Genomic DNA, 57,024 nt, shown 5'->3' on the forward strand with positions numbered 1-57,024 from the left:
CCGGAAGCCTACATCGCAGCCGTGCTCGACCGCCTCGCAAATGGCCACCCCATCACCCGTATCGACGAGCTGCTACCCTGGAACTTCAGGCCAAGCCGTCAACCCACCAGCGTGGGCTGACGCATACCCTTCCCTGGTGAGCGACCAGATCTCCGCGACTATGCTCATTCGCACGGTACGGTGGGCCCAACCCGGCCGCGGCGCCATAGCCGTGGGCACGCTTGCCGAAGCCCACGAGCAGCCATCGGATACCGGGATTGTTGTGAGGATACCGGCAGGCGCACTAGGAACCGAAGCCGTGCACCCCGGTGACGTGTGGCGGTTTCAGGGTGCCACGGAGATCTATCAAGGGTCACCACAACTGCGCGCGGACGCCGCGGCGCTGCTCCGTCCCGAGGGCCGGAACATGGTCGCCACCCTATCAGGCCACCGCTTCCCCGGCGTCGGGCCGACGACGGCACGGCGTCTTTGGGCGGAGTTCGGAGGCAACTTGAACGGCATCCTCGATCGCGAGAACACCGAAGCTCTGGAGCGTGTCGTCTCCCCACAAAAGGCGGTGGCCCTGGTGGAAGGGTGGAGGCGCCTGAACCCAGACGGCCTTATCGAGTGGCTCGACCGGCACCGTTTTCCGGTTTCGCTTGGACGGAAGCTGCTCGACTTCTATGGGGAGCCCGCGCGCGAGCGCCTGGAGCAGGATCCGTATCGCCTCCTTGCGTTCGGCGCCGGTTGGGCGCAGGTCGACACCATCGCAACCCAAGGTCTCGGCCTCTCTCTGGATGACCCTCGCCGCGAGCACGCTGCGGTCATCCAGGCGCTGTACATGGCGTATGACCGCGCGCGGTCCACGGCCATGCCACGAGAGCGGCTCCTCGGAAGCGTGCGCCGACTTCTGGGTGGCAGCGGGGAGCAAGCCGACCGTGCGCTTGCCCGCGGCCGGGACGGCGCCGGATGGCTACATGACCCCGCCCGCGGACTCTACCAGACGACCGGTGCATGGCTCATGGAGCGCTACATCGAACAGCGCCTCGCGCAGATGGTTGCAGGAGAAATGTCTCCGCCCCCCACGTTGGATGAGCGGCTCATCGACGCGACACTGGAGCATTGGCAAGCACTGAACCACGCCCTCAGTGCGGAACAAGCGACAGCAATACGGCTCGCGCTGTCCCGGCAATTCTGCCTCATCAGCGGCGGAGCGGGTGTTGGGAAGACTACGATCCTGAAGGCGCTCCACGCAGGAGCGGATGCGCTCGGCCACCGCGTCGTGCAGATGGCCCTGGCAGGCAAGGCGGCTCGCCGAATGGAGCAGGCCACCGGTCGTCAGTCATCGACAATCGCCAGCTATCTGAGAGGCACGCAGCCCGTCGGCCCCCGCGCTGCCAGCGAGACAGAGAATCGTCAGACGACGGTCATGCACGTGGTCGATGAAGCATCAATGCTCGACGTTCCGACACTTTTTGGCATCCTGCGTCGGGTTCCCACGGGGGACAGGCTCGTGCTCGTCGGCGACGCGGCCCAACTGCCGCCCGTTGGGCCTGGCCTCACGTTCCACCTCTTCTGCCAGGATCCGGGTCTGCCGCATATGCACCTGAACCGCATTTACCGCCAGGACAGTGCCACGGGAATCCCAGAAGTCGGCCGGGCCGTGCGCGCGCACGTCTGGCCCGACCTGCCGCGGTACAGCGGACCGGGCGTCGGCGTCAGCGTGCTTCCGTGCCCACCTGGTGAAGCCCTTGAGGCCGTCGCCAGCGTGCACGAGGAGCTCGTGGCGGCGGAAGGCGGCCAGGAGGAGGTCCGCGCGCTCGCGGTCACCCGCACGCAGGGTCCAGTCAGCATGGCCGCGATCAATGCCGAGATCTACCTCCAGCAAATGAGGCATCGTCCTCGCATCCCTGTGATGAACAGCCTGTCAGGCTTCTGCGTCGACTGCCCTGTGATCTATGGTCGCAATGACTGGGAGCGCGGCCTCACAAACGGGTCGCTCGGCCGGATCGTGGGACTGCCGCCTTCGGAGCTGGCCGTCGATAATCCCGAGGTGGCATGCCTTGCGGAGTTCGATGGCGTGGTGCATGACCTGAGCGAATTCGACCTCCTCCACCACGTGGAGCGCGCGTTCGCATTAACCGTCCATCGCGCGCAAGGCAGCCAGTGGAACCGGGTCATCGTGGCCATAGCGCCGGGACGCCTGCTCGACCATGCGCTGGCCTACACCGCGCTCACCCGCGGGGTAAGACAGGTAGTACTCGTCGGTGACATTGATGCGATGGCCCGCGCCGTCAACGCGAACCCTTCCGCGTTTCGGCGTGTCAGTGGCTTGAGGCTCTCGCAGTGACCGGACACTCCGCATCCAATGTCGTCGACCTTTCATTCAAGCCCGGTTGGGAGCTCAAGTTTGCACCCGCTGGCGCCACCATCGACGGCTTGGCCGCCGAAGGGCTACCATTGCTGTACGAGCCTTCGGGCCGCTTACACACGCAGACCACCCAGTACTTCGTGCAAATCATGATACGCGACGGAACTGCCCGCGGCACGTGTCGTGTCATCGCATATGTGCTCAAGGACTGGTTTCGATTTCTCGACGGCGAGAAGATACCTTGGGACCAACCGTCCGACGAGCTGCTGGCCAGTTGGGCGAAAGCCCAAGGCCCGTCCGGGGAGGAGCGCGGAAAAGCACGCGAGCAACGCATCAACGACAAGCTACACTTCGTATTCGAGTACTACAGGAAGCTCCAGGCGATGCACCTTATCAGAGCCGTCGTCGAGGATCCCCGCGCGTCGGAAATGGACGATGTCGGTCGACCTAAGGTGTTTCCAATGCGCTCGGTGGTCGAAGTGAGGCTTGGTCGGGGTCACGTGCGTCGAGAAACTCTGCGCTCGGTCGTTCGGTATAGCGACCCCAAGGAGGAGCGGGGGGGAAAGCGTTACACCCCCGACAGCGGCGAGGTGGAGAAGGTCTTCGACGAGTTGCTGTCCGGCGCCGATCCCTTCACGCGCACGAGGGCGTTCTTCTGCGCGCGATCAATGGCCCACATGGGTCTCCGGCGCCAAGGAGCAGCCGCCATCTCCACAACTATGCTGGAAGAAGCCCTCCGCGCCAAGGGCATCGAGGTGCCGGACTTCGAAACACCGGCACAGACCGAGCGCGGTGCGCTCATCGCGGCAGGGTGGAAGCCCTGGCTTAGGGGACTGGACGCGATCGCCGACATGCCGGGAGAGCGCGCCGAGATCATCGGCCGCTTGGAGCAGCTTGAACGCGAGTACCACAAGTTCATCTACGTCCGCGTTGTCGAAAAAGGACATGATGCCAGATATGTTCCCATGCCTCTGCGCTTAGTGCGCGCCATACTGGTGGAGTGGGTCTGGGGCCATCGCCGGGACTTCATCACCGAGCGCCGATCGCGGCACCCATCCTACCTGCCGCCGGACAAGCTTTGGCTCTCCCGGCGGTCCGGGGCGGCGATGAGCGAGGGAGCAATAGGCAACGAAATCAAGCGCGCGTTCAAGGCGCTGGAAATCGACGCGAGCGGCCACCGACTGCGTGCCTACTTCCTCACCGAACTACTCGCGGAGTTATACTACCGCGCCCGGTCAATCCATGGAGCAATGTTCGACCAGCAAGCAATTCTCATGGAAGCAGCGGAGATCGCCGGGCAGAACGACCCGAGGTCACTGGAACCTTACCTCGACAGAGTCCGGCTTGCAGACAACCACGCGTTCGGTGAACCCGTCTTCGTTCGCAGCCCGGAGGACGCTGCTGTCATGCGAGCGCTGTCCGATCGGCTGTCGTCCGGTGAGGAAGATGCACGGGTCCTCCGGAGAATGCTCACCCTGCTCCTCGAGAAGTTCAGTCTCCGACCCGTGCCGTTGGTGCCCACATTGAGTGACCCGCAGCATGCGATCCGGCGTCACAAAGCCTGCCAGGATGGCCAATGATGCCGCTGCCGGACTGCGGACACTACTGCCTCCCACCCTCAAGCGGGAGCAGCTTTCCGTAGAGATCTTCGTATTGCTTCAGCCGCTCCCGAAGCGCTATTAGTCTCGATTTCATAACGGAAAGCTGACGCTCAAGACTACTGTTCTGCGCTAGGACCTCGGCAATCTGCAAACTAAGGGCTTCGGCGCGCCGTTCGGCTGCGACCCGTTTCATGCGCTCCCGAGCGAGTTCGGGCACGCGCGTCTCGGACTTTTGGGCGCCTAGCTTGCGCACCGCCTGGTCGAACCTGCGCCGGAGGTCAGCGTACGACCCCGAACGCGACGCGACATTCGGGCTGCTCCATGCCAGGACGCCGAGTTCTGGCTCGTGCCACTGTCGAAGTTCCGTCTGAGTCTGCGGCCAGAACTGGCCCGCGGGAAGGCATCCAGCGCCCCAACCCTCAAGCAGTTCGACCTTTCTGGAGAACGACGCCAGGGTCCGCCGTTGCGACTCGCCGGGCGAAAGCTGCTCGCCTCCCGCTGCCAGCCCGCTTGTTTTCCGGAGCGGCGGACTGGGCGAGCCGACCTCGGACACGCGGCGGTTAGGCACGCGGGCGCCTCCTCAGTGTCACCGACATCGGACGGGCCTCGTCCGTGCATTTAGCCAAAAACTGCCGGATGCGCTCGGCCTGCGCCATGTGTGCCTGAGAGAAGTGCTCGCTCACGGGCCGTTGCGCTTGCCGGAGATGTACGATGATCTGCTCCTCGAGCATCGACCGGTTCTCGGACATTTGGATCGTCCAGGCGCAGCCGCCGCAAACGTCAGGAGTGGCGTATGCGTGATCTGGCGCGGTCGCTGTCTCGAGCACCTCGGGCCCCACGGCGGCCGCTTTCTCGATGAGGCACGCGGCGCGCCGCAGTTCGGACGCGTCCGAACCGCACCCGCAGTAGCAATACCCATTCGGAACAGGCTCGAAGGCGTGGGCGCCAACAAACTGATAGAGCAACTTGTTAAATACTTTTTCCTCCGACAGCCCTCGCTCGGGCTCCAGCTCAACGTTCCTCCTAGCGTCCAGAATCATCTCCTCCAGCTGCCGCTTGCACCATTCACCTCTTGGCCCGAGCATCTGCTCCGCTCCCGTGGCGACGGCAAAGCAGCGCTCGAACTCGGCATCAATTCTGCCCTCGTCGAAGTCCGCTGCGCGCTGTTTGGTAAACGCGGCGGCTCTCTTGTAAGCATCTGCAGACGCCTTTAGAGCGCTCAACCGCTCGGCCGAGGCACGTGCCGCCTTCGCCTCGGCGTGGCGCTGCATCGCCGCCTCCGCTTCCTCACGCAGGCGGGCGAGTGCTCCCTTTGCCGCCTCCGTCACGTAACGCCTAGTAACTCCTGGGTTGAAGTGCTTCAGAAACGCACTCAAAGCTGTCAATGATCTGTATCGGAAGCGGTGATAGTACACGATGGCGAAGAATCGCCGGAATTGATGCGGCTTAAATGTCCAAAAGTTCCCATTTTCCAGAGGTGGAACTCCCACAACGTCGGCAAAATGTTTCAAGGCCTCGTCGAACTGGTAGTGAACTGGATCTTCCCGCAGTGGCCCCTTGAAGAGGAAGAGCCATTTCTCGCCCCGAGCTTCGCGGGCATGCTCACCCAACTCGACAAGAACTTCGACAGCCCTGACGACGCACTCCGGTATCGGGATGCGATCGATGTCCTGAAGGAGCTTTTCAATCCAAGTGACCAGCCAAGGCTCGCCTTCGGCGTCGCGCACGACGCAATCATGTTGGAGCGAATTAATCTCCTCTTTGCGCCGAGCGGAGAATGTCGCGATCAGGATCGCGCATGCGGTCGGGAGAAGGTCAAACGCGACTTCGCGGAAGGAGGTGACACTTTCGGCCTGTCCGTTGGCATTAGACGTCCGGAAGAAGCCGTCTCTGGCTATTCGCTCCGGAGCGCCAGGACCGGAGAGCTGGAAATTGGCAAGTACCTCAACAACGAGCTTGCGCTGCGCTCGGTTCGGTACGTTGCCCGGCACTGCCCGCAAGCATTTAAGCGTCTCGAGGATGGCGGGCGCATACTCGAACACCCACCGGAGCGCGCGGTCGATTAGGAAGCATGCCTGCGCGCTGGGAATGCTTCCCGTCCTTCCCTCGTCCGCTTCGACGAGGAACTCGGTGGCCCGCTGTCTTGGCGACTGGTCTTGGAATGGATTATACCCAATCGGGTCGTGTTTCATCACTGCCCGGTTCGCCCAGAGGTGTTGCCACACCTGAAGGAAGTTCGTCAGCGTCGACAGGCTCACCTCCGCTTGGCGCTCGGGTGCGGCACGGTCGAGGCGACTTAACCATGCTTCGGATTTCGGCCCGAGGCGGTGTCGTTCGCCGACTGCGCGAAGAAGGTGGCCATATGCGTTGGCCGGGAGCACGCGTAGGTGGGCAATGCCCATATGTGCCGCAAGCTCGTCCAATCCGACGACTGATGCGCCGTGTTTCCCTCGGGTCGGGATTTCGTAGGCTCCCTCCTGCACCTCTTGCAGGAGGCGGTTGACGCGGTCCCAGCCGCCTATCGCTACTCCTGCTCCCTGCTTGAACGCCGCCCCATGGACCAGAAAAAGATCTTCGTTGTTGAGATCCTGCATCCGCGGGAGATCAAGCCAGATGCGCCACCGCATCAGGTTGTGCAGCATCAGCGTGTTCTGGAATGCGGTGCCTGCGGCCACACTGTATGGAGGCTCCAGCTGCGTGTAGCTGAATAGCTTAGAGGTAACGATGTCCAGCGCGTGCTCGACATGAGACAAGCGCCTGCCGCCATACCCAATAGGCACTGCGTGCTCGATAAAATGCTCTGCGTTGCGCTTCAGATTCGGATCTTCGGTGGCCACCTGCCATGTGTGATCGAGAAGAGTTCCTTTTATAAGCCAGCGCGGACTCTGATTGGGCAGCGCGCCAATGAGTCTCTCGTGCAAGGAGAGCTGAGTACGGGGGCTCGTTCGGGCATTGTCCGAATGCATGTGTTCACCACAGCTCTATCAGCGCTAGCGTTCCTGAGCCTAGTGCGGCCTGCAGCGCGTCCTCTGCACGATGGAGAAGGGATCGGAAGCTACTCTCCTTCAGCCGCTCGATGTAAGCTTCCGTCTCTGCCATAAAAGGCATCCAGACAGCCTCCCATCGCTCGGGGTTTGCCGCAATCCAGGCGGCCTCGACCGCCCTGAGACTTCTGTTAGCGAGCAGGAGCGCCAGCACAGAGGAGGCGTTCGGAACGAAGCGCCGCGCGGGGCAACCGAGATGGCAGCGATCCACTCTATGGCACCGAACACCAGGGTTGGTCCCGGGTTGAATTCCTGCGAAGGGGCGCAGGCAGACGAAGCCGAGACCCGTTTCGTTTGCTAGATCCTTGCTGGCGAGCAGCTCCTCTTCCGATATTCCCAGCGACTTGGCGACCTCGGGCAAATCGGCCAGAAAGGCCGCTTCCAGAATTTGCTGGAAGCGGCGGATGTTCTGCGTGAGCGCCCTTTGGAACCACGGCGTCCGCAAATAATGGCTCATGGTGGTGGAGCCGCGAGCATGACTCGCACGCAGTTGGGCAGGACCGTGATCCCCGTCGTGGCGTGCGGCCTCGATGTCAATGCAGGTCTTTCTGATCATTCGGCGGGTTATGGGCAGGCCGCTGATTTCGGGGCTGCCTTTGGCGGCGGGTCGGTCCAGGAACTCCTGCCAGAGCCGGGCGTCCCCGGTAGGCTGTCCGGACTTGTTAGGTAGCGCGCATATCAGGAGCCTTCCCGCGCCTCCGCTCGAGCGCAGGACCGATGTCATCTCCTGCACCAGCTCGATTACTCGGCAGCCCGAAAGTTTCTGCCCATCAAGAGGCTCGCAGCGAAGCTTCGCGAAGTCGTCAGGCGATGCTTGGGCGAGGACAGCGGTGACGTCATGCCCGCCGCGGTCCTTCAGTTCGCTTATCAGCTTCGTACTCGCGACTACGTACTTTCCGTCGGCCGTTCTCGACCCGATGAAACACTTAACCGGGAGGTTGAGGAGGGGCTGCAAGTTCCAAGCTGTGTCGATGAGTAAAATTCCCAGTGCAGCGTTCCAACTTTCCGGGACAAGCGAAATGAACGCCTGAAGTGTCTTCTTGTATTGATACCGCTCTCCCTGAATGCTCCTGATCAATGAAAATTCCCGACGGAACAGTTCTGAACCCGCCATCCACTGGTGCAGTATCCTACCGGGCAGACGCATGACGCCATGGGAGCTGGTCGCGACAAGATACTTCAGGATACCTCCGAGTTGCCGTTCTGCACTGGCATCTCTCTGTTTCTCGAGCCATCTGGTAATGCATTTGTGCTCCTCGAGATCGGACCGTCGAAGGTCCAGCTCGGGAGGTTCGATGGTCGAGTCCGATAAGAGTTCGCGTCCAAACTGGAAGGTTTTGTATGCCTCCTCCAGCTCAACCTCCAGGGCACGCCGCAACGCCGCCAAACGGGCTGTATTTAGTGCTCCGATCGCCTCAAGCTTACTCTGGAGCGAAAGCGCTCGCTCGATGGACGCTGCATCTTCGAGTACGGCAGTGGTCGCGTCGTCAGGATTTGACCAATCCACGCGCCCACGCCGAGTGATCTCAGCCAGCGTTGGGGTTGTGGGGGAGAGCCACCGTGGAGTCGATTTTGGGAATTTGATCCCTGGCCAGCTTAACGGTGGAAAGCCTGCGACAGGTCCAGCACTTTGGAGAAAGGCACTGAGCCCACTCAATATCCCCTTACGCGAGCCGTCAGTTTGGCGTGCTATGAAGGTGTCTTCAGAGAAGGCCAGATACTCGCCAAAGCAATCGCAAATGCGGCGGAACTTGGCCGGATCCATTTGAGACGCGTCGCCCTCGGCGAGGCGAATGCGCAGTTCGGAAATCAGCTGAACTGCCCCACGATCTGTCTCGATTAGCCAATCGTAGTGATAAATCCATTCAAGCCAAATAGACAGACCGATGTACTGTGCTTCGGCCCAGCTTTCCTTCGCGCGCACCGCTCCGAATGCTTGGGCAATTTTTGCTGCAGCGCTATGGCTGAAGAGGGTGGCCACGAACTCGAACGAGTAGGTGCGCGGCTGACCATCGGGTCTGCCTAGTAGCTCCGGGGGAACTCCGGGGAGGCCATCCACCCCCCGACGCGGTCTCGGCCTCCTATCACGACCACCACGGCCGACTGCCTGGACCAGCTGAAACATCTGCCCCGCCCCCCCGCCGCCCTCCGAACCCGGCCGTCAGGTTTGGGCTACGTATGCGAAAGCACAGGGGAAGAGAATCGCTCCGCGAGGAGCATTCAATCACGCATACGCTACAGACATATGTGAAAACAGGATGAAGGTGATGCCGTTCGACTTGGTGGCGCTGGTCACTTTCTTGCGTGGTCGGGTCATCGCCAGCTCGAAGGCGTAGCGCAGCACCCGGTCGGTGCCGGTGCGGGTCAGGACGCTCTGCTGCGAGACGAATTCCCGCTCCGTCCCCTCGAACATCCGGCCGCCGACCGAGCTGTACTCGCCCTCGGTGTTCTCGCGCACCACGTAGAAGTCGATATCCTCCGGCCCGCGATTGGCGAGCGGCGTCCTGGCGCCGGGCATCAGCTTGCAGGGCCGCAGGTTCACATACTGGTCGAAGCCGCGCCGGATCGGGATCAGGAGGCCCCAGAGCGAGACATGGTCCGGCACGCCCGGCCAGCCGACGGCGCCAAGGAAGATGGAGTCGCTGTCCTTCAGCCGGTCCATGCCGTCCTCCGGCATCATCCGGCCGGTCTTCTGGTAGGTGTCGCAGGACCAGTCATAGTCCGTCAGCGCCAGCTCGAAGCCGAAGCGACGGGCGGCGGCATCGAGCACGCGCAGCCCCTCGGGCGTCGTCTCCTTGCCGATGCCGTCGCCAGGGATGACGGCGATGCGGTACTTGCGCGCCATGGGCGTGTCCTCCGGTCAGCGGCCGCACCCTGACGAGGGCGCGGCGCCGCGACAAGCCCTGGAGACGGGTTGCTCCCAGGGGCCGCTCCCAGGGACCGCTCCCAGGGGCCGCTCCCCGTCTGGCGGCAATCTGCTAAAGCCGCAGCAGGGCCTCGCGCCGCATGGGAACCCGCCGCATGACCGTCACCGCCGCCGATCTCGCCCCCTATGCCGATTTCGTCCTGCGCGACGCGGCGATCCCGGAGCTGCCGAACCACTACCGGGGCAAGGTGCGGGAGAATTACGACCTGCCGGACGGGCGGCGCATCATCATCGCCACCGACCGCCTCTCCGCCTTCGACCGCATCCTGACCGCCGTGCCGCTGAAGGGGCAGGTGCTGACCCAGTTCGCCCGCTTCTGGTTCGAGCGCACGGCCGATCTCTGCCCCAACCACGTGATCGAATACCCCGACCCCAACGTGCTGGTCGGCCGCCGCCTGAGCATCATGCCGGTCGAGGTGGTGGTGCGGGACTACCTCGCCGGCACCACCTCCACCTCCATCCTGTCGATGTACAAGGCGGGGCGGCGGGAGATGTACGGCCATCGCTTCCCGGACGGGATGCGGCCGAACCAGAAGCTGCCGCAGACCATCCTGACGCCGACCAGCAAGGCCTTCGATGCCGGGCATGACGAGGAGCTGACGCCGGCGCAGATCCTCTCCGGCGGGCTGCTGACCGCGGCGCAGTGGGAGGAGGTCTCGGCGCTGGCCCTCGCCCTCTTCGCCCGCGGGCGGGAGCTGGCGGCGCAGCGCGGGCTGATCCTCGCCGACACCAAATACGAGTTCGGCTTCGACGCCGAGGGCCGCATCCTGCTCGCCGACGAGATCCACACGCCGGATTCCAGCCGCTACTGGTTCGCCGGCAGCTATCCCGCCCACTTCGAAGCCGGCGAGGCGCCGCAGAGCTTCGACAAGGATTTCGTCCGCAGCTGGGTGGTGGCGCGCTGCGACCCCTACAAGGACCCGGTCCCGCCCATCCCGGCCGAGGTCAATCTGGAGGCGGCGCGGCTCTATATCGAAGCCTTCGAGACGGTGACGGGCGAGAGCTTCCCGCTGCCCGGCCGCGCCCGGCCGGTGCTGGAGCGCATCCGGGCCAATCTCGCAGCCTATTTTTAGGCCCGGGCCGGCACCCGCCGCCCCGGCCGCCACCGCCAGAGCAGCGCCGCGGCCGGCACCGCCAGCGCCGCGATCCCCGCCCAGACCGCCGGCCGCAGCCCGAAGGCGATGTCGAGATTGGCCAGCAGGATCCGCTCCGCCGGCAGCTTCGTCGCCAGGGCGTACCAGGCATATTCCAGCCCCGCCGCCGCGAGGGCGGTGAGCGGCGCCAGGGCCAGCAGCGCCGGGATGCGGCTCTGCCAGGGCCGCGGCAGCGCCCGCCAGAGCAGCAGCCAGGCGAGCAGCCCGCCGGCCAGCACCGCTTCCCAGACCACGGATTTCGACTGCATGTAGAAATGCAGCACGCCGAGCGCGGCGATCGGGAAGATCAGCGCGTGCAGCCGCTTCCAGCGTGGCCCCAGCGCGCGGATCCAGCCATCGGTCGAGGTCCAGCCGAGCGCCGCCAGCCCGAGCAGCGCGACGAAGCCGATGGTCAGGTAGATGCGCAGCGCGATCTCGGACGCGATCTTCCCCAGGCTGAAATTCTCATATCCGGCATAAAGGCCGAGATGCAGCCCGGCATAGGCCAGCACCGTCAGCCCGCAGAGCCGGCGCAGCGCCAGCAGGCGCGGCTCGGCCAGGATGCGGCCGATCGGCGTCACCGCGAGCGTCAGCAGCAGCAGCCGGATCGTCCAGAGGCCGATCTCCTTCAGCGCCGCCTTCCAGGGTTCCGGGCCGAGCTGGCCGAGCAGCGCCTCCCCCGCCACCCAGGCGGCCGGCGCCAGCAGCAGGGCGAAGACCAGGGCGCGGAGGGTGGAGAAACGCTCCGCCCGGTCCTGCCAGGGCCAGGTGAAGGGCCGCGAGCGGCCCGCCGGCAGGGGGAAGGCGGTGCGGAGGATGGCCTGCATCATGTGGCGGATTTCGCCCTGGCCCCGCTGCCGGTAACCCCCCTCTCCCGTCACGCCCAGCCGCGCGCCCGGATCGCCGCCGCCACGCGCCCCGGCTCGTCGAGCGGCGCGCGGGCGAAGGGCGCCGGTGCCGCTTCCAGCCGCCGCGCCTCGCCCGCCGCGACCAGGCTCTCGCCGAGCCGCAGATGCCGCGGCCCGAGCCCGCCGGGATCGGCGATGAAGAGCGGCGCCGCCGTCGCCATCGCCTCCGACAGCATCGAGACGCTGTCGCCGGTGACGATGATGGCCTCCGCCCAGGCGAGGAAGCCGGCATAGGGGTTGGGCCCGGCCTCGCCCCAACGATGCAGGCGGTGCGGCAGGCCGGCGAGCTCCGCGGCCAGCGCCTCGGTCGCCGGCGCCCCGGTGCGGCGGCTGGCGGTGGCGAACACGCTGCCGGCGAAGCCTGCGACTCGTGCCCCGAGGGCGGCCGCGACAGCCGGCGCCATCCCCTCCCCCCGCACCGGCCCGCCGAGCAGCAGGGCGACGCGCGGCGAGGGCAGCGCCGCCAGCGCCTGCCATTCCTCCCGCGCTGCCGCCAGCCGGTCCGGGCTCATCCGGTGGCAGGCGCCGAGGATGGGCAGGATGTTCGGGCGATCGGGCGGCGCGTCGTGCCGGCCGAGCACCAGCAGGTCGAACTCCCCCGCGCCGAAGCCGGGCCGCATGCAATGCACCAGCCGCGCCCCGCGCCGGCCGAGCCAGCGCGCCACCGGCGCCGAGCGCCGCCCGGCCGAGAGCACCAGACGCGGCCATGGGGGGCGGACGGCGCTCCCCGCCTCGGGCGCCAGGCCGGCGAGGCCCGGCCAGGGCCAGGGAAGCCGGGCGAGTGGCCCCCAGGCGAGCGGCACGGCGCGGAACGGCACGCCCAGCCGCTCGGCGATGCCAAGCGGCTGCGCCGCCGTCCCGGCGCGCGGATCGGCCAGCACCCAGGTCGCCGCCCCCTCGGTCATGGACGCCGCACCGGCCGGAGGTTACGAGGGGGCACGACGCGGTTCGGGATGGGCGCCATGGCCATGCAACACGCTTCCGACTGGGACAGGGACGCCGCGCTGACGACGGCGCGGCTCCTGCTCGAGATCAAGGCGGTGAATTTCCGCCCGGAAGAGCCCTACACCTTCACGAGCGGCTGGAAGAGCCCCGTCTATATCGACTGCCGCAAGATCATCTACTTCCCGCGCGCCCGCACCCGCATCTGCGACCTCGGCGTCGAGAAGATCGGCCGGCATGTCGGCTACGAGACCATCGAGGTGGTGGCGGGCGGCGAGACGGCCGGCATCCCCTTCGCCGCCTGGATCGCCGAGCGCATGGCGACGCCGATGGCCTATGTGCGCAAGAAGCCGAAGGGCTTCGGCCGCGGCGCGCAGATCGAGGGCGACGTGCCGGAGGGCAAGAACACCCTCCTGGTCGAGGACCTCACCACGGATGGCGGCTCGAAGATCCGCTTCGCCCAGGCGCTGCGCGACGCCGGCGCGATCTGCGACCACACCTTCGTCGTCTTCTACTACGGCGTCTTCCCCGGCAGCTTCGAGACGATGAAGGGCATGGGGCTGAACCTGCACCACCTCTGCACCTGGTGGGACGTGCTCGAGGTCTGCCGCGAGCGGCCCTATTTCGCCGAGAGCGCGCTGAAGCAGGTGCGGAAATTCCTCGAGGACCCCGTGGCCTGGTCGAAGGCGCATGGCGGCATCGGCTCGGTCGAGGAGGCACGGGCGCTGCGCGACGGCGGCGAGAAGGCGGCGGAATAGGCAGGCCGGCATGGCCGTGCGAGGGCGGCGCGGGCCGGGCGCCCCGCTTCGCCTCGGCCGCCGCGACGCCGCGGCGGCCATGCTCGGCCTGCTCGCCGGCGGCGCGTCCGCCCAGGCCCAGAATCAGGTCCATGACCAGGCCCAGCGCGACACGCTGACCATCGGCATCACCCAGTATCCGAGCACCTTCCACCCGAACATCGAGAACATGGCCGCCAAGGCCTATGTCCTCGGCTTCCTCCGCCGGCCGGTCACCGTCTACGGCACCGACTGGCAGCTCGCCTGCATGCTCTGCGAGACGCTGCCGACGCTGGAGAACGGCCTGGCGCAGCGGGAGACGACGCCGGAGGGCAAGCCCGGCCTGCGCGTCACCTACCGCCTGCGCGAGGATGCGCGCTGGGGCGACGGCCAGCCGGTCTCGGCCGAGGATCTCCGCTTCGCCTGGGAGGCCGGCCGCAATCCCGAGACCGGCTTCGGCCCGGCCGAGTTCTACCGCTCCGCCTATGCGCTCGATGTCGAGGATGCGCGCAGCGTCACGCTGCATTTCGACAAGGTGACCTTCGACTTCGCCTCGCTCGGCGATTTCCAGCCGCTGCCGAGCCATATCGAGCGCGGCCGCTGGGCGCAGGAGCCGAAGAGCTACCGCAGCCGCACCGCCTACGACACCGAGCCGACCAATCCCGGCCTCTGGTCCGGTCCCTACCGCGTCGCCGCCGTGCAGCCCGGCGCCGGCGTGACGCTCGAGCGCAATGCCGCCTGGCAGGGCCCGGCACCGGCCTTCCGGCGCATCCAGATCCGCACCGTCGAGAACACCGCGGCGCTGGAGGCGCAGCTCCTCGCCGGGCAGATCGACATGATCGCGGGCGAGCTCGGCCTGCCGGTGGAGCAGGCCGCGGCGCTGGAGCGGCGCGGCGGCAAGCGCTTCCGCTTCCTCTACAAGCCGGGGCTGATCTACGAGCATGTCGATCTCCGGCTCGACAACCCGGTCCTCGCCGATCGCCGGGTACGCCAGGCCCTGCTGCTGTCGATCGACCGCGCGCAGATCGTCGCCCGGCTCTTCGAGGGGCGGCAGACCGTGGCGCAGGGCAGCGTCAACCCGCTCGACCCGATGCACGACCCGGATGTGCGGTCCTGGCCCTTCGATCCCGCCCGTGCCGCCGCGCTGCTGGAGGAGGCAGGCTGGACGCGCGGCGGCGACGGCATCCGCCGCAATGCCGCGGGCGAAAGACTGTCCATCGAGCTCATGACCACCGCCGGCAACCGCGCGCGCGAGGCGGTGGAGCAGGTGCTGCAGGGCATGTGGCGCCAGGCGGGGATCGAGACGCGCATCAGGAACGAGCCGCCGCGCGTGCTCTTCGCCGAGACGCTCTCGAAGCGCCGCTTCCAGGGCGCGGCGCTCTATGCCTGGATCAGCGCGCCGGAGAGCGTGCCGCGCAGCAACCTGCATTCCGAGGAGATCCCGACCGAGACACGGAACTGGTCGGGCCAGAACTATCCGGGCTACCGCAATCCGGAGATGGACGCGCTGCTCGAGGCCATCCCGCAGGAGCTCGACACGGCGAAGCGCCGCGCGCTCTGGGCCCGGCTGCAGGCGATCTATGCCGAGGACCTGCCCGCCCTGCCGCTCTGGTTCCGCTCGGACGCGCATGTGCTGCCGCCCTGGCTCGACAACCTGCAGCCTACCGGCCATCTCAACCCGACCTCGCTCTGGGTCGAGCACTGGCGGGTGCGCTGAGGGGCGGCACGGGGCAGGCGCCGGAGGCCGTGATTGTGGGGTGGTCCGGTTCGCGGTTAGGGTTGGTCCGAGTCCCGGGTGTCCCGCGCACCCGGCCCATGGAGTGAGACATGCCCACGGCCGCGTCGAAGCACCCCTATCTCGACCTGTTCTCCTTCGCCCTGGTGCCGCAGATGAAGCTCGGCCCCGATCATTCGAAGGACCCGCCGGAGCCGCATATGCTGCCGCTGGACAAGGCCTCGCCCGAGGCGCGGCAGGTGCTGGAATTGCTGCTCGGCGCCGATCACGACATCCGCGACGACCATGACAGCGCCGCCGGCATCAACCTCTCGCTCGCCGAGACCAAGCTCCGCCTCGCCGTCAGCCATGGCGACAAGGCCCCGGCGCTGCAGACCGCGCTCGAGCGCATCGCCCAGGCGCGGCAGGAGATGGCGCGGCACGACACCCGCCGCGCCTGCGCCGCGCTCGCGGATGCCATCCGCGCGGTGACGGCGAAGGGCTGAGCGCGGCAACAACGCCGCCTGGCGCATCCCAGGGCACCCCGCGACCGCGCCGGGCGCCCTCCCCGCTCATCCCCCCACGGGCCCGCCGCCGTTGCGGACCAGCCCGATCAGCGTGCTGCGCGGCGGCAGGCCGGCCTGGAATTCCGGCCAGCGCGTGGCCGGGCGCTCGAAGCTCGCGCCCGGCTCCGCCCCGGGATGCCGCACCGCGCTGAACAGCACCTCGCCATCCGGCGTCAGCGCCGCCCCGCCGATCGCCCCGGCCCGCGGCGCCCCGTAGAGCGGCAGGGGCACGCCGCGCCGCGGCCCGTCCAGGTCGCAGGCGAAGAGACCGTCCGCCTGCTCGCCCACCCTTCCGCCGCGATCGGTGCCGATCCAGGCGCGGCCGCGGCCATCGACCGTCACCGTCTCCGGATTCTCCAGCCAGGCGCTGCCCGGCGGCAGCCCGGCCTGGCCGTAGCGCGTCCCCGGCAGGCGGGGGTCGCCGGCGGCGAAGAGCAGCGCGGCGCGCGCCGTCCCGGCGCCGTCGTCGCCGCCGCCGGCAGTGAGCTCGATCACATAGCCCGCCGGCCGCGAGGGGCCGCCGCGGCAGGCCAGCAGCAGCCGCGGCCCGGCGGGGTCGAGGCCGAGCCCGGCCGGCATGTCGAGCGGGCTGCCGCCGGCCGGCCCGGCGGCGGCGACCGGATCGGCGCCTAGGCTTCCCCCCTCCGGCAGCGGCATCCAGGTGATCCGCTCCCCCTCCATCCGGGCGACCGCGAGCCGGCCGGCATCGAGCGCGTCCTCGGCGGTCGCCGGGCGGCTGGAGACGAAGCGGAACAGGTAGCCGCCCACCCGCCGGTCGGTGAGGTAGACCACCGCATGGCCGTCGCGCGAGAGCGTCGCCGCGACGTCGCCATGCGCGAAGCGGCCGAGCGCGGTGCGCTTCACGGGCAGGGATTGCGGATCGAAGGGGTTGAGCTCGACCACCCAGCCATAGCCCCCGGGCGGCATCAGGGCAGGATCGGCACCGAGCCGCGCCAGCCAGGGCGCCGGATCGCCCTCCGCCAGCAGCAGCGTGCCCCAGGGGGTGACGCAGCCGCCGCGCAGGCCGAGCACGCCGCGGACGCTGCCCTGGCCGCCCGGCCCTTGCCCGTAGGGGCCGGAGAGGCGGCAGAGCGTGCCGGCGGTGAGGCGCCGGCTCTGGAAGCCGCCATCCACCACGACCCAGCGGCCGCGGCGCTCGAGATTGATCAGCGAGGCGCCCTGCATCATCGCCGCCGCGGCGGGGTGGTCCCGGCCGCCGGGGAAGGCGAAGGCGGGCATCACCGTCGGATGCACGACGGTCAGCACGGCGCGCGGGATGCCGTCGGCGGCCTGCTGCGTCGGCGCCGCCACGCCGGCCAGCCTTGCATCCCAGCCGAACTGCGCCGCCGCGCCGTCCGGATCGGGCCGCAGCGGGTTCCAGGGCGGCGCGTCGAAGGTCACGCGGTCGCCCCAGCGGACCAGGACGTCGCGGCGATAGCCGCGGCCGGTGCTGTCATCCTGCTTCACCGGCAGCGGCATCGGCGCCAGGTCGTTGCCGCGCCCTTGGGCGCGCGCTCGGCCTGAGGCCAGGGCAGAAAGCACGGCCGGCGCCGCCAGCAGGAGCACGAGGGCGCTGCGGCGGGCGATCATGCCCGGGCTTCCGGATGCGGGGCGCGCTGCGGCGCTGAGGCTGCCATCATGGGATCCCATCGCGGTGGCGCCGGACCTTGGCACCCACCCCCCTCGGGCGTCCATCCGCCGCAGCGGCACATGCGCGTGCGGCAGCCGTGGATCTGCCGTAGAGCCGATTCACGCCTGCAGGCGTTTCCGCCTTCCGGCGATCGGTAAACCAGCGGCAGAGCCGATTCACGCCTGCAGGCGTTTCCGCCTTCCGGCAATCGGTTCTAGACTGCCGCCTCCCCGCAGAGAAGGCGCCGCCCATGACCCCGCCCCGCAATTCGACCGCCGCCCGCGACATCGCCTATGCGCTGCATCCCTACACGGATCACAAGGCGCATCTGAAGGACGGGCCGCTGGTGATCAGCCGCGGCAAGGGCGTGCGCGTCTACGACGATCAGGGGAAGGAATACATCGAGACCGTCGCCGGCCTCTGGTGCGCCAGCCTGGGCTTCGACAACGAGCGGCTGGTGGAGGCCGCGGCGGCGCAGATGCGCAAGCTGCCCTTCTACCATGCCTTCACCTCGAAGTCGCACGAGCCGCTGGTCGATCTGTCGGAGATGCTGATCGAGCGCGCGCCCCCTTCCACGGATGGGGCGCCGATGAGCAAGGTGTTCTTCGCCAATTCCGGATCCGAGGCGAATGACAGCGCCATCAAGATGATCTGGTACATGAACAACGCGCTCGGCCGGCCCGAGAAGAAAAAGATCATCGCCCGGCTGAAGGGCTATCACGGCATCACCCTCGCCGCCGCCTCCCTCACCGGCCTACCGGCGAACCACAAGCTCTTCGACCTGCCGCTGCCGAACTTCCACCACGTCTCGACGCCGCACCACTACCACAACGCCCGGCCGGGCGAGACGGAGGAGGAGTTCGCCACCCGCCTCGCCGAGGAGCTGGAGCAGAAGATCCTCGCCGAGGGGCCCGAGACCGTCGCCGCCTTCTGGGCCGAGCCGATCATGGGCGCGGGCGGCGTCATCCTGCCGCCCGCCACCTACTTCCCGAAGATCCAGGCGGTGCTGAAGAAGCACGACGTGCTCTTCGTGGCCGACGAGGTGATCTGCGGCTTCTGGCGCACCGGCAGCTACTGGGGCAGCCAGACGCTCGGCATCCAGCCGGACATCCTGGTCTGCGCCAAGGCGCTCTCCGCCTCCTACCTGCCGATCTCGGCGGTGATGGTGAACGAGAAGGTCTTCCAGGGCATCGCCGAGGGCTCCTCCTCCATCGGCACCTGGGGCCATGGCTTCACCTATTCCGGCCATCCGGTGCCGGCGGCGGTCGCCATCGAGACGCTGAAGATCTACGACGAGATGGATATCGGAGGCCATGTGAAGCGCGTCGGCGCGCATATGCAGGCGGCGCTGCGCGAGCGCTTCGGCAACCATCCGCTGGTCGGCGAGGTGCGCGGCATCGGGCTGATCGCCGGCATGGAGCTGGTGGCCGACAAGGCGACGAAGACCAATTTCGACCCGGCGAAGAAGGTCGGGATCCGCCTGAGCAAGCTCGGCGAGAAGCACGGGCTCATCATGCGCTCCATGGCCAATGACAGCCTCGGCTTCTCGCCGCCGCTGATCATCTCCGAGGCGGAGGTGGACGAGATGCTCGACCGCCTCGGCACGGCGCTCGACGAGCTCTCGGTCGAGCTGCGCCGCGAGAGCATCGCCGCGGTCTGATGCCGGTGCCCGGCGCGGCCGCGCCCGATGCCCGTCCCTGACCTGCCGCCGCCCGCCTGACGGGCGGCGGCCCATGCCGGGGCCGCGGGGGATCCCCCGCCGGGGTCCCGGCCGGGACCCTCCGCGGCCTCGTGGGGGCCTTTCCATGCCGACCACCCCTCCCCCCGCGGCGCCGCGCGGCGCCGCGCCGAGCCTGCCGCTGGCCATCGCCTTGGCCATCGCCCCGGCTGCGGGCGTGCTGCAATCCAAGGCGCTGGCGCCCATCGCCTTCATCGGCCTGCTGCTCACCGTGCTCGCGCATGCGCGGCGGCGCGGCCCCTCGCTGTGGCGATGGGACACGGCAAACTGCGTCGCGCTCGGCCTCTTCGCCTGGGGGGCGGTGACGGCGCTCTGGGCGCCGGAGCCGCTGCGCGCGCTCGGGACGGCGCTGCAGATCGGCGGATTCGTCGGCCTTGGCAGCCTCGCGGCGCGGGCGGTCGCGGCCGAGGCCGAGCCGGCGAAGCGCCGGCTGATGCAGGTCGCCGCGCTCGGCCTCGTCGCCGGCATCGCGCTCGCCGCGCTCGATGCGGCGACAGGCCACGCGGTGCGGGCGGCGGTGCGCGGGTTGAAGGAGGTGCCGGTCACGCTCGCCTTCGGCCTCAAGCCCGCCGCCTCGGCCATGGGCCTCTGGCTGCCGCTGGTGGCCGTGGCGCCCTGGCCGCGCGCCCTGCGGGCCCTGCTCCTGCTGGCCGGGGCGGTGGTGCTAGTGCTGCTGCCGGGCGAGGCGGCGAAGATCGCCGTGCTGGCGGGCGGGCTCGCCGGCGGCCTGGCCTGGCTGGCGCCGCGCCTGGTGCCGCGGCTGCTCGGGGCCGGCCTGGCGCTCGCCATCCTCGCCATGCCGCTCGTGCTCGGGCCGGTGCTGGCGCGCGGCGTGCCGGCGGATGGCATCCCGCCCTCGGCGGCGCACCGGCTGCTGATCTGGGATTTCGTCACCAACCGCATCGCCGAGCATCCCATCCGCGGCTGGGGCATGGAGGCGAGCCGGGCGATCCCCGGCCATCGCAACCATGCCAGCCCGGCGGCGCTCGAACGCTTCCGCCTGACCGGCCCCGGCGCGGCGCTCTGGTTGCCGACCGCCGAGCTGTTGCCGTTGCATCCGCACAACGGCGCCCTGCAGCTATGGCTGGAGCTTGGCCTGCCCGGGGCGCTGCTCGGCGCCGCCCTGGCCCTGCTGCTCGGCCGCGCGGCGGCGCAATCGGCCCGCCCAGCGGTGGCGACCGCGGTGCTGGCGGCGGCCAGCGTCACCGCGATGCTGAGCTTCGGCGCCTGGCAGGAATGGTGGGTGGGGGCGGAGCTGATGGCGCTGGCCGCGACGGCGGGGCTGCCGCGGCAGGGTTAGAGCGTGATCGCTTGAGGTGGACTCCCCGAAAAGCGTGAAGCACGCGATCAAACAACGCCCTGGACCATGATCCGCGACCCTGTGTGAGCGGATCATGGTCTAGTACCAACGGACCGGTCCCTTGACCGGTCCGAGGCCTCGAACGGGGTCCGCGGGTCGCGCCGTAAGGCGCGCCTGACGGCGCGTCATGCCGAAGGCGTGCTATTCGCATGACGCCACGAAGGCCCAGGTGAACGGGAGGTTCGCGCCCGGCGACTGAGGGAGCCCCTCATGCGGTCACGCTTGAGGGCCAGTGATAAATCCGCGCCGGTTCAGCGCGCCCGGGCGATGCAGAAGGCGACGATATCGGCCAGCGCGCGGCGCTCCGGCCCGTCCGGGAAGATCGCCAGCGCCGCCAGCGCCTCCTCGCCATAGGCGCGCGCGCGCTCGACGGTGTCGCGCAGAGCCTGGTGCTGCTCGATCAGACGCTGCGCCCGCGCGAGGTCGCCCGGCGCCTGCTCGCGCGCCTCGAGCGTGCGGCGCCAGAAGCCGCGCTCATCCTCGTCGCCGCGCTGGAAGGCCAGCAGCACCGGCAAGGTGATCTTGCCCTCCCGGAAGTCGTCGCCGATCGTCTTGCCGAGGCGCTCCTCCTCCGCGGCGTAGTCGAGCGCGTCGTCCACCAGCTGGAAGGCGGTGCCGAGGGCGCGGCCATAGGTTTCGAGCGCCGCCTCCTCCGCCGCCGGGCGGTCGGCCACCACGGCGCCGATCCGGGTCGCGGCGGCGAAGAGCGCGGCGGTCTTGCCCTCGATGACCTGCAGGTACTGCGCCTCGGTCGTGGTGGTGTCGTTCTGGGTGACGAGCTGCAGCACCTCGCCCTCGGCGATGGTCGCCGAGGCGGCGGAGAGGATCGCCAGCACGCGCAGCGAGCCGTCCTGCACCATCAGCTCGAAGGCGCGGGCGAAGAGGAAGTCGCCGACCAGCACGGAGGGCTTGTTGCCGAAGAGCGCATTGGCGCTGGCCTGGCCGCGGCGCAGCGCGCTCTCATCGACCACGTCGTCATGCAGCAGGGTCGCGGTATGGATGAACTCGACGCAGGCGGCGAGCGCCACGTGCCGGTCGCCGCGATAGCCGCAGAGGCGGGCGGCGGCGAGGGTCAGCAGGGGACGCAGCCGCTTGCCGCCGGCGGCCACGATATGCGCCGCGAGCTGCGGGATCAGCGCCACGGGGCTGTGCATGCGCGCGACGATGAGCCGGTTGCAGGCCTCGAGATCCTCGCCGACGAGCGTGGTCAGCGCCGTCAGCGCATCCTCACCGCCGGACGCGGCCGTCATCATCGGCGACATATCCGCCATCGCGCCCGCTTCCGCGTCCACTTCACTTGACCTGTCTCTACAGCGGATTGCGTTCAGGATTGAACGCTGCTCCGCTGCAGCCTGTTGTTTCCAGAGCGGATTCACGCGTTCGGACGTTCACGCCCTTCCGCGATCCGCTCCAGGGGGCGGCACCATAACGACGCTCCCAGGTGGCGGCAAGCGCAGGGAAAACAAGGGGTTCTGACCGGAATGCGTGTCGTCGCGGAGAGCACGGACCCCGTGCGGGTGAGTTTCCTGATGGCGCTGCTGCGCGATGCCGGCATCGTATGCATTCTCCTGGATGCGCATATCAGCGCCGTCGAGGGCGGGATCGGCGCCTTCCCGCGCCGGCTCGCGGTGGCCGAGGCGGATCTGGCGCGCGCCCGGCAGGTGCTGCGCGAGGCGGGCGAGGCCACGGCGTGACCCTGGCGGCCGCCTTCACCGAGGACTGCCTGCTCGGCGGCCGGGTGCGGCTGCGCCAGCCGCGGGCGGGGCTGCGGGCCGGGCTGGATGCGGTGCTGCTGGCGGCCGGCGTACCGGCGCGGCCGGGCGAGCGGGTGCTGGAGGCCGGCTGCGGCAGCGGCGCCGGCTTCCTCTGCCTGGCGGCGCGGGTGCCCGGCCTGCGCATCCTCGCCCTGGAACGGGATCCCGACCTGGCCGCCCTCGCCCGGGAGAATGCCGCCGCCAACGGGCTGGCGAAGCAGGTGGAGGTGATCGCGGGCGATGTGCGCGACCTCGCCCTCGCAGCGCGCCTGGCGAGCTGCGACCACGCCTTCGCCAATCCGCCCTACTGGCCCGGCGGCACCGCCCCGCCGGCGCCGCTGCGCCGGGCGGCGACGCATGAGGAGGCGGGGCTGGCCGATTGGGCGCACTTCCTCGCCGCTCCCCTCGCCCGGCGCGGCAGCCTGAGCCTGATCCTGCCGGCGGCGCGGCTCGAGGCCGGCATGGCGGCGCTGGCCGGCGCGGGCTGCGGCGGGGTCCGGCTGCTGCCCTTCTGGCCGCGGGCCGGGCAGCCGGCGAAGCGGGTGCTGCTGCAAGCGCGGCGCGGCGGCCGCGGCCCGGCGCGGATCGAGCCGGGCCTGGTGCTGCACGATGCCGATGGCTTCACCGGTGCGGCGCAGGCGGTGCTGCGCGAGGGCGAGCGGCTGCCCGGCGCGGCCTGATCCGCCGCGGCATCCCCCGCCGGCCTCGGGTGCGCGAGGCTCAGCTCTCCTGCGTTTCCGGATGGCGCAGGTACCAGAGCCGCTCATGCGCCGCGACGAGGCTCTCCATGTTGCGCCGGCGGTTGGTGTCCGGGGAGGCGGGGCGCCGCGTCAGCATCATCTCGAGGATGCGCAGCAGCTGCTCCGCCACCTCGTAGTCGGACTGGTCGCAGGCGTGATGGAAGGCGATCAGGATCTTGTCGGACAGGCGACGGCTGTGCCGCGGCGCCGTGCCGCGCCCGCCATCCCGCATGCCATCCTGGTCCGAAGCCTCGTCCACCATCGTCCTTCATCTCCAGTCCTGGCACCGGGCGGCCAGGGTGTCCGGTTGTCGCACAGGACGCCCAATAAACCCGCCGGCCCGCATGGCTTCAACCCTGGGCTGCGCGGCCGGCGCCGATCTGGGCGGCGATGCCGGCGGCGATATCCTCGGGGCGCGTCTCCGGCCGGTACAGGGCGCGCACCTTGGCATCGGGCCCGACGAGGTAGAGGAAGCTCGAATGGTCCATCAGGTAGTCGGTCATGTCGGGCCGCTGGACCTTGGCATAGTACACGCGGAAGCGCCGCGCGACCTCGGCAACCTGCTCCGGGGTGCCGGTCAGCCCCTGCAGGCGCGGATGGAAACGGGCGACGTAGTCCTTCAGCACCTCCGGCGTATCGCGCTGCGGATCGACGGAGATGAAGACCGGCGTCACCTTCGCGCCGGCCGGACCCAGCGCGTCCATGATCGAGGCCATGGTGCCGAGCTCGGTCGGGCAGACATCGGGGCAGTAGGTATAGCCGAAATAGACGAGCATCCAGCCATTGGCATAGTCGCGCTCGGTCACCTCGCGGCCGGACTGGTCGGTGAGGCGGAAGGAGCCGCCGAGCGAGAGCCCCTGCGCCAGCTGCACGCCGCCCGCCGAGGGCAGGCTGGTCTGGTTGCCGAAGAGCGTAGCGAAGGCGGCGGGCAGCGCCTCCGTCATGCTCTGCCCGGGCGCGCGGATGGCCCAGGCGAAGGCCCAGAAGCCGCCGAGCAGGAGCACGAGGAAGAGGGCGAAGAGGCGGATGGTCCTCAGCATGACGGTACATCTAAAGCAGATTGCGGCCGGGTGAAATCACCCGATCGGTGACGATGGCCGCCCCGCCGCCTGCCGGCGGCGCGTGCCGCAGGCGGCGACAGGGCGGGACGCCTCAGCGCGACGCCATGTCCTCCGCCGCCCAGTGCTCGCCGATGCTCGGCGCCCAGACATCCTCCCAGGAGCCGTCGGTGCTGGCCCGCGAGTATTCGGTCGCGCGATTCTCGAAGAAATTGGTGTGCTCGATCGCGTTCAGCATCTCGTCGAGCCAGGGCAGCGGGTTCTTCTCGATGGCGTAGTGCGGGTCGAGGCCGAGCTGCTGCAGGCGGCGGTCGGCGATGAAGCGGATGTAGCGCTTGGTCTGCTCCGCATCGAGCCCCTCGACGCCGCCGAGCTCGAAGGCGAGGTCGATGAAGGCGTCCTCGTGCTCGACGATGGTGGTGCAGATCTCGACGATCTCGCGCTTGAGCTGCTCGGTCCAGATCTCCGGATTCTCCTGCACGAAGGTGCGGAAGAGGCGGATGATGGAGAGGCAGTGCAGCGTCTCGTCCCGCACCGACCAGGAGACGATCTGGCCCATCCCCTTCATCTTGTTGAAGCGGGGGAAGTTCATGAGGATGGCGAAGGAGGCGAAGAGCTGCAGCCCTTCGGTGAAGGCGCCGAAGGCGGCCAGCGTCTTGGCGATCTCGGTCTTGTTGGCGACCGAGAAGTTCTGCATGTAGTCGAACTTGTCCTTCATCTCCTTGTATTTGAGGAAGGCCGTGTACTCCACCTCGGGCATGCCCACCGTGTCGAGCAGGTGGGAATAGGCGGCGATGTGGATCGTCTCGATGTTGCTGAAGGCGGACAGCATCATGAGCACTTCGGTCGGTTTGAACACCTGCGAATAGTGCTTCATGTAGCAGTTGTTCACCTCGACATCCGCCTGGGTGAAGAAGCGGAAGATCTGCGTCAGCAGGTTCCGTTCGGCGGCGCTGAGGTTCCTCTGCCAGTCCTTCACGTCGTCGGCGAGCGGCACCTCCTCGGGCAGCCAATGCACGCGCTGCTGCGTCAGCCAGGCGTCATAGGCCCAGGGATAGCGGAAGGGCTTGTAGACGGGATTGGCGGTGAGCAGGTCGAAGCGGGGCTGGGGGCCGGTGGGGAGGCCGTCGGGCATGGGGTTTCCGCTCGTCTCGTGCAATCGGGTGGAGGACGGGACGATCCGGGGACCGTCCCGCCGCGATGACATCGGGCGCTGGTGTCGCCCCGGCCGGTTGCCGGGAAGCGAATCCCTGGTCGGGGGTTCCGGCCTTGGAGTCGACTTCGGCACTATGCGACCCGCCCCTCGCCGGGACAAGGACGCCGTGCCGGCAGCAACCCGCACTCCAACACAACATCTAGCGTCTGTGGCCGTTTCAGCACACCACGGCTTGTTGTTCGGCGATCGAACTCCACCGTGGCGAGCGCCGCCACCCGAAGGTCCAAGACGGTTGGCAGGCCATCACCGATGAATCAGGCTTCGGAGAGGCCGGTCCAGGCGAGGATCCATCGCGGCAGGCGTCGCCGCGCGAGGCCCGCCACCGCCGGCGGCGCTGCATCGGCCAGATCGGGGTTGGTGAAGATCGTGGCGAAGTCGAAGCCGCGCTCGCCGATCAGCCCCTCGTGGATCGATGGCAAGCCAGCCGGGCGGGCCGAAATCGAGGTCATTGCCGTGATGCAGGTTGCCGTGCAGCACGCGGACCGCGCTTGGTGCCGCCGGCAGGGCCCCGGTTCTCGCAAGGCAGCGGGCGAGGTCGATGTCGAACGTCACGCGCCGGCAATGCCGCCGCGCCAAGTCAGGCCGGCTGGCGCGCCGTCCCGGGCCGCCCGAGCTCAGCGTTCAATGCCAAGCCCTTGAGCAAGCCAGCCCAGCGCTGTTGGCTGGCCTTGACCTTCTCCGGGGCTTTAGAGAGACGGACGCGCACCATCTGATCATAAGCCTCGCCAGGCATGAATTGCGCGGCGTGGCTCCGACGCCGCCTCACTGGCAGGCCAGGCATTCCTCGTAATTCGTGCTCGCCGCCGCCGGCGCGGGCGGCACCTGCACCGCCGCCACCTCGTTCACCGCGGTGACTCTCAGCAGGTTCGGCACCACCTTCTCGCTGATCGTGTCGGCGCGCTGGATGGAGAGGCTGCGGCAGTAGTAGAGCGACTTCACGCCGCGCTTCCAGGCCATCCAGTGGATCTGGTGCAGGTCGCGCTTGTGGACATTGGCCGGCAGGAAGATGTTCACCGATTGGCTCTGGCACACATAGGGCGTGCGGTCGGCGGCATGCTCGATCACCCAGCGCTGGTCGAGCTCGAAGGCGGTCTTGAAGGTCGCCTTCTCCTGCTCGCTCAGGAAGTCGAGATGCTGCACGCTGCCCTTGTTGACGGTGACGCTGGTCCAGGTCTCCTCGTCGTCACGGCCATGCTTCGCCAGCACCTTCCGCAGATAGGGATTGCGGACGATGTAGCTGCCCGAGAGCGTCTTGTGGTTGTAGACATTGGCCGCGATCGGCTCGATGCCCGGCGAGGCGCCGCCGCAGATGATGCTGATGCTGGCGGTCGGCGCGATCGCCATCTTGTTCGAGAAGCGCTCCATGAAGCCGTATTCGGCGGCATCCGGGCAGGGCCCGCGCTCCTCGGCGAGCTGCCGGCTGGCAAGGTCGGCCTGCTCGCGGATGTGCTTGAACATCCGCTTGTTCCAGACCTTCGCCACCACGCTCTCGAAGGGCACGTTCAGCGCCTGCAGGAAGCTGTGGAAACCCATGACGCCGAGGCCGACGCTGCGCTCGCGCATCGCCGAGTACTTCGCCTTGGCCATGGAATCCGGCGCGGTGTCGATGAATTCCTGCAGCACGTTGTCGAGGAAGCGCATCACGTCCGGGATGAAGCGCGGATTGTCCTTCCACTCGAACCAGGTCTCAAGGTTGAGCGAGGAGAGGCAGCAGACGGCGGTGCGGTCCCGGCCGTGCTGGTCGATGCCGGTCGGCAGGGTGATCTCGGAGCAGAGGTTGGAGGTCTTCACCTCCAGCCCGGCCAGCTTGTGGTGCTCCGGCCGCGCCCGGTTCACCTGGTCGGCGAAGACCAGGTAGGGCTCGCCGGTCTCGATCCGCGCCGTCAGGATGCGGATCCAGAGGGCGCGGGCCGCGACCTTGCGCACGATGGCGCCGTCCTTCGGGCTGACCAGCGGCCATTCCTCATCCGCCTCGACCGCGCGCATGAAGGCATCCGGCACCAGGATGCCGTGGTGCAGGTTCAGCGCCTTGCGGTTCGGGTCGCCGCCGGTCGGCCGGCGGATCTCGATGAACTCCTCGATCTCGGGATGGTTGACCGGCAGGTAGCAGGCGGCCGAGCCGCGCCGCAGCGAGCCCTGCGAAATCGCCAGGGTCAGGCTGTCCATCACCCGGATGAAGGGGACGACGCCGGAGGTCTTGCCGTTGCGCCCGACCTTCTCGCCGATGCCGCGGAGATTGCCCCAGTAGCTGCCGATGCCGCCGCCCTTGGCGGCCAGCCAGACATTCTCGTTCCAGAGGCCGACGATGCCGTCGAGGCTGTCGGAGGCCTCGTTCAGGAAGCAGGAGATCGGCAGGCCGCGCGTCGTGCCGCCATTGGACAGGACCGGCGTCGCCGGCATGAACCAGAGCCGCGAGATGTAGTCGTAGATCCGCTGCGCATGCGCCGCGTCGTCGCCGAAGGCGCTGGCCACGCGCGCGAAAAGGTCCTGGTAGCTTTCGCCGGGCAGCAGGTAGCGGTCGTCGAGGGTCGCCTTGCCGAAATCCGTCAGCAGCGCGTCGCGCGTGCGCTCGACCTGGACCTGGTGATGACCTTCCAACTGCACCGCATCGAACACGGTCGCATCCCCTTCCATCCTGCTGACCGGAGCATGCATGTTGGAGGATCCTCACACAAGATATTGGAGCAAGTGGTCCATCCTAACACCATATCGGGTGTCAGGTTGCAAGAAGATCGGGATCGGGAAAATCCAGGCGGCAAGCGCGAGTTCGCATTTCGTTCACGTATGAGGTCGCGACGCTGGGGCCGCAGTCAAGGCTTTCCGTTGCCGACAAGATGCATTCCGCAGCATCGGCGCGCGGCCAGTCGATACCTGTCCTGCAGCTTGGAAATGGCCGCGGCACCGCGAGTCGCAGACTGCCGGCCAGCCCCGCCGGCGAGAGCGCGGCGGCGTTGCGCGCGGGCCGCACATCGCACCATTCGCATCCGCGCCCGTCTGCGCCGCGCGTCCATGCTGTACCGGGGCACGACTCGCCTTGCCGGATCGGCTCACTCGGCTGTGCAGTTGCCGGCGCCCAGTTCCCCGAGCCCGGCACCGACTCAGCCCGGGTCGCTGCGCGTCTTCGCCGGCTTGCGGGTGCAGCCGGCGGTGCCGGCCGCGCAGCGCGCCTTCGCCGGGGCCGTGGCGGCCGGCGCCTCGGCCTTGTCCATATGGCGGGTCCAGCTGCGCACCTCGGCCCAGATATCCCCGGGCTCGGTCTGCAAGGGCCCGAGGCCCGGCCCGGCCGCCCCGGCATTCGGCCGGGCGGCGGCGCCGGCGCGCGGCACGGGCGAATCCTGGGTTTGGGGCTGGGGCCTGGTCTGGGCCTGGGCCAAGCCCGGAAGCAGCAACAGCAGGGCGGTCGCGGCCACCCGGCCGCATCCGGGCCAGGCGGCCCGCCGGAAGGCTGGCATGGCCTCTCTCCTCGATATCGGCGGGCGCTGTTTGTCAGGGAAGCCCGCCGCCTGGCAAGCCTTCAGCCGCAAGCCTTCAGCCACCTGGCGCGGCGAGCGGCCGGGTGCCGCACCAATCGGCGATGAAGGCGGCGATGGAGAGCGTGGTCTTCTTCAGCTGCTCGAGGTTGGTGCGCTCGTCGAAGGCATGCGCCCCCTCCCCCTTCGGCCCGTAGCAGAGGCCGGGGATGCCGAAATAGCGGCCATAGAAGCGGGTGTCGTTCACCGCCGTGCTGACCCGCGCCTCCATCGGCGCGCCGAAGACCTGCGCATGCGCCGCCGCCAGCACCGCCTCCGCCTCGCTGCCAGGCTCCAGCACGTAGCCATCGGCGAGGAAGCCGTGCCACTCGACGACGGGCGGGTTGTTGGCGAGGAAATTGTCGCGCCGCGCCGCCGCGGCGATGCAGCGCTCCACCCCGGCCTGGGCGTCCTTCACCTCGGTCCCCGGCAGCAGGCCGATGCGGCAATCCACCTCGCACCAGGCCGGCGTCGAGCTCGCCCAGTCGCCGCCGCGGATGATGCCCGGGTTGAATTTCAGCGGCGACTCGATGGCGGCGTACCAGGGATCGGCCTTCGCCGCCTCGTTCTGCTCGGCGGTATGCGCCTGCAGGGCCTGGATCAGGTGAAAGGCCGAGAGGATGGCATTGGTGCCGGCCTGCGCCTCCATGACATGCACCGGCACCCCGCGCACCTTGATGCGGAACCAGAGCGTGCCGGTATGGGCGCGGGTGATGGTGCCGCCGGTCGGCTCGGTGACCAGCGCCGCCTCGGCCCGGTAGCCGCGCACCAGGGTGGAGAGGGCGCCGTTGCCGGTGCTCTCCTCCTCCGTCACCGTCTGCACATGCACATCGGCGGCGGGGGCGAGGCCGGCCGCCCTCAGCGCATCCATGGCGAAGACCATGGCGGCGACGCCCGATTTCATGTCATGCGCGCCGCGGCCATACATCCAGCCGTCGCGGATCGTCGCGCTGTAGGGCGGGTAGGTCCACATCTCGACCGGGCCCTCCGGCACCACGTCGATATGCCCCTGCAGGATCAGGCTGCGGCCGGTCGGGTTCGCGGCGCGGTGCGTCGCCACCACCTGCACCGAGGTCTGCAGCCCGACATCGACCATCGGGCTCGCCTTGGGATGCGCGGGCAGCGGCACATCGGCCAGGGTGTAGCGGTCGACACCATAGCCGCGCGCCGCCATCTGCCGCGCCATCCAGTCCTGCAGCGGCGCCTCGTTGCCGCGGGTGCTCGGGAAGCGGACGAGGTCGGCGAGGAAGGCAACCTCCTGGTCGAAATTCGCCTCCACCGCCTCGGCGAGGCGGGCGAGCAGGGCGGCGTCGGGCATGCGGGTCCTTCCTTGCCTTTGCAGACCAGGGCCTTGCAGACCGAATGCCGGCGGCGCCGTGGCCGCGACCGGTCCATGGTCCATGCGAAGGCCCCGAGCGTCGGCCCGGCACCGGCCAGGGTCAAGCCAGGGTCTGCAATCGGGGGCGAGCAATCGGGATGCCAAGCCGGCGGTCAACCCGGCGGGCGCGCCAGCCGCGGCTCGGTATGGTTCGGCGGGCTCGGCTCGTAGACCACGCGGTCGCGCCGCCCGGCCCAGACATTGCGCAGGTTGATGACCGGAATCACGCCCATATCCTCAAGCAGCGCCCGCGAGGCCTGCTGGGTCAGCGCCTTCCGCTGTACCTCGTCCATGGTGGTCAGCGCGGCGGCGAGCGGCCGGTCCACCTCCGGGTTGGAGTAGCGCTGACGGTTGAACGGGCCGTGGCCGCGCTCGGCATCCCGCGTCATCACCACCTGGCGCAGCGGGTTCAGCGAGAGGTAGCTGCTGAAATAGGTCATGAAGAGCGAGAAGTCGCGGTTGGTCGCGCGGGTGAAGAGCGTGGCCGGCGGCAGGGTCTGCACCTGGGTCTCGACGCCGATGCGGCTGAAGCCCTGAGCGATCGCCTGCAGCAGGTTGTCGTCGGAGGGAAAGAAGCCGCTCGGCCCATGGATGGTCAGGCGGAAACCCTCCGCCAGACCCGCCTCGGCGAGCAGCGCCCGGGCGCGCGCCAGGTCGTAGGGCAGCGGGCCGACCCCCTCCAGCCGGTGCTCGGCGACCGGCGACGCGAATTGGTCGGCCGGCGAGGCCATGCCGCTATAGAGCCGCTCGGCGATCGGCTGGCGCGGGATGGCCAGCGACAGCGCCTGCCGCACCCGCCGGTCGGCCAGCGGATTGGCCGGCAGCGGGCGCCCCTGCCGGTCGGTGACGAAGGGCGAGGTCTCGCGCATCGCATCCGGGGCGAGATAGACGAAGGTGATGCTGTCCACCTGGAACAGGGCGAAGCGGCGGTCCTTCTCCAGCCGCGGCACGTCCTGCACCGGCACGTAGTCGATCAGGTCGACCTCGCCGGCGAGCAGCGCCGCGGTGCGGGCGCCGGGCTGCGGGATGAAGCGGTAGAGCACGCGGTCCCAAGGCTCGACTGGCCCGTGCCAGGCCGCGTTGCTGGCGAGCTCCACATGCTCGCCCTGCCGCCAGGAGACGAAGCGGTAGGGGCCGGTGCCGAGCATCAGCTTGCCGCTGTTGAAATCCGCGGTCTGCGGGGCAGGCCCGTGGATCTTGCGCGAGAGGATGACCGGCCCGCTCATGTCGTAGCGCATCAGCGGGTTCGGCTCGCGGGTGCGGAGCAGGATCGTCTCCGGGTCCACCACCTCGATGCTGACGATGCTGCGCACCTGCGGGGTGAAGAGCGCCGGGCTGTTCGGCACTGTCGGCACCCGGGCGAAGGTGAAGGCGACATCCTCCGCCTCGAAGGGCGTGCCGTCATGGAAGCGCGCCGCGGTGTTGAGCTTCACCTCCCAGGTCAGGTCGTCCACCGGCCGCATGCTGCGGGCGAGGCGCGGCTGGAACTGTGCCTTCGTGTCCAGCTCGAAGAGCGGCTCGAAGACCATGCGCGCGATCTGGTTGTTGTTCTGCGTGTTGTGGTAGTGCGGATCGAGCGCGCTCGGCGGCGTCTGCGCCCCGATGGTCAGCACGCGCTGCGCCCAGGCCGGCGCGGCGGCGGGCAGGGCGAGCAAAGCGGCGCAGACCAGCGCCCGGATGTTTGGATGCATGCGGTCCTCCCGGTTGGCCGGTCTCGCGCCGGCCCGATGCGCCGAGCCTCGGATGCCCGGTCGAGCGGGGTCAAGGGCGGCGTGGCGCTCGACCGATGCGCCTGCCCCCGAGGGACATATTCCCACGTCGACGCAGGGATGGCAGGATGCGGGCATGACGCAACAGGATCCCGACCGTCGCCATCTGCTGCGGTCCCTGGCCGCGGCGCCCAGCCTTGTCGCCCCTGGCCTCGCCGCGCCGCTCGCCGCGCGGGCGCAGGCGGTCCCCGATACCGGCCTCGCCGCGGCGACCATGGGGCTGATCGCCGCCGATATCTGCCAGCTCACGCCGGCGGTGACGCAGGGCCCCTTCTATCTCGACCCGAAGCTGCTGCGCCGGGACATCACCGAAGGGCTGCCTGGCGTGCCGCTCCGCCTTGGCTTGCAGGTGGTGACGGCGGCCTGCCGCCCGGTCGCCGGCGCGCGGGTCGATCTCTGGCATTGCGACGCCCAGGGCAACTACTCCGGCTTCGCCCGCCAGGGTTCCGACGCGGCGCGCAGCACCGAGGGGCAGCACTTCCTCCGCGGCACGCAGCCGACGGATGCGCAAGGGATCGTCACCTTCGACACGCTCTATCCCGGCTGGTACCGCGGCCGGACGACGCACCTGCACTACAAGGTCTTCCTCCACGCGCGCACGGTGCTGACCGGCCAAGTCTTCTTCCCCGATGCGCTGAGCCAGTATCTCTACGAGCACGCGCCGGCCTATCGCCGGGCCGAGGCGCGCGACACCGCCAATGCCACCGACGGCATCGCCGCCGAGGCCGGCGAGGGCGCCTGTTGCGCCATCCGCGAGCAGCGGGACCGTTACGTCGCGGCGCTGGTCGTCGGCATCGATCCCAACGCGGAGTGGCGGGAGCGCGGGCCCTTTGACGGCGGGCCGTCGGGCTTCCGCCCAGGTGGTCCCCTGCCCTTCCCGCCGCCCGGCCCAACATCCGGCGGCGCACCGGATGGCCGCCGCCCGCCTCCCGGTGGCCGCGGCGTCGATCCGGCGCGGATCAGGATGTTCCCAGGCGGCGGTTGAGGCGGCAGCGCGCCGGCCTCACTCCCACTCGATGGTGCCGGGCGGCTTGCTCGTGATGTCGTAGGTGACGCGGTTGATGCCGCGCACTTCGTTCACGATGCGCGAGGCGACGCGGGTCAGGAAGCCCATGTCGAAGGGATAGACATCCGCCGTCATGCCATCCGTGCTGGTCACGGCGCGCAGCGCGCAGGCCTGGTCGTAGGTGCGGCCATCGCCCATGACGCCCACGGTGCGCACCGGCAGCAACACCGCGAAGGCCTGCCAGATCGCGTCGTACAGGCCGGCGGCGCGGATTTCCTCGAGATAGATCGTGTCCACCTTGCGCAGCAGGTCGGCCTTCTCCCGCGTCACCTCGCCGGGGATGCGGATGGCGAGGCCCGGCCCCGGGAAGGGATGCCGCCCGACGATCGTCTCCGGAATGCCGAGCTCGCGGCCGAGCGCGCGCACCTCATCCTTGAACAGCTCGCGCAGCGGCTCGACGAGCTGCATGCGCATATGCGCCGGCAGGCCGCCGACATTGTGGTGGCTCTTGATGGTCACGCTCGGCCCGCCGGTCGCCGAGACGCTCTCGATCACGTCGGGGTAGAGCGTGCCCTGGGCGAGGAAATCGGCGCCGCCGAGCTTCGCCTGTTCCTCCTCGAAGACCTCGATGAACAGCCGGCCGATGGTCTTGCGCTTCACCTCCGGGTCGGTGACGCCGGAGAGCTGGCCGAGGAAGAGCCCGGAGGCATCGCGGTGGACCAGGCGGATGTTGAAGCGGTCGCGGAAGGTCGCCACCACCTGCTCGCTCTCGCCCGCCCGCATCAGCCCGTGATCGACATAGATGCAGGTGAGCTGGTCGCCGATCGCCTCATGGATCAGCACCGCCGCGACCGAGGAATCGACGCCGCCGGAGAGGCCGCAGATCACCCGTCCCTTGCCGACCCGGGCGCGGATCTTGCCGATCATCTCGGCGCGGAAGGCGCCCATGGTCCAGTCGCCGCGGCAGCCGCAGACCAGATGCGTGAAGTTCCGCAGCAGCGCCCCGCCATGCGGCGTGTGCACCACCTCCGGATGGAACATGGTGCCGTAGTAGTGCCGGGCGTCGTCGGCGATGAGGGCGAAGGGCGCGCCCTCGCTGCTCGCCACCACGCGGAAGCCGGCCGGCAGCCGGGTGATCCGGTCGCCATGGCTCATCCAGACCTGCTCGCGCGCGCCCTTGGCCCAGATGCCCTGGGTGATGGCGCATTCGCCGGTGACCTCGACATGGGCACGGCCGAACTCCGCCGCATGGCCGCCCTCGACCGTGCCGCCGAGCTGCGTCGCCATGGTCTGCTGGCCGTAGCAGATGCCGAGCACCGGCAGCCCGCTCTCGAAGACCTCGGCCGGGGCGCGGGGCGAGGCGCCCTCGGTGACGCTGGCCGGGCCGCCGGAGAGGATGATGCCCTTCGGAGCGAATTCGCGGATCCGCTCGCCGCCGGCGGTGAAGGGCCAGATCTCGCAATAGACCCCGGTCTCGCGCAGGCGGCGGGCGATGAGCTGCGTCACCTGGCTGCCGAAATCGAGGATCAGGATGCGGTCGTGGGCGGCGGGGGGCGACACGGAAGCGGCAGCGTCGGAAGCGGGCACGGTCATGGCGCCTTGCAGCATAGCCGCCCGCGGATCGCAAGCGCGATGGCGGCGGTGCCGCCGGAGGGTCAACTCTCCGGCGCCGGGGCGGTCGCGGCCAGCAGGGTCTCGATCGGGTCCCAGAGGAAGGCCATCTGGTCCATCGCCTGGCCGGCGAAGCGGAAGCGCTCCTCCGCCGCCGGCCGGCCGCCGAGATGGCGGTAGAACCAGCGGGTCGGGTTGTCGCTGAGCACCCAGAGCATGGCGGAGCGGCAGCCGACAGCAGCCAGATGCGCCGCCATGGCCCGCATCAGCCGCCGGCCGATGCCCCGCTCGCGGAAATCCTCGAGCAGGTAGAGCGTCTCCACCTCGCCCTGCGCCAGCCAGCCCCGCCGCGCCCGGCCGCCGGAGACGAAGCCCACCACCGTCCCGCCCGCGCCGGCCTGCGTCCCGCCCCCCTGTGCCCCGCCCCCCTGTGCCCCACCTCCTGGCGCATCGGGGCCGGAGGCCACGGCGACGAAGATGGCATGGCCATTCTGCCGATCGGCAATCGCCTGCTCGTAGCCGAGCGCGTGCCGCACCGGCGAGAGCCGGGCGAGGTAGTCGTCCGGCAGCACGCCGGCATAGGTGGTGCGCCAGGTGGCGACATGCACGGCGCCGATCGCCGCAGCATCACTCGGGCGGGCACGGCGGATGCAGATCATGCGGCGCGCTTCCCTTCCCAGCGCGACCCCTTCAGGGCCTTCGTTGCAGTACGGCGGCGAAGAAGCCGTCCGTGCCGTGCCGCGCGGGGCTGGTGAGCAGATGATCGCCTTCGGCCGGCGGCGCCCCTTCCCCGCCCGCCGCGCGCCAGGCCTCGGCCAGGGGCAGCGGGACGAAATCGGGGCGGCGACCGAGGAAGGCGCTGACCTGGCCCTCATCCTCCTCGGGCAACAGCGAGCAGGTAGCGTAGACCAGCTTTCCGCCGGGGCGCACCAGTTCCGCGGCCATGTCTAAAATTTCAAATTGCTTGGCGACAAGTTCGCGTAGGTCGGCAGAACCGGTACGCAGCCGCGCATCTGGGTTGCGCCGCCAGGTGCCGGTACCCGTGCAAGGCGCATCGACCAGCACCCGATCGAATTGCCCGGCCCGGCGCTTGGCCCAGCGGTCGCCGGAGGCGAAGAGGTGCCGCTCGGCATTGTCGACGCCGGCGCGGCGCAGACGCCGCACCGCCCCCTCCAGCCGCACCGAGGAGACGTCGCAGGCGGTGATCCGCCCCTTGTTCCGCATGCTGGCGGCCAGCGCGAGGGTCTTGCCGCCGGCGCCGGCGCAGAGATCGGCGACGCGCAGCCCGGGACGGGCATCGGCCAGCAGGGCGATGAGCTGGCTGCCCTCGTCCTGCACCTCGACCAGCCCCTCGGTGAAGGCCGCCGTGCCGGTCACCGGGCGACGCGCCGGCAGGCGCAGGCCCCAGGGCGACCAGCGGGTCGGCGACGCCTCGAAGCCCTCGGCCGCCAGCGCCGCCGCCGCCGCCTCCCGCGTCGTCCGCAGGAGGTTGGCGCGAAGGTCGAGCGGCGCCGGCTGTTCCATCGCCGCCGCCTCCTCGGCAAGGCGCTCGCCGAAGCGGGCGCGGAAGCCGGGCAGCACCCAGTCCGGCAGGTTGAGCCGCACCGTCTCCGGCATGGCGGGGTGCAGCAGGCCCTCCCCGCCCCCTTCCGCCCCTCTCCCTTCGGCGTGGGCGGCGGCGAGGGCGCGCAGCAGCCGTGTCTCCGGCGGGCTCAGCGGCTCGGGGGCGTATTGCCCGCCCGGGAAGGCGCGCAGCACCGAGGCGAGGTCGAGCCCCTCGATCAGCAGCAGATCCGCCGCGGCCAGCAGGCGCGGGCTCGGCCGGGCCTGCACCCGGGCGAGCCACCAGTCGAGCCGCATGCGCTGCCGCACCACGCCCCAGACGCGGTCGGCGATGGCGCGGCGGTCGCCGCCGCCGATGTAGCGGCGGGCGCGGAAGAAGTCGTTGGCCACCGCATCGGCGGGGCGCCGGCGGACGGCACCGGCGCCGGCGAAGCACTGCGCCTCGAGCTCTCCGAGCAGGTCGATGGCGGCGGCGAGGCGGGCGGCGGGCGTCATGCCAGGCGGTCCGGCAGGCTGGCGAGGTCGGGCAGGATCTCCGCCGTCTCGTCGAGCCAGTATTCCGCGGGCGCGCCGCCGCGGTTCACCCAGAAGACGCGGAAGCCGAAGCGCCGGGCGCCATAGGCGTCCCAGGGATTGGAGGAGACGAAGGCGATCTGGTGCGGCTGGCAGGCGAAGCGCTCCGTCGCCAGGGCATAGATCCGGGCATCCGGCTTGAAGCAGCGCAGCGGATGCACCGAGATCACCGCATCGAGCAGCGGGGCGAGCCCGCCGGCCGCGACGGCGCTGGCCAGCATCTCGGGCGAGCCGTTGGAGAGGATGGCGGTCGGGATGCCGCGGGCCCGGAGCGCGGCCAGCATCGCCGCCGCCTCGGGATAGGCGTCGAGGGCGCGATAGGCCTCCAGCAGGGCGTCGCGCAAGCCGGGCTCGGCGATGCCGTGCACCGCCAGGGCGTGGTCGAGCGCGCGGCCGGTCAGCGTCCAGAAGGGCTCGTAGCTGCCGGTCGCCGAGAGGATCCAGCTCCACTCGATCTGCTTGGCGCGCCAGAGGGCGGAGACGGGTTGCGCCCGGTCGCCGAGGCGCGCGGCATGGCGGCCGACGGCGGCATGCACGTCGAGCAGCGTGCCATAGGCATCGAAGATCGCGGCGTTCGGCGGCATCGGGCACTCCGTGGTCGCGGGGGTCCTGCGCCGGTGCGGCTGGCCCTTCCGGCGGAGCCGGCGCAGACTGCTCCCCTACAGCGGATCGCGGCCCGGTACAGCCCGGGCGCCGCTGTGGTCCCATGCCCGGGACGCGGAGCGGCGCCGCCGGGCGGTGGCCGGCAGGCCGCGCCATGGGCCGGACGAAAGCGGGAGGAGACAGCATGCAGGACCTGAAGAACCCGATGGCGCTCACCGGGCGCACCATCATCGTCACCGGCGCCGGCCAGGGCATCGGCCGGGCGATCAGCGAGCTGGTGCTCGGCCTCGGCGGCAATGCCGTGCTGGTGGAGCGGAACCGGGAGACGCTGGAGAAGACCGCCGGCGAGCTCGACCGCGACCGCACCCTGCCGGTGCTCGGCAACGTGGCGGAGGAAGGCTTCGGCGAATCCTGCGTCGCCCAGGCGGTGGAGCGCTTCGGCGCGGTGCATGGGCTGGTGAACAACGCGGGCATCACCCGGCCGGCCATGTTCGCCAAGATGACGATGCAGCAGTGGCAGGCGGTGATCGATGTCAACCTGACCGGCTGCTACCTGATGATGCAGGCGGTCGGGCGGCACATGATCGACCGCGCCAAGCAGAGCCTGCCGCAGCCGACCGGCACCACCGGCGCCGTCGTCAACATCAGCTCGACGGCCGGCAAGCGCGGCTCGATCGGGCAGGTGAACTACTCGGCGGCGAAGGCCGGGCTGTTCGGCATGACCATGACCGGCGCGCGGGAATGGGCCCGCTACGGCATCCGCTGCAACTCGGTGGGCTTCGGGACGGTGGTGACGCCGATGACCGAGGTGATCCGCAGCGACAAATTCGCCGAGCAGACCATGGCCCGCATCCCGATGGCCCGCTACGCCGAGCCGCAGGAGGTGGCGCCGCTGATCTGCTTCCTGCTCTCGAATGGCGCCGTCTACATCACCGGCGAGAACATGACGGTCTCCGGCGGCAGCCATATGCAGCCCTAGTCTATTCCCCACGAAATCGCTTCGCGCTTTCGCGGGGGCCCCGGAATCGTCCCCACGACGTCGCTGCGCGACGCCGCGGGGGCCCCGGGATTCGCACCTGGACCGGGATGCGTCACAGCCTGCCGCGGCGAAGCCGCGGCAGGGCAACGGGTGGTGCGGGGTGCGAGCCTGGCCCTCCGGACCCCGGCAAGCTGCTGAAAATCCCCATTCTTTGGCCCATGGACGCTGGGGATGCGGGTTTCGGACAAATACCCAGCGCAGGGCGCTGGGGGGGGTGTCCGGACGTGGGTTCCGTCACGCCTGCCCGTGGCAGAGACGGAGCGCTGGACAGATGCAGATATCAAAGAGCCAGGGACATTATTCCTAACATTTTCGATGCAAAAAGGCAAGCGGCGCCCGCCCAGGGTCACCAGTCCTTGCCGAGTTGCCGCAGGCGGTTCCTGGCGTCGTCGTTCCCGCCCCTTGCCGCCGACTGGTAGAGTTGTACCGCCCGTCGATCATCTTTCGGCAGATTTCCGTGTCCTTGTTCATAGAAGAAGCCGAGATAGAACTGTCCAAGAGCGTCACCATGACTGGCCGCTGTTTTGATCAGCTGTGCTGCTTGCAACGTATCTTTTGGCAGGCCGCCCAGCCCGTTGTTGTAGGCACGGCCGAGATTAGCCCGCCCATGGGCGTTTCCTTGTTCAACTGCCAGTTTGTAGAGATGCACAGCCTTTTTTTCATCATTCTGCAAGTCACCCCGGCCAGCTTCATAGAAGATGCCCAGACTGACCTGCGCAGCGGCGAAACCCTGATCGGCCGCCAGCTTGTAAAGCTCCACTGCCCGCCGATCGTCCCTCGACAGACCGCCCCGTCCAGTCTCATAGAAGAAGCCAAGATTGAACTGCGCCACGGCAAAGCCCTGGTCGGCCGCTAGCCTGTAGAGTTCCGCAGCCCGCTGGTCGTCCTTCGGTAGACCGCCCCGCCCAGTCTCATGGAATACGCCAAGACTGACCTGCGCATGGGCGTTGCCCTGGTCGGCCGCCAGCTCGTAGAGTTCTGCCGCCCGTCGATCGTCCTTCGGCAGGCCGCCCCGTCCAGTCTCGTAGAAGAGGCCGAGATTGGCCTGCGCGGCGGCAAAGCCCTGCTCGGCTGCCAGCCTGTAGAGTTCCGCAGCCTGCCGGTCGTCCTTCGATAGACCGCCCCGTCCAGCCTCATAGAATACGCCAAGATTAACTTGCGCTGCGGCAAGGCCCTGGTCAGCCGCTAGCCTGTAGAGCTGCGCCGCGTCCCGGTCATCGCCGGCGGCGGTACGCTTCCAGGCAAGAGCGAAGAGCTCATCCGGGATGTGCAGCGCGGCTGCCAGCCGCCCCGGCACCGGGACTTGGGCGGGCGGCGCAGCCGCGCCCGACCGGCGCGGCGCCCGGTTCGGGAAGGCCGGCAGCCGGGTCAGGTCGCCCTGCGTCGCATTTACCTGGTGCAGCACCGGCCGCGGCGCATTCGCCCCGAACCCCTCCAGCATCCGCTGATAGGCGGCGTCCCGCAGCGCGGCGAAGGAGAGCACAGGCGGATGTCCCTCCGCCCCCAGCCGCAGCACGTCGAGCACGGCGCCGCTGAAGAGGGTGCGCGTCGCCCGCGGCGGCCCGATGGACACCTCCCCCACCGGGCTCGAGCAGAGCAGCAGCGAGCCCCGGCGCGGCTCCTCCTCGCCGAGATCCTTCGCCGCCGTCGCCGCCACCGCCTGGTCCAGCCCGCCCGACTGGCCCATGAAGTCCCGCGCCGCCGCCTCCGAGAAGCAGCAATCGAGCACGACCAGCCGGCGCTGCTGCGGCGCCGCGACCCGCAGCACCCGCGCTAGGTCCGGCGCCTTGATGCCGGTCTCCGCCTCCATGCCGCGGCGGCTGCGGCGGACCAGCAGCGCCAGGTGGTTTTGCTCGTCGGTATGCCCGTGCCCGACATAGTAGACGAGCAGGTCCGCGACCGGCCGGCCCTCCTCGCGGCGGTCCCGCAGCAGGACATCGAGGCTGTCGCGGATGCGCGCGAGCTGGTCGTTGGCCGAGCCGGTGTCGTCGAACAGGTCGATCACCAGGGTCGGGTCGAGGCCGAGGCCGGCGCTGTCGATCAGGTAGCCGAGCACGCCCTTGGCCGAGCGGAGGAAGGAGGGCGCGCGGCCGAGCCCCGCCTCGGTCCAGTCATGCGCGCCGAAGACGATGGCCGCCGTCGCCTCGCGGTCGAGCAGCCGCGGGCCGGGCCGGGGCGGCGCGGCGCGCATGCCGGGCGCTCAGCCGCGGACGAGCTCGGTGATCCGGAGGGCGGCGGCGGCGTCGATGCCCTCCACCTTGGCCTTGAGGCTGCCCGTCCGGCCATCGCGCTCGATGGTGAGGGTGGCCTGCCGGCGGTTGCGCAGCCAGGCGGCGATGCCCTGGGCGATGGCGACCGCCGCGCCGGAGCTGGCGAGCACCGTCACCACCGATCCGAGATCCATGCTGTCGGCATCCGCCTTGCCGCGATCAGCATCGAGGACGCCCTCGACCTCCCGCAGCCGGTCGGCGAGCGCCTCGGCCGCCTGGCCCGCGCCGGCCTGGTCCGCAGATGCCACGACGAAGCGGTGTTCCTGCCTGTCCATGCCACGGCGCCTCCACCCGAGGGTGGAAAGTATACGATCCGGCAAGGGCGGGGACAGCGCTTTGGCGCACAGCCCCGCCTCGCGCCACCCGTTGCCCTGCCGCGGCTTGGCCGCGGCAGGCTGTGACGCATCCGAGGCTCAAGGCGAATCAGGGGGGCCCCGCGGCGTCGCGCAGCGACGTCGTGGGGATCAAGATTACCCTTCCAGCCGGTAATTTGGCGCCTCGCGGGTGATCGCCACGTCATGCACATGGCTCTCCCGCAACCCGGCGCCGGTGATGCGGCGGAAGCGGGCGTTGGTCTGCATCTCGGCGATGGTGGCGTTGCCGGTATAGCCCATGGCGGCCCGCAGCCCGCCGACGAGCTGGTGCACCACCGCGCCGACCGGGCCCTTGTAGCCGACCCGTCCCTCGATCCCCTCCGGCACCAGCTTCAGCGTGTCCTGCACCTCCTGCTGGAAGTAGCGGTCGGCCGAGCCGCGGGCCATGGCGCCGAGCGAGCCCATGCCGCGATAGGATTTGTAGCTGCGCCCCTGATAGAGGAAGACCTCGCCCGGCGCCTCGTCGGTGCCGGCGAAGAGGCTGCCCATCATCACGCAATCCGCCCCGGCGGCCACCGCCTTGGCGATGTCGCCCGAGGTGCGGATGCCGCCATCGGCGATGGCCGGCACGCCATGCGCCCGCGCCGCCGCCGCGCTCTCCAGCACCGCGGTGAGCTGCGGCACGCCGACGCCGGCGACGATGCGGGTGGTGCAGATCGAGCCCGGGCCGATGCCGATCTTCACCGCATCCGCCCCGGCGGCGATCAGCGCCTCCACCCCTTCCGGCGTCGCCACGTTGCCGGCGACCACCTGCACCGCGTTCGACATCCGCTTGATGCGCTCGATCGCCGCCAGCACGCCACCGGAATGGCCATGCGCGGTATCGACCACGACGACATCGACCTCGGCCGCGATCAGCGCCTCCACCCGGCGGATGCCGTCCTCGCCGACGCCGGTCGCGGCGGCGACGCGCAGCCGGCCGAGCGCGTCCTTCACCGCGTTCGGGTTGGCCTGCGCCTTGTCCATGTCCTTGACGGTGATGAGGCCGACGCAGCGCCCCGCCTCGTCGGTGACCAGCAGCTTCTCGATGCGGTGGCGGTGCAGCAGGGCGCGCGCCTCGTCGGGCGTCACCTCGGCCGGCGCGGTCACCAGGTTGTCGCGTGTCATCAGCTCGTAGACCCGCGTCGCCGGGTCGGAGGCGAAGCGGACGTCGCGGTTGGTGATGATGCCGACCAGGCGGCCGGCCTCGCCGTTCTTGCCGCGCTCGACCACCGGGATGCCGCTGATGCGGTGCTGCTCCTGCAGGGCGCGCACATCCGCCAGGGTCTGGTCGGGATGGATGGTGACCGGGTTCACCACCATGCCGCTCTCGAACTTCTTCACCCGCCGGACCTGCGCCGCCTGCTCCTCCGGCGTCATGTTCTTGTGGATGACGCCGATGCCGCCGGCCTGGGCCATGGCGATGGCCATCGGCGCCTCCGTCACCGTATCCATGGCGGCGGCGACGAGGGGGATGTTCAGCGCGATCTCGCGCGTCATCCGCGTGCGCGTGTCGGTCTGATGCGGCAGCACCGCGGAATAGGCGGGGACCAGCAGCACGTCGTCGAAGGCATAGGCTTCCTCGATGACCATGCTGCGGCGGCCCTTGGGGCCCAATGCGGCGCCAAGGGGGGTATCCGGGAGGGATTCGGGGGCCATGCGGGACCTTTCGCACTCGGGCGCGATCGTCGCGGCGGCGCCCAGCATCGGGAGGCGAGGATCGCGCCAGTGGCGAAGCGGCACGATCCGCAGCCTTGGCGGCCCCCCATAAACCCAACCGCCGCGCCGCGGCAAGCGGCGACGGACCTGGCGCCGCGCATCGGCGCCGTGCACGGGGCGCGGGTCATGCCAAGCGCACGGAGGTTTCACCTTCGTGTGCCTCAGGCGCCGGGCGCAAGCCTCCGGTTTGCCTGGGCCTTCGCTGCACTTGCGGCGGGCCCCGTTCGGGGCCTCGGACCGGTCAAGGGACCGGTCCGTCGATATCACGCCACGGCGCGGAAGCCGGTGGCGACGACGTAGAGCTCGCTGCTTCCCTTGCGGCTGGCCGGCGGCTTGACGTGCCGCACCGCGGCGAAATGCCGCTTCAGCAGGTCGAGGAGCCCCTTCTCGCTGCCGCCCTGGAACACCTTGGCGACGAAGCCGCCGCCGGGCGCCAGCACCTTGAGCGCGAAGTCGAGCGCCAGCTCGGCCAGCGCCATGATGCGGAGATGGTCGGTCGCGCCATGGCCGGTGGTGTTGGGCGCCATGTCGGAGAGGACGAGGTCGGCCGGGCCGGCCAGCGCCTCGAGCACCGCGCGCTCCGCCGCCGCCTCCTGGAAGTCGCCCTGCAGCACGATGGCGCCCGGCAGCGGGTCCATCGCCAGCAGGTCGAGCGCCACCACGCGGCCGGTCGGGCCGATGCGCTGCAGCGCCACCTGCGTCCAGCCGCCCGGCGCGGCGCCGAGATCGACCACCCGCGCCCCGGGGCGGAGCAGCCGGATGCGGTCGTCGATCTCGGTGAGCTTGAAGGCGGCGCGGGAGCGGTAGCCGGCCGCCTGGGCGGCGCGGACATAGGGGTCGTTCAACTGGCGCTCGAGCCATTTCTGGCTGGCGGTGCTGCGGCCCTTGGCGCTGCGCAGCCGCGTGCTGACGCCGCGGCCGGCGGTCGGGGGTCCCTTCATCGCCATCCCGTGAAATCAGGGGCCGTGGCGGCGCGCCAGGGCCGGCCGGTGGTCGCGCCAGGGCTGGCGCTGCGCCCGCATCATCCGCAGCAACATCCCCTCGCGCAGCCCTCGATCGGCGACGGTCAGGGTCGGCACCGGCCAGACGCGGCGGATGGCGGCATAGACGGCGCAGCCGGGCAGCACGAAATCCACCCGGTCCGGCCCGACGCAGGGATGCGCCGCCAGCCCGGCGCGGCCGAGGGCGAAGAGATCGCCCAGCGCCTGGTCCGCCACCTCGATGTCCAGCACCCGGCCATCGACCAGCGGCCGGCGGTAGCGCGGCAGGGCCAGCGCCACGCCGGCCAGCGTCGTCACCGTGCCGCTGGTGCCGATCAGCCGCACGCCGCCGGCGCGGATCTCCTGGCCAATGCAATGCACGCGGTCGAAGCGGCGGAGATGCTCGGCCACCTCCTCCACCACGGCGCCGAAGCCTTCCTCGGTGAAGCAGGAGGCGCCGGCCCGCTCGGCCAGGGTGACGACGCCGAGCGGCATGGAGACGTAGCCGATCAACTCGGCCGGGGCTTGGCCGCAATGCAGGCCGGCGGCCGGCACGCGGATCCAGGCGATCTCGGTGCTGCCGCCGCCGATATCGAAGAGCAGCGCCCGGCGGTCCTGCTGCTCGAGCAGCGGCGAGCAGGATTCCATCGCCAGCTCGGCCTCCTCGCGGGCCGAGATGATGCGCGGGCGGAGGCCGGTCTCGGCCTCGACGCGGGCGAGGAAGGCGGGGCCGTTGCCGGCGCGGCGGCAGGCCTCGGTGGCGACCGCCTGGAAATGCCGGACCGGCCGGCGCGCCAGCTTCTCGGCGCAGGCGGCGAGGGCGGCGATGGCGCGGTCCATGGCGGCCTCGGAGAGGCGGCCGGTCGCGGCCAGCCCCTCGCCGAGGCGGACGATGCGGCTGAAGCTGTCCACCACCCGGAAGCCGCCGCCGGCCGGCGCGCCGACGAGCAGGCGGCAGTTGTTGGTGCCGAGATCGAGGGCGGCATAGGTCGGGGCGCTGAAGCCGCCACATCGGGCCGCGGCGCCGGCCGGCCGCTCGGGAGCGGAGTCCACCGGCAGGGGCAAGCCCAATGTCCCGAATGTGGCGGTATCGTCTGGCATGGCCCGGGCCTTGCTGGCCCATCTCCTCGCTTGCGTCGCTCCGGCGTCGCTTCGCCGGTCATCGTCCCGGAATGTGGGGAGCCGGGCAAGCGGTTTCGACGGCCGGGGGTGTTGCGGAGGCCGGGGTGAAGTGTTAGCAGAGCCGCCCCGCCGCCGAGAGGCGTGCCGGGCCCGCTTGGGGGATAGTTTAGCGGTAGAACTCCGGATTCTGACTCCGGCAGCCTTGGTTCGAATCCAGGTCCCCCAGCCAAACCGCCCTTCCGGCACGGTAAGCCCAACCGGCGGCGGTTCTCCTTGGAAAAACAGCGACTTGGCGCGTCCGGCGATGATCCCGCCGCCTGGCGCCGCGCGCCCGCCGCCGCCCGGCTTCGGCTGGCGGATCGGCGCCGCAGAGCGAGCACGACGCCGCCGCGGATCACCGCCGACCGGCTGAACCCGTCCCCGCCGCCGCGGTTCGCTTCCCTGCCCTGACGCCGATGTTCGCCCGCGCGCCGCGCCTCCGCGCCGCCTCGTCCTGACGGCCGATCGAACGCCCCCCGCCCGCGCGCCGTTGTCACGCTGCGTCACGGCACCGCGCGACTGGCGGTGTGCTGACTCAAGTCGAAGGAACGTGACCCATGCGTGGTTCCAGCCAGCTCTCCTTGAGCCGACGCGCCCTGGTGGCGACGGCCGCGGCGACAACGGCCACGCCGCCAAGCCAGGCGGGCGCCCAGGCCGCGCCCGCCGCCGACCAGGCCACCAGACCGGGAGCACCAGCGATGTCGAGAGTAACTCTGCGCGTGAATGGCGAGGAGCGCAGCCTCGAACTCGATCCGCGCACCACGCTGCTCGACGCGCTGCGCGAGCAGCTGCAGCTGACCGGCAGCAAGAAGGGCTGCGACCACGGCCAGTGCGGCGCCTGCACGGTGATGGTGGAGGGGCGGCGGATCTATTCCTGCCTGACCCTGGCCGTGATGCATGACGGCGAGGCGGTCACCACCATCGAGGGGCTGGGCCGCCCGGACGCCCTGCATCCGATGCAGGCCGCCTTCGTCAAGCATGACGGCTACCAATGCGGCTACTGCACGCCGGGCCAGATCTGCGCCTCGGTCGCCACGCTGCAGGAGATCGAGGCCGGCATCCCGAGCCATGTGACCGCCGACCTGACCGCGGCGCCCCAGCTCACCGCCGAGGAGATCCGCGAGCGCATGAGCGGCAACATCTGCCGCTGCGGCGCCTATTCCAACATCGTCGAGGCGATCACCGAGGTCGCCGGGAGGCCGGCATGAGGCCCTTCACCTATGAGCGGGCCGCCAGCCCCGCCGATGCCGCCAGAGCCGCGTCTCGCCAGCCGGGCGCCAGGTTCATCGCCGGCGGCACCAACCTGCTCGACCTCATGAAGCTGCAGATCGAGACGCCGGCGCATCTGATCGACGTCAACCGCCTCGGCCTCGACCGGATCGAACCCACGCCGGAGGGCGGGCTGCGCATCGGCGCGCTGGTCCGCAACACCGATCTCGCCGCCGACGCGCGCGTGCGGCACGACTACGGCGTGCTGGCCCGCGCCCTGCTGGCGGGCGCCTCGGGGCAGCTGCGGAACAAGGCGACGACGGCCGGCAACCTCCTGCAGCGCACCCGCTGCCCGTATTTCTACGACACCGCGCAGCCCTGCAACAAACGCCAGCCCGGCAGCGGCTGCGCGGCGATCGGCGGCGTGACCCGGCAACTCGCGGTGATCGGCGCGAGCGAGGCCTGCATCGCCACCCATCCGAGCGACATGGCGGTGGCCATGCGCGCGCTCGACGCGGTGGTGGAGACGGTGCGGGCGGACGGCGCGACGCGCCGCATCCCGATCGCCGAGTTCCACCGCCTGCCCGGCGAGACGCCGCATGTCGAGACGGCGCTCGAGGCGGGCGAGCTCATCACCGCGGTGACCCTGCCGCCGCCGCTCGGCGGGCATCACGCCTACCGCAAGGTGCGCGACCGCGCCTCCTACGCCTTCGCCCTCGTCTCGGTGGCGGCGGTGGTGCAGCGGGACGGCAGCGGCCGGGTCGCGCTGGGCGGCGTGGCGCATCGGCCCTGGCGCGTCGAGGCCGCCGAGGCGGAGCTGCCGCGGGGCGCGAAGCGGGCCATGGCGGCCATCCTCGATGGCGCGCGGCCAACCCATGAGAATGCGTTCAAGCTGACCCTGGCGGAGCGGACGCTCGCCTCGGTCCTGGCCGAGGCAAGGGGCTGAGCCATGAAATTCGACACCCCCGCCACCAGCAACCCGATCGATCAGCTGCGGGTCGTCGGCCAGCCGGTGGACCGCATCGACGGTCCGCTCAAGACCACGGGGACGGCGCCCTACGCCTATGAGCGCCACGACGTCGCCCGCGACCAGGCCTATGGCTACGTGCTCGGCGCCGGCATCGGCAAGGGCCGCGTCGCCGCCATGGACACGGCCGCCGCGAAGGCGGCGCCGGGCGTCATCGCCGTGGTGACGACGCTCGACATGCCGCGGCTCGGGAAGGGGGAGATGAACACCGCCTTCCTCTTCGGCGGCGCCGAGATCCAGCACTACCACCAGGCGATCGCGGTCGTCGTGGCCGAGAGCTTCGAGCAGGCGCGCGACGCCGCGGCCATGATCCGGACGCGCTATGTCCGCGAGCCCGGCCGCTTCGACCTCGCCGCCGAGGCGCCCAAGGCGCAGCTCGCCTCGGCCGATAGCGGCGAGGGCAGCGGCGCGCCGCAGGAGGACCGCACCGGCGATTTCGAGGGCGCCTTCGCCCAGGCGGCGGTGACGCTGGACGAGACCTACAGCACGCCGGACGAGAGCCATGCGATGATGGAGCCGCACGCCACCATCGCGGCCTGGGAGGGGGAGAAGCTCACCGTCTGGACCTCCAGCCAGATGATCGCCTGGGGCAGGCGCGACCTGGCCAAGACCCTCGGCATCCCGGCGGAGAATGTCCGGTTCGATTCGCCCTACATCGGCGGCGGCTTCGGCGGGAAGCTGTTCCTGCGCGCCGATGCCGTGCTGGCGGCGCTGGGCGCGAAGGCCGCCGGGCGGTCGGTGAAGCTCGCCCTCACCCGGCCGCTGATCGCCAACAACACCACGCACCGGCCGGCGACGATCCAGCGCATCCGCATCGGCGCGGGGCGGGACGGCCGGATCACCGCCATCGCGCATGAGAGCCTCTCGGGCGACCTGCCGGAGGGGCAGCCGGAGACGGCGGTCTCGCAGACCAGGCTGCTCTATGCCGGAGCCAACCGCCTCACCGCGCTGCGGCTCGCCGTCCTCGACCTGCCCGAGGGCAATTCCATGCGCGCGCCGGGCGAGGCGCCCGGCCTGATGGCGCTCGAGATGGCGATGGACGAGATGGCGGAGCGGCTCGGGATGGACCCGATCGACTTCCGCATCGTCAACGACACCCAGGTCGATCCCGAACATGCGGAGCGGCCCTTCTCCCAGCGCCAGCTCGTGCAATGCCTGCGGATCGGCGCCGAGCGCTTCGGCTGGAACCGGCGCAGCGCGACGCCGGGCCAGCGCCGGGAGGGGCAGTGGCTGGTCGGCCTCGGCATGGCCGCCGGCTTCCGGAACAACCTGGTGATGAAGTCGGGCGCGCGGGTGCGGCTGCACGGCAACGGCGCCGTGACGGTCGAGACGGACATGACCGATATCGGCACCGGCAGCTACACCATCATCGCCCAGACCGCGGCGGAGATGATGGGCCTGCCGCTGGAGAAGGTGACGGTGCGGCTGGGCGATTCGGACTTCCCGGTCTCCTCGGGCTCGGGCGGCCAGTTCGGCGGCAACAGTTCCACCGCCGGCGTCTACGCGGCCTGCGTGAAGCTGCGCGAGGCGGTGGCGCGCCGGCTCGGCTTCAACTCGGCGGAGGCGCGGTTCGAGGGCGGGCAGGTCCGCGCCGGCAACCGGAGCGTGCCGCTCGGCCAGGCCGCCGGCGAGGCGGGGCTGACGGCGGAAGACCAGATGGAATACGGCGATCTCGCCGAGCGGTACCAGCAATCCACCTTCGCCGGGCATTTCGTCGAGGTCGCGGTGCATGCCGCGACCGGCGAGACGCGGGTGCGGCGGATGCTGGCCGTCTGCGCGGCCGGGCGCATCCTCAACCCCAAATCGGCGCGCAGCCAGGTGATCGGCGCCATGACCATGGGCGTGGGGGCGGCGCTGATGGAGGAGCTGGCGGTGGACAAGCGCCACGGCTTCTTCGTCAACCACGACCTCGCCGGCTACGAGGTGCCGGTGCATGCCGACATCCCGCATCAGGAGGTGATCTTCCTCGATGAGACGGACCCGATCTCCTCGCCCATGAAGGCCAAGGGCGTCGGCGAGCTCGGCATCTGCGGCGTCGGCGCGGCGGTGGCGAATGCGGTCTACAACGCGACCGGCCTGCGCGTCCGCGACTACCCGATCACGCTGGACAAGCTGCTCGACCGGCTGCCCGAGCTGGCCTGAGGGCGGGCGAAGGGGGGGCGGCGGCCTCCGTCGCCGCCCCCTGCTTCACCCCTCATCGCTCGCGCATCCGTGAGGTGAGTGCCTCGCGCCCGGCCGGCAGAAGCGCCATCGGCAGCGCCCAGGATCTGGCCTAGGCTGTCTCCGTCCAGGACAAGACGGAGAAACTCCATGGCCCTCACCCGGCGCCAGACGCTCGCCGCGAGCCTCGGCGCGGCGGCCGGCGGCAGCATCGCCCGCGCCCATGCGCAGACCGGCGGCGGTGCCCGCCCGAAGCTGAAGCTCGGCATCATCACCGACCTCGCCGGCCCCTATGCCGACCTGAACCGGCCCTCCATGGCCTGCGCGCAGCAGGCGCTGGAGGATTTCGACGTCGCCGGCCGCGGCTGGGATGTCGAGATCCTGCTCGGCCAGCATTTCGACAAGGCGGACAACGCCGTCACCATCGCCCGGCAATGGTTCGACCGCGAGGGCGTCGACGCGCTGCTCGACGTGAACACCTCGGCCACCTCGCTCGCCGTCTCGGCCGTGGCCCGGGAGAAGAACAAGCCGCTGCTGCTCTCCGGCCCCGGCACCACCGAGCTGACCGGCAAGCAGTGCTCGCCCAACACGGTGCACTGGACCTGGGACACCTACATGCTTGCCCATTCGAGCGGCACCGCGGTGGTGCGGCGCGGCGGGACGAGCTGGTTCTTCGTCGCGGCCGACTACTCCTTCGGCCAGCAGCTGGTGAAGGACGCCTCCGCCGTGGTCGAGGCGCAGGGCGGCAAGGTGCTCGGCAGCGCCTTCTACCCCTTCCCCGCCACCACCGACTTCTCCTCGCTGCTGCTGCGGGCGAAGGCCTCCGGCGCCAAGGTGCTGGCCCTCGGCAATGCCGGCGCCGACATGCAGAACTGCATCAAGCAGGCGCATGAGTTCGGCCTGAACCGCTCGATGACGATCGTCAGCCTGCTGACCTACGACACGGATGTGCGCGTGCTCGGCCTCGAGGTGGCGCAGAAGCTGATGACCACCCAGGCCTATTACTGGAACCTCAACGACCGCACGCGCGCCTTCAATGCGCGGGTGAAGCCGAAGACGCCCGAGCTCTGGCCGAACATGGCCAATGCCGGGATCTACGCCCAGACGCTGCACTACCTGAAGGCGGTGGCCGATATGGGCCTCCCGGCGGCGAAGGCGGATGGCGGCGCGGTCGTCGCCCGCATGAAGGCGATGCCGACCGATGACGACTGCTTCGGCCCCGGCCGCATCCGCGAGGATGGCCGCAAGCTGCACCCGGCCTATCTGATGCAGGTGAAGACCCCGGCCGAGAGCCGCGAGCGGCACGACGTGCTGACGCTGCTCGAGACCGTCTCGCCCGAGGAGGCCTTCCGGCCGCTGCAGGCGGGCGGCTGCCCCTTCGTGAAGGCTTGATGTTTTTGGCCCTCAGACGCCGGGCGCAAGCCTCCGGCTTGCTTGGCTTCGCGCCATAAGGCGCGGGCTCCGTTCGGGGCCTCGGACCGGTCGAGCGACCGGTCCGTTGGTATGTTTCTCGCCCTCAGACGCCGGGCGCAAGCCTCCGGCTTGCTTGGCTTCCGCCATAAGGCGCGGACCCCGTTCGGGGCCTCGGACCGGTCGAGCGACCGGTCCGTTGGTATGTTTCTCGCCCTCAGCCGCCGCCCTCGCTGCTGCGGAAGGCGATGGCGTTGCGCAGCGCATGGACGATGAGCTCCATGCGCTGCTCGAAGCCGGCCGCGGCGGCGTCGCGCCCGGCCTGCTCGGCGCCGACCACGCCGCGCAGCACCGAGGCCTCGAGCTGCGCCGCCATTTCCTCCATCGAGCGCAGCGCCGTCGCCGTGCCGCCGCCCTCGACCGCGGCGCGCAGCACCGCGATCTCGCCGAAAGCGGCGGCGAGCGCCGTCTCGAGGGCGATGATCTCGCCGCGCAACGTCTCGGCGTCCTTCGGTGCCATCGCCCCGCTCCTCTCCGGCCAGGGGGCAGGAGGTGGCCCGCCCGGGCCGGCGGCGCAAGCGGGGCGCTTCCGCAGATCGCCGGTCAACCATAGGCTAGAGCGTGATCGCTTGAGGTGGACTCACCGAAAGCGTGACTCACGCGATCAAACAACGGCCTGGACCATGATCCGCGACCCTGTGTGAGCGGATCATGGTCCAGAGCAGATCGCGGGAGGGCGCGAACGCCCGGACGCGCGACTCTGCCCTGCAGACAACAGGCTACAGCGGAGCGGCATTCAATCTTGAACGCAATCCGCTGTAGCCGAAAACCGGAGGACCCCCCGCATGCGCGCCGCCATCTTCCGCCAGGGCGATTTCATCGTCGGCTCCATCCCCGACCCGGTCCTGGCCGAGGGCCAGGTGCTGGTCCGCACCCGCGCCTGCGGCATCTGCGGCTCCGACCTGCATGCGGCGACGCAGACCGATGCCTTCGTCGATGTCGCGCGCCGTTCCGGCGGCCGCTTCGCCATGAGCCGCGACCGCGACATCGTCTTCGGCCATGAATTCGTCGGCGAGGTCGTCGCCAACGGCCCCGGCACCGAGGGCCGCTTCGCCCCCGGCAGCCTCGTCACCTCCGTGCCCCTGACCATCCTCGACGGTCGGGTGGAGGGCATCGGCTACAACCCGGACATGCCCGGCGCCTTCGCCGAATACCTGCCGCTTGCGGAGCGGATGCTGCTGCCGCTCCCCGCCGGCATGCCGCCCGAGCATGCGGCGCTGGTCGAGCCGATGGCGGTCGGGCTGCATGCGGTGGAGCATGGACGGGTGACCGCCGAGGAGGCCGGGCTGGTCATCGGCTGCGGCCCCATCGGCCTCGCGGTCATCGCCGCGCTGAAGCTGAAGGGCGTGGCGCCGGTGATCGCCAGCGATGTCTCGCCGGCCCGGCGGGCGCTGGCCGCGCGCATGGGCGCCGATATCGTGCTGGACCCGGCGCGGGAGGCGGTGGCGGCGCGGCTGGAGCAGGCGATCACCCCGGAGGAATTCGACGGCAGCCGCTACGCCCAGCTCCTCGGCCTGTCGCCGCGGCGCCGGCCGGTGGCGATCTTCGAATGCGTCGGCATCCCCGGCATCCTGCAGCAGCTCTTCGAGCTGGCGCCGGCCGGGGCGCGCATCATCGTCGTCGGCGTCTGCATGGAGCCGGACCGGTTCGAGCCCTTCTTCGGCATCGTCAAGCAGCTCGGGATGCAGTTCGTCCTGGGCTACACGCCGGAGGAATTCGCCGCGACGCTCGGCCATATGGACGCCGGCCGCATCGAGGTGGCGCCGCTGATCACCGGCCGCGTCGGACTCAATAGCGTGCGGCAGGCCTTCCGCGACCTCGCCAGCCCGGAGCGCCATTGCAAGGTGCTGGTGGAGCCCTGGCGATAGCGGGGCCTGCGGGGCCGGGAGCCCCGCCTCCCGGGCCCGCGGCGAAGCACGGGCCTCCCAGGACGGCGCGCAGCGATGTCCTGGGGAACCATCAGTCCACCTTGAAGCCGCTCTTCTCCACCACCGGCCGCCAGCGCTCGATGTCCTCGGCCAGGATCCGCCCGAGCTCGGCCGGCGTCGAGACCTCCGGCTCCAGCCCGATGGCCAGCAGCTGCGCCCTCGCCTCCGCTTCCATCGTCGCCGCCGCGAGCTCGTCGCGGAGCGCCGCGACCACCGGCGCCGGCGTGCCGGCCGGGGCATAGAAGGCGTAGAAGCCGAAGCTTGCCTGGTCGGGATGGCCGAGCTCGGCGATGGTCGGGATATCGGGCGTCGTCGCGCCACGCCGGGGGCCGGAGGTGAGGACGATCCGCAGCTTGCCGTCGCGGTGGAAGGTCAGGAAATCCGAGACGCCGCCGCAGCCGGCCGCGATATGCCCGGCGGTGAGATCGGCGATCACCGGCGCGGCGCCGCGATAGCCGACCGGCTCGAGCGGCACGCCGAAGGCGCCGCCGAGCTGCAGGCCGAAGAAATGCGTCGAGGAGCCGAGCGCCGTGCTGCCGAAGCTGCCGCGCCGGCCATCCGCCTTCACCCAGGCGACGTAATCCTCGAAGCGGCTGAAGGGCAGGCTCGGCGAGAGCACCCAGCAGGTCTGCACCGTGCCGGTCAGGGTGACGGGCGCGAAATCGGTGCGCGGATCGAAGGGCAGCTTGCGGAAGGTGAGCACCGGCTGCACGGTCGAGGCGCTGGGCGCGAAGAGCAGCGTCGTGCCGTCCGGCGGCGCGTATTTCAGCGCCTCGCAGGCGACGGTGCCGCTCGCCCCGGCGCGGTTCTCGATGACGACGTTCCGCAGCGCGCCGCGCCGCCGCAGCGCCTCGGCGATGGCGCGGCCCATCACATCGGTGCCACCGCCCGGCGGGAAGCCGACCAGCACGCGGACCACGCCCTGCGGCAGGGCCGCCCGGGCGATGGCCGGCGCGGCCAGCACTGCACCGCCCGCGCGCAGCAGGCTCCGCCTTGGCAGGGACATGGCATTCCTCCCGCTCGCTTGCTCGCGCCGATTCTGCGCCGGCGCATCCTGGACCCGGCAAGGCTGCGGCGCGCGGCGCCGCACTGTCAACGCGGCGCCGCGCGCTGGTCAGGCCATCGTTCCGCCGGTCCCATGTCCACGGACCGGGCTGGAGACCGGTCCGCAGGTCTCAGGCCAAGGGCCGTCCTGCCGCCGCCGCCACCTCGGCCAGCAGCCGTGCCTCGCCATCCTCGTAGCGCGGCGAGAGGTGGAAGGGCTCGATCCGCTTCGCCCCGGCGGCGCGAGCGATCTCGCCGGCGGCCTGCGTCGTCAGGTGGCGGCGGTCGCGGGCATGCGCGGCATCCGCGGCGGCGAAGGGCGCCTCGATGAAGAGGATGTCGGCCTCCCGCGCGAGAGCGATGGCGGCGGCGCGGTTGGCCGGGGTGTCGGCGAAATCGGTGAGATAGGCGAGGCGCTGGCCGGGCGTGACCTCGACCAAGTCGCGGAGTGCGCCGAGCGGCAGGGTGGTGGCCGCGCGCCCCGATACCTCTCCGGGCGCTGCGACGGCGATCGGCGTCTCTGCCGGCGCCCCCTCCCGCACCGCCTGCTTCAACCGCGTTAGCCAGGGACCGACCGGCAGGCCGCGCGCCTCGAGCCGCGTGCGCCAGACATTGATGTGCATCGCCTCCGACACGGCGAAGCCGAGCGAGGGCGTGCCGTGGTCCAGCACCGCCGCCTGCAGGCGGAGCGCGCCGAGCGTCAGCACCGTGCCGTCCGCCGCGGCGGGCTGCGGCGGCAGCGCCTCCGGCCGGAAGCCGCTCTGCAGCCGGAAACGGCGGCGCGGCCAGAGCGGGCCCGCCGTCACCTCCGTCACCTCGAAGGCGAGGACCGGCGCGATGCGGTCGACGAGGTTCCAGGTATAGGCCTGCAGCCGGTGCCAGAGCCGCGCCGCGAAGCCCGCCGGCCCGACCACCTGCACCACCCTCTCCCGCCCGATCAGCAGCCGCAGCAGCCGGTCAAAATCCGCCCAGTGGTCCATATGCGCATGCGAGACGCCGAGCAGGCCGGTGCGCAGCAATTGCCGCGGCGCCAGGCCGGAGAGGTCGCCGCAATCGAACAGGATCGCCTCGCCCTGGTGCAGCGCCTCCAGCCAGAGGCCGGGATCGCCGGTCCGGCCGTGCAGCAGGCGGGGATGCAGGGTGGCGCGCATGCCCCGGAGTGCCACGTGGCGCGCGGCGGGTCGAGGCGCCTCCCCCTCCCCCGGCGCCTTGCCTCCGCCGCGCGACCCTGGCATCGCTGCGGGGCAGCCCGCGCCGTCGCGCCGGGGCCGCCCCAGCCGCAGGGCCCGCGGCCGCCAGGGAGCAGCCTGTTTGCCGGGCCATCCATCACCGCCAGGGCCGAAGCCCGGGCCCGCGCCGGCGCCATGCGGGAGCTGAGCGCCGCGACGGAGAGCTTCCTGCTCGCCTTCCCGGCCCTGTTCTCCATCGTCAACCCGATCGCCGCCGCGCTCATCTATGCCGATGTCACGGCCCGGCTGCGGCATGCCGACCGGGTGCGCCTCGCCGCGCGGATCGCCGCCTATTCGGCGGTGGTGCTGCTCAGCGCGCTCTGGACCGGCGCCTATGTGCTCGGCTTCTTCGGCATCAGCCTCGCCGCGCTGCGCATCGCCGGCGGGCTGGTGGTGGCGGTGCGCGCCTGGGACATGCTGGCCGCGCCGGAGCGGACGGAGGAGCGCAAGCAGGACCAGGCCAGCAAGGCCGAGGGCGAGCCGCCCGGCGACATCGCCTTCTTCCCCCTGACCATGCCCTTCACCACCGGGCCGGGCTCGATCTCGGTCGCCGTCGCGCTCGGCGCCAACCGCCCGGTGGGCAGCCCCGGGGGCGGCTGGGCGGAGGTGGCGCCCTTCGCCGCCGGCCTCTCCCTCGCCGCCCTTGCCGTGGCGGGCCTGGTCTGGCTCGCCTACCGCTCGGCCGATGCGCTGGTCGGGCTGCTCGGCCAGTCGCGGGCGCGCATCCTGACCCGGCTGGCCGCCTTCCTGATGCTCTGCATCGGCGTGCAGATCGTCCTCAGCGGCGTGACCGAGGCGCTGCGGCCGTTGCTCGCCCGGTAGCGGCGCTCACCCCGGCCGCAGCGGCCAGACCAGCGCGATCATCGGCACGCCCACCAGCAGCACGATGCAGGAGAGTGGCAGGCCGAGCCGCCAGTAATCGCCGAAGCGATAGCCGCCCGGCCCCATCACCAGCGTGTTGCACTGGTGGCCGATCGGGGTGAGGAAGTCGCAGGCCGAGCCGAGCGCGACCGCCATCAGGAAGGGATCGGGGCTGAGCTCCAGCCGGCCGGCGAGGCTGGCCGCGATCGGGCCCATCATCAGCACCGTCGCCGCGTTGTTGAGGAAGGGCGTCACCGCCATAGCGGTGACCATCATCAGCCCGAGCGCGCCGAGCGGCGGCAGCGGCTCCACCGCGACGGCGAGCCAGCCGGCGAGCAGGTCCGTGCCGCCGGTCCGCCGCACCGCCTCCGAGACCGGGATCAGCGCGCCGAGCAGCACGATCACCGGCCAGTCCACCGCCTCATAGGCCTCGGCCGGGGTCAGGGCGCGCAGCAGCAGCAGGATCACCGAAGCGGCGAAGAAGGCGACGGCGACCGGCACCAGGTTCAGCGCCACCACCGCCATGGCGAGGCTGAGCACCAGGATCGGCAGCAGGCTGCGCCGGCTCTGGCCGAGGGCGAGCGCCCGCTCGGTCAGCGGCAGGATGCGCAGCGTGGCGAGGGTGTCGGGCAGCCGCCCCGCCTCGCCCTTCAGGATCAGCACGTCGCCGGCGCGGAGCCGGAGATGGTTCAGCCGCTCGGCGATCCGCTCGCCGCGGCGGCTGACGGCCAGCAGGTTGACGCCGAAGCGCTCGGCGAGCCGCGCCGCGGCCGGGGTCGAGCGTCGCAGCGGCGATTCGGCGGTGATCACGCCCTCGACCACGGCGCGCTCGGCCTCCGGCTCGGCCTCGACGGCATGCTCCTCCCCGGCCAGGGTGAGCTTCGCCCGGGCGACCAGCGCCTCCAGCGCCTCCGGCTCGCCGGCCAGGATCAGCCGGTCGCCGGCCTGCAATTCGCAAGTCCCGCCCGGCGATTCCCGCCTCCGGCCGTCGCGCAGCAGCGCCGCCACCGTCACCTCGCCATCGGCCAGCCTCTCCAGCGCGGCGATGTCCTTGCCGGCGATGGGACTGGCCTCGGGCAGCTCCGCCTCGGTCGTATAGCTCGGCA

General features: G+C 70.4%; 45 protein-coding genes, 1 tRNA gene and 2 pseudogenes (1 of these 48 only partly in view). 20 read left to right on the forward strand and 28 right to left on the reverse strand.

What is annotated here, in order from left to right:
• Positions 1-12 precede the first annotated feature (12 nt).
• Genes HJG45_RS16450 through HJG45_RS16460 form a run of 3 tightly spaced genes read left to right on the forward strand, consistent with a single transcriptional unit; the run spans position 13 to position 3,930 of the window.
• Entirely contained in the window at positions 13-120 is a 108-nt protein-coding gene (locus HJG45_RS16450) for a transposase domain-containing protein (RefSeq protein ID WP_408902020.1), read from the forward strand.
• Between the two features lie 16 nt (positions 121-136).
• Complete coding sequence (locus HJG45_RS16455; protein WP_171613198.1) at positions 137-2,329, forward strand: AAA family ATPase; 2,193 nt, start codon at positions 137-139, stop codon at positions 2,327-2,329.
• Positions 2,326-3,930 carry a site-specific integrase gene (locus HJG45_RS16460; protein WP_171613199.1) on the forward strand — a complete coding sequence of 535 codons (1,605 nt, stop codon included), beginning with the start codon at positions 2,326-2,328 and terminating at the stop codon, positions 3,928-3,930. The genes HJG45_RS16455 and HJG45_RS16460 overlap by 4 nt, the downstream gene beginning before the upstream one ends.
• A gap of 581 nt (positions 3,931-4,511) precedes the next feature.
• Here the strand turns inward: HJG45_RS16460 and HJG45_RS16465 are convergent.
• The 3 genes and pseudogenes from HJG45_RS16465 to HJG45_RS16475 form a co-directional block, all read right to left on the reverse strand.
• Entirely contained in the window at positions 4,512-6,788 is a 2,277-nt protein-coding gene (locus HJG45_RS16465; protein ID WP_171613200.1) for a hypothetical protein, read from the reverse strand.
• 133 nt (positions 6,789-6,921) lie between these two features.
• Entirely contained in the window at positions 6,922-8,976 is a 2,055-nt protein-coding gene (locus HJG45_RS16470; RefSeq protein WP_171613201.1) for a hypothetical protein, read from the reverse strand.
• A gap of 273 nt (positions 8,977-9,249) precedes the next feature.
• Positions 9,250-9,840 (reverse strand): annotated as a pseudogene (locus HJG45_RS16475) (isocitrate/isopropylmalate family dehydrogenase); the annotation flags it as partial.
• Positions 9,841-10,016: 176 nt separating this feature from the next.
• On the opposite strand from HJG45_RS16475, the gene HJG45_RS16480 reads away from it, so the two are divergent.
• The gene (locus HJG45_RS16480; protein ID WP_171613202.1) at positions 10,017-10,994 is read left to right on the forward strand and encodes a phosphoribosylaminoimidazolesuccinocarboxamide synthase; all 978 of its coding nucleotides are present in this window, start codon (positions 10,017-10,019) and stop codon (positions 10,992-10,994) included.
• On the opposite strand, the gene HJG45_RS16485 is transcribed toward HJG45_RS16480, so the two are convergent.
• Complete coding sequence (locus HJG45_RS16485; RefSeq protein WP_254452578.1) at positions 10,991-11,884, reverse strand: sulfite oxidase heme-binding subunit YedZ; 894 nt, start codon at positions 11,882-11,884, stop codon at positions 10,991-10,993. The two genes, HJG45_RS16480 and HJG45_RS16485, sit on opposite strands and share 4 nt — an antisense overlap.
• 47 nt (positions 11,885-11,931) lie before the next feature.
• Positions 11,932-12,867: a mitochondrial fission ELM1 family protein gene (locus tag HJG45_RS16490; RefSeq protein ID WP_171613203.1), complete on the reverse strand. Its 936-nt coding sequence runs from the start codon at positions 12,865-12,867 to the stop codon at positions 11,932-11,934.
• A gap of 57 nt (positions 12,868-12,924) precedes the next feature.
• Here HJG45_RS16490 and HJG45_RS16495 point away from each other — a divergent pair, with 57 nt between their 5' ends.
• From HJG45_RS16495 to HJG45_RS16505, 3 genes are all read left to right on the forward strand, one after another.
• Positions 12,925-13,662 (forward strand): orotate phosphoribosyltransferase, encoded by a 738-nt coding sequence (locus HJG45_RS16495; protein WP_171613204.1) that lies wholly within the window; start codon positions 12,925-12,927, stop codon positions 13,660-13,662.
• 10 nt (positions 13,663-13,672) lie between these two features.
• On the forward strand, positions 13,673-15,397 hold the full coding sequence (locus HJG45_RS16500) for a peptide ABC transporter substrate-binding protein (RefSeq protein WP_171613205.1): 1,725 nt from the start codon (positions 13,673-13,675) through the stop codon (positions 15,395-15,397).
• Positions 15,398-15,507: 110 nt separating this feature from the next.
• Positions 15,508-15,900 carry a hypothetical protein gene (locus HJG45_RS16505; protein ID WP_171613206.1) on the forward strand — a complete coding sequence of 131 codons (393 nt, stop codon included), beginning with the start codon at positions 15,508-15,510 and terminating at the stop codon, positions 15,898-15,900.
• A gap of 66 nt (positions 15,901-15,966) precedes the next feature.
• Here the strand turns inward: HJG45_RS16505 and HJG45_RS16510 are convergent, their stop codons facing one another.
• The gene (locus HJG45_RS16510) at positions 15,967-17,550 is read right to left on the reverse strand and encodes a PhoX family phosphatase (protein ID WP_171613207.1); all 1,584 of its coding nucleotides are present in this window, start codon (positions 17,548-17,550) and stop codon (positions 15,967-15,969) included.
• A gap of 290 nt (positions 17,551-17,840) precedes the next feature.
• On the opposite strand from HJG45_RS16510, the gene HJG45_RS16515 reads away from it, so the two are divergent.
• Together HJG45_RS16515 and HJG45_RS16520 are read left to right on the forward strand one after the other, a co-directional pair.
• Positions 17,841-19,250, forward strand: a complete 1,410-nt coding sequence (locus HJG45_RS16515; protein ID WP_171613208.1) for an aspartate aminotransferase family protein — start codon at positions 17,841-17,843, stop codon at positions 19,248-19,250.
• 145 nt (positions 19,251-19,395) lie between these two features.
• Positions 19,396-20,628 (forward strand): O-antigen ligase family protein, encoded by a 1,233-nt coding sequence (locus tag HJG45_RS16520; RefSeq protein ID WP_171613209.1) that lies wholly within the window; start codon positions 19,396-19,398, stop codon positions 20,626-20,628.
• A gap of 311 nt (positions 20,629-20,939) precedes the next feature.
• On the opposite strand, the gene HJG45_RS16525 is transcribed toward HJG45_RS16520, so the two are convergent.
• Positions 20,940-21,941, reverse strand: a complete 1,002-nt coding sequence (locus HJG45_RS16525) for a polyprenyl synthetase family protein (protein ID WP_254452579.1) — start codon at positions 21,939-21,941, stop codon at positions 20,940-20,942.
• Between the two features lie 228 nt (positions 21,942-22,169).
• Between HJG45_RS16525 and HJG45_RS28425 the strand changes: the two genes are divergently transcribed.
• Both HJG45_RS28425 and HJG45_RS16530 read left to right on the forward strand, forming a co-directional pair.
• Positions 22,170-22,382, forward strand: coding sequence for a DUF2007 domain-containing protein (locus tag HJG45_RS28425; protein WP_217362952.1), 213 nt, complete (start codon positions 22,170-22,172; stop codon positions 22,380-22,382).
• Positions 22,379-23,122: a tRNA1(Val) (adenine(37)-N6)-methyltransferase gene (locus tag HJG45_RS16530; protein WP_368040617.1), complete on the forward strand. Its 744-nt coding sequence runs from the start codon at positions 22,379-22,381 to the stop codon at positions 23,120-23,122. The genes HJG45_RS28425 and HJG45_RS16530 overlap by 4 nt, the downstream gene beginning before the upstream one ends.
• Before the next feature lie 40 nt (positions 23,123-23,162).
• Here the strand turns inward: HJG45_RS16530 and HJG45_RS16535 are convergent, their stop codons facing one another.
• The 8 genes and pseudogenes from HJG45_RS16535 to HJG45_RS16570 form a co-directional block, all read right to left on the reverse strand.
• Entirely contained in the window at positions 23,163-23,444 is a 282-nt protein-coding gene (locus tag HJG45_RS16535) for a hypothetical protein (protein WP_171613212.1), read from the reverse strand.
• A gap of 88 nt (positions 23,445-23,532) precedes the next feature.
• Positions 23,533-24,222: an SCO family protein gene (locus HJG45_RS16540; RefSeq protein ID WP_171613213.1), complete on the reverse strand. Its 690-nt coding sequence runs from the start codon at positions 24,220-24,222 to the stop codon at positions 23,533-23,535.
• A gap of 112 nt (positions 24,223-24,334) precedes the next feature.
• Positions 24,335-25,375 (reverse strand): ribonucleotide-diphosphate reductase subunit beta, encoded by a 1,041-nt coding sequence (locus HJG45_RS16545; RefSeq protein WP_171613214.1) that lies wholly within the window; start codon positions 25,373-25,375, stop codon positions 24,335-24,337.
• 425 nt (positions 25,376-25,800) lie between these two features.
• Positions 25,801-25,936: pseudogene (locus HJG45_RS29630) on the reverse strand (aminoglycoside phosphotransferase family protein); the annotation flags it as partial.
• A 282-nt stretch (positions 25,937-26,218) separates the two neighbouring features.
• Positions 26,219-28,111, reverse strand: a complete 1,893-nt coding sequence (locus HJG45_RS16555) for a ribonucleoside-diphosphate reductase subunit alpha (protein WP_171613215.1) — start codon at positions 28,109-28,111, stop codon at positions 26,219-26,221.
• Positions 28,112-28,554: 443 nt separating this feature from the next.
• Positions 28,555-28,782 (reverse strand): hypothetical protein, encoded by a 228-nt coding sequence (locus tag HJG45_RS16560; protein ID WP_171613216.1) that lies wholly within the window; start codon positions 28,780-28,782, stop codon positions 28,555-28,557.
• 202 nt (positions 28,783-28,984) lie between these two features.
• Positions 28,985-30,283 carry an ArgE/DapE family deacylase gene (locus tag HJG45_RS16565; protein ID WP_171613217.1) on the reverse strand — a complete coding sequence of 433 codons (1,299 nt, stop codon included), beginning with the start codon at positions 30,281-30,283 and terminating at the stop codon, positions 28,985-28,987.
• A gap of 173 nt (positions 30,284-30,456) precedes the next feature.
• Positions 30,457-32,034, reverse strand: coding sequence for an ABC transporter substrate-binding protein (locus HJG45_RS16570; RefSeq protein WP_171613218.1), 1,578 nt, complete (start codon positions 32,032-32,034; stop codon positions 30,457-30,459).
• Positions 32,035-32,188: 154 nt separating this feature from the next.
• Here HJG45_RS16570 and HJG45_RS16575 point away from each other — a divergent pair, with 154 nt between their 5' ends.
• Positions 32,189-33,097: an intradiol ring-cleavage dioxygenase gene (locus HJG45_RS16575; protein WP_171613219.1), complete on the forward strand. Its 909-nt coding sequence runs from the start codon at positions 32,189-32,191 to the stop codon at positions 33,095-33,097.
• Between the two features lie 18 nt (positions 33,098-33,115).
• Here HJG45_RS16575 and guaA read toward each other — a convergent pair whose 3' ends face one another.
• The 4 genes from guaA to HJG45_RS16595 all read right to left on the reverse strand — a co-directional run bounded on the left by guaA (position 33,116) and on the right by HJG45_RS16595 (position 37,449).
• Complete coding sequence (guaA, locus tag HJG45_RS16580; RefSeq protein WP_171613220.1) at positions 33,116-34,711, reverse strand: glutamine-hydrolyzing GMP synthase; 1,596 nt, start codon at positions 34,709-34,711, stop codon at positions 33,116-33,118.
• Positions 34,712-34,773: 62 nt separating this feature from the next.
• Positions 34,774-35,388 (reverse strand): GNAT family N-acetyltransferase, encoded by a 615-nt coding sequence (locus tag HJG45_RS16585; RefSeq protein WP_171613221.1) that lies wholly within the window; start codon positions 35,386-35,388, stop codon positions 34,774-34,776.
• Positions 35,389-35,419: 31 nt separating this feature from the next.
• A complete protein-coding gene (locus HJG45_RS16590; RefSeq protein ID WP_171613222.1) occupies positions 35,420-36,787 on the reverse strand; it encodes an RsmB/NOP family class I SAM-dependent RNA methyltransferase in 1,368 nt (455 codons plus the stop codon).
• Positions 36,784-37,449 (reverse strand): haloacid dehalogenase type II, encoded by a 666-nt coding sequence (locus tag HJG45_RS16595; protein ID WP_171613223.1) that lies wholly within the window; start codon positions 37,447-37,449, stop codon positions 36,784-36,786. The genes HJG45_RS16590 and HJG45_RS16595 overlap by 4 nt, the downstream gene beginning before the upstream one ends.
• A gap of 203 nt (positions 37,450-37,652) precedes the next feature.
• Between HJG45_RS16595 and HJG45_RS16600 the strand changes: the two genes are divergently transcribed.
• A complete protein-coding gene (locus tag HJG45_RS16600; RefSeq protein WP_171613224.1) occupies positions 37,653-38,447 on the forward strand; it encodes an SDR family NAD(P)-dependent oxidoreductase in 795 nt (264 codons plus the stop codon).
• Between the two features lie 406 nt (positions 38,448-38,853).
• Here the strand turns inward: HJG45_RS16600 and HJG45_RS16605 are convergent, their stop codons facing one another.
• From HJG45_RS16605 to HJG45_RS16625, 5 genes are all read right to left on the reverse strand, one after another.
• Positions 38,854-40,698 (reverse strand): SEL1-like repeat protein, encoded by a 1,845-nt coding sequence (locus HJG45_RS16605; protein ID WP_171613225.1) that lies wholly within the window; start codon positions 40,696-40,698, stop codon positions 38,854-38,856.
• A 9-nt stretch (positions 40,699-40,707) separates the two neighbouring features.
• The gene (locus HJG45_RS16610) at positions 40,708-41,052 is read right to left on the reverse strand and encodes an effector-associated constant component EACC1 (RefSeq protein WP_171613226.1); all 345 of its coding nucleotides are present in this window, start codon (positions 41,050-41,052) and stop codon (positions 40,708-40,710) included.
• 195 nt (positions 41,053-41,247) lie between these two features.
• Entirely contained in the window at positions 41,248-42,723 is a 1,476-nt protein-coding gene (gene guaB, locus HJG45_RS16615) for an IMP dehydrogenase (protein ID WP_254452581.1), read from the reverse strand.
• Positions 42,724-43,112: 389 nt separating this feature from the next.
• Positions 43,113-43,790, reverse strand: coding sequence for an RlmE family RNA methyltransferase (locus tag HJG45_RS16620; RefSeq protein WP_171613228.1), 678 nt, complete (start codon positions 43,788-43,790; stop codon positions 43,113-43,115).
• A gap of 15 nt (positions 43,791-43,805) precedes the next feature.
• The gene (locus tag HJG45_RS16625; protein WP_408902024.1) at positions 43,806-44,888 is read right to left on the reverse strand and encodes a Ppx/GppA phosphatase family protein; all 1,083 of its coding nucleotides are present in this window, start codon (positions 44,886-44,888) and stop codon (positions 43,806-43,808) included.
• A gap of 218 nt (positions 44,889-45,106) precedes the next feature.
• Here HJG45_RS16625 and HJG45_RS16630 point away from each other — a divergent pair.
• From HJG45_RS16630 to HJG45_RS16650, 5 genes are all read left to right on the forward strand, one after another.
• A tRNA-Gln gene (locus tag HJG45_RS16630) sits at positions 45,107-45,180 on the forward strand.
• Positions 45,181-45,547: 367 nt separating this feature from the next.
• On the forward strand, positions 45,548-46,198 hold the full coding sequence (gene paoA / locus HJG45_RS16635; RefSeq protein ID WP_171613230.1) for an aldehyde dehydrogenase iron-sulfur subunit PaoA: 651 nt from the start codon (positions 45,548-45,550) through the stop codon (positions 46,196-46,198).
• Entirely contained in the window at positions 46,195-47,145 is a 951-nt protein-coding gene (locus HJG45_RS16640; protein WP_171613231.1) for a xanthine dehydrogenase family protein subunit M, read from the forward strand. Before paoA ends, HJG45_RS16640 begins: the two co-directional genes overlap by 4 nt.
• Before the next feature lie 3 nt (positions 47,146-47,148).
• Positions 47,149-49,368, forward strand: coding sequence for an aldehyde oxidoreductase molybdenum-binding subunit PaoC (gene paoC / locus HJG45_RS16645; RefSeq protein ID WP_171613232.1), 2,220 nt, complete (start codon positions 47,149-47,151; stop codon positions 49,366-49,368).
• 168 nt (positions 49,369-49,536) lie between these two features.
• On the forward strand, positions 49,537-50,778 hold the full coding sequence (locus tag HJG45_RS16650; RefSeq protein WP_171613233.1) for an ABC transporter substrate-binding protein: 1,242 nt from the start codon (positions 49,537-49,539) through the stop codon (positions 50,776-50,778).
• Between the two features lie 235 nt (positions 50,779-51,013).
• Here the strand turns inward: HJG45_RS16650 and HJG45_RS16655 are convergent, their stop codons facing one another.
• Positions 51,014-51,316, reverse strand: a complete 303-nt coding sequence (locus HJG45_RS16655; RefSeq protein WP_171613234.1) for a hypothetical protein — start codon at positions 51,314-51,316, stop codon at positions 51,014-51,016.
• Positions 51,317-51,641: 325 nt separating this feature from the next.
• Here HJG45_RS16655 and HJG45_RS16660 point away from each other — a divergent pair, with 325 nt between their 5' ends.
• The gene (locus tag HJG45_RS16660) at positions 51,642-52,724 is read left to right on the forward strand and encodes a zinc-binding dehydrogenase (protein WP_171613235.1); all 1,083 of its coding nucleotides are present in this window, start codon (positions 51,642-51,644) and stop codon (positions 52,722-52,724) included.
• A gap of 91 nt (positions 52,725-52,815) precedes the next feature.
• On the opposite strand, the gene HJG45_RS16665 is transcribed toward HJG45_RS16660, so the two are convergent.
• Both HJG45_RS16665 and HJG45_RS16670 read right to left on the reverse strand, forming a co-directional pair.
• Positions 52,816-53,790 (reverse strand): tripartite tricarboxylate transporter substrate-binding protein, encoded by a 975-nt coding sequence (locus tag HJG45_RS16665; RefSeq protein ID WP_171613236.1) that lies wholly within the window; start codon positions 53,788-53,790, stop codon positions 52,816-52,818.
• 169 nt (positions 53,791-53,959) lie between these two features.
• On the reverse strand, positions 53,960-54,979 hold the full coding sequence (locus HJG45_RS16670) for a ribonuclease Z (RefSeq protein ID WP_171613237.1): 1,020 nt from the start codon (positions 54,977-54,979) through the stop codon (positions 53,960-53,962).
• 213 nt (positions 54,980-55,192) lie between these two features.
• Between HJG45_RS16670 and HJG45_RS16675 the strand changes: the two genes are divergently transcribed.
• Positions 55,193-55,879: a MarC family protein gene (locus HJG45_RS16675; RefSeq protein WP_171613238.1), complete on the forward strand. Its 687-nt coding sequence runs from the start codon at positions 55,193-55,195 to the stop codon at positions 55,877-55,879.
• A 6-nt stretch (positions 55,880-55,885) separates the two neighbouring features.
• On the opposite strand, the gene HJG45_RS16680 is transcribed toward HJG45_RS16675, so the two are convergent.
• Positions 55,886-57,024, reverse strand: partial view of an SLC13 family permease gene (locus HJG45_RS16680; protein WP_171613239.1) — the 3' portion only. 643 nt of this gene lie beyond the right edge of the window; the window shows 1,139 of its 1,782 coding nt (coding positions 644-1,782); its start codon lies off the right edge, out of view; its stop codon occupies positions 55,886-55,888.

Origin of the sequence: Roseicella sp. DB1501, assembly GCF_013112485.1 — a bacterium.
Lineage (GTDB): Bacteria > Pseudomonadota > Alphaproteobacteria > Acetobacterales > Acetobacteraceae > Paracraurococcus.

Bases quoted from the DNA above. Each gene is read 5' to 3' on its own strand.
- HJG45_RS16595 (WP_171613223.1), bottom strand. From the start codon at position 37,449: ATGCCGCCGAACGCCGCGATCTTCGATGCCTATGGCACGCTGCTCGAC.
- HJG45_RS16620 (WP_171613228.1), bottom strand. From the start codon at position 43,790: ATGAAGGGACCCCCGACCGCCGGCCGCGGCGTCAGCACGCGGCTGCGC.
- HJG45_RS16540 (WP_171613213.1), bottom strand. From the start codon at position 24,222: ATGCTGAGGACCATCCGCCTCTTCGCCCTCTTCCTCGTGCTCCTGCTC.
- guaA (WP_171613220.1), bottom strand. From the start codon at position 34,711: ATGACCGTGCCCGCTTCCGACGCTGCCGCTTCCGTGTCGCCCCCCGCC.
- paoA (WP_171613230.1), top strand. From the start codon at position 45,548: ATGCGTGGTTCCAGCCAGCTCTCCTTGAGCCGACGCGCCCTGGTGGCG.
- HJG45_RS16515 (WP_171613208.1), top strand. From the start codon at position 17,841: ATGACCCCGCCCCGCAATTCGACCGCCGCCCGCGACATCGCCTATGCG.
- HJG45_RS16675 (WP_171613238.1), top strand. From the start codon at position 55,193: ATGCGGGAGCTGAGCGCCGCGACGGAGAGCTTCCTGCTCGCCTTCCCG.
- paoC (WP_171613232.1), top strand. From the start codon at position 47,149: ATGAAATTCGACACCCCCGCCACCAGCAACCCGATCGATCAGCTGCGG.
- HJG45_RS16605 (WP_171613225.1), bottom strand. From the start codon at position 40,698: ATGCGCGCCGCGCCGCCCCGGCCCGGCCCGCGGCTGCTCGACCGCGAG.
- HJG45_RS16500 (WP_171613205.1), top strand. From the start codon at position 13,673: ATGGCCGTGCGAGGGCGGCGCGGGCCGGGCGCCCCGCTTCGCCTCGGC.
- HJG45_RS16590 (WP_171613222.1), bottom strand. From the start codon at position 36,787: ATGACGCCCGCCGCCCGCCTCGCCGCCGCCATCGACCTGCTCGGAGAG.
- HJG45_RS16640 (WP_171613231.1), top strand. From the start codon at position 46,195: ATGAGGCCCTTCACCTATGAGCGGGCCGCCAGCCCCGCCGATGCCGCC.
- HJG45_RS16525 (WP_254452579.1), bottom strand. From the start codon at position 21,941: ATGATGACGGCCGCGTCCGGCGGTGAGGATGCGCTGACGGCGCTGACC.
- HJG45_RS16650 (WP_171613233.1), top strand. From the start codon at position 49,537: ATGGCCCTCACCCGGCGCCAGACGCTCGCCGCGAGCCTCGGCGCGGCG.
- HJG45_RS16520 (WP_171613209.1), top strand. From the start codon at position 19,396: ATGCCGACCACCCCTCCCCCCGCGGCGCCGCGCGGCGCCGCGCCGAGC.
- HJG45_RS16480 (WP_171613202.1), top strand. From the start codon at position 10,017: ATGACCGTCACCGCCGCCGATCTCGCCCCCTATGCCGATTTCGTCCTG.
- HJG45_RS16535 (WP_171613212.1), bottom strand. From the start codon at position 23,444: ATGGTGGACGAGGCTTCGGACCAGGATGGCATGCGGGATGGCGGGCGC.
- guaB (WP_254452581.1), bottom strand. From the start codon at position 42,723: ATGGTCATCGAGGAAGCCTATGCCTTCGACGACGTGCTGCTGGTCCCC.
- HJG45_RS16485 (WP_254452578.1), bottom strand. From the start codon at position 11,884: ATGATGCAGGCCATCCTCCGCACCGCCTTCCCCCTGCCGGCGGGCCGC.
- HJG45_RS16570 (WP_171613218.1), bottom strand. From the start codon at position 32,034: ATGCATCCAAACATCCGGGCGCTGGTCTGCGCCGCTTTGCTCGCCCTG.
- HJG45_RS16565 (WP_171613217.1), bottom strand. From the start codon at position 30,283: ATGCCCGACGCCGCCCTGCTCGCCCGCCTCGCCGAGGCGGTGGAGGCG.
- HJG45_RS28425 (WP_217362952.1), top strand. From the start codon at position 22,170: ATGCGTGTCGTCGCGGAGAGCACGGACCCCGTGCGGGTGAGTTTCCTG.
- HJG45_RS16505 (WP_171613206.1), top strand. From the start codon at position 15,508: ATGCCCACGGCCGCGTCGAAGCACCCCTATCTCGACCTGTTCTCCTTC.
- HJG45_RS16670 (WP_171613237.1), bottom strand. From the start codon at position 54,979: ATGCGCGCCACCCTGCATCCCCGCCTGCTGCACGGCCGGACCGGCGAT.
- HJG45_RS16495 (WP_171613204.1), top strand. From the start codon at position 12,925: ATGGCCATGCAACACGCTTCCGACTGGGACAGGGACGCCGCGCTGACG.
- HJG45_RS16490 (WP_171613203.1), bottom strand. From the start codon at position 12,867: ATGACCGAGGGGGCGGCGACCTGGGTGCTGGCCGATCCGCGCGCCGGG.
- HJG45_RS16575 (WP_171613219.1), top strand. From the start codon at position 32,189: ATGACGCAACAGGATCCCGACCGTCGCCATCTGCTGCGGTCCCTGGCC.
- HJG45_RS16510 (WP_171613207.1), bottom strand. From the start codon at position 17,550: ATGATCGCCCGCCGCAGCGCCCTCGTGCTCCTGCTGGCGGCGCCGGCC.
- HJG45_RS16555 (WP_171613215.1), bottom strand. From the start codon at position 28,111: ATGCATGCTCCGGTCAGCAGGATGGAAGGGGATGCGACCGTGTTCGAT.
- HJG45_RS16665 (WP_171613236.1), bottom strand. From the start codon at position 53,790: ATGTCCCTGCCAAGGCGGAGCCTGCTGCGCGCGGGCGGTGCAGTGCTG.
- HJG45_RS16655 (WP_171613234.1), bottom strand. From the start codon at position 51,316: ATGGCACCGAAGGACGCCGAGACGTTGCGCGGCGAGATCATCGCCCTC.
- HJG45_RS16610 (WP_171613226.1), bottom strand. From the start codon at position 41,052: ATGGACAGGCAGGAACACCGCTTCGTCGTGGCATCTGCGGACCAGGCC.
- HJG45_RS16600 (WP_171613224.1), top strand. From the start codon at position 37,653: ATGCAGGACCTGAAGAACCCGATGGCGCTCACCGGGCGCACCATCATC.
- HJG45_RS16545 (WP_171613214.1), bottom strand. From the start codon at position 25,375: ATGCCCGACGGCCTCCCCACCGGCCCCCAGCCCCGCTTCGACCTGCTC.
- HJG45_RS16660 (WP_171613235.1), top strand. From the start codon at position 51,642: ATGCGCGCCGCCATCTTCCGCCAGGGCGATTTCATCGTCGGCTCCATC.
- HJG45_RS16585 (WP_171613221.1), bottom strand. From the start codon at position 35,388: ATGATCTGCATCCGCCGTGCCCGCCCGAGTGATGCTGCGGCGATCGGC.